Origin of the sequence: Rhodosalinus sediminis, from assembly GCF_003385555.1 — a bacterium.
GTDB lineage: Bacteria > Pseudomonadota > Alphaproteobacteria > Rhodobacterales > Rhodobacteraceae > Rhodosalinus > Rhodosalinus sediminis.
In genome coordinates this window covers 1-54,411 of record NZ_QOHR01000002.1, presented here as the reverse complement: position 1 = coordinate 54,411, position 54,411 = coordinate 1, and the positions used below count along the sequence as shown (strand labels likewise).

Here is a 54,411-nt window from a genome sequence, read left to right as displayed (position 1 = left end):
TCGTGCGGTTCCGCGACGGCGTTGGCGATCGCGCGGCCCGCGCACTGGCGGTCGCGGTCGCGCGCGGCTGTTCGGGCGCGTCGATCCGCTCGTCGAGGACGGTCTCGAGCCGAGCGAGGTAGCGGCGCGCGTGCTTCGGCGTGGTCGAGTGATAGGCCGCCGCCGCCGCGCGCCAGTTTCCGTGGCGCGCGTGAAGACGCCGCAGGAAGGCCGCCGCGTAGGCCGTGTTGACCGAGGGGTCCAGCATGGCCTCGAGCGAGGGGAAGCGCTCGCCGTGCCAGTGATAGTTGATCTGCATGCAGCCCACGTCGATGTTGGTCACCCCGCGGTGCCGGGCGGTGCGCAGGTGCGCGAGCGCCGCCTGCCGGGTGTCGAAATACATCCCCTCGCCGGCCTCGTTGAGCGTCCAGGGCCAGGCGCGGACCTCGCCGGCGTGGGACTTGGCGGCTTCGACGCGCGCGATCGCCGGCAGGAGCCCCGCGGGCAGGCCCGCCTCGCGGCCCGCCGCCTCGGCCAGCTCCTCGCAGTCGGGCGGGGGAGCCGCGGCCGCGGCCCGGGCGAGCGCGACCATGACGGCGGCGAGCGCGAGGAGGCGACGGGCGCGGGGCATCGTCGCCCCTCAGCGCAGGTAGTCGAAGAGCGAGAGGCCGGAGACCTTCACGAAGCTCTGCTGCGCGGCCTGCAGCGTCACGAGGCGCGTGCGCAGATCGGTGATCGCCGCGGCGACGTCGAGATCCTCGAGCCCGGCGACGGCCTCGCGGATCATCACCTGCCGGTTTTCCACGGTGCGGCCCTGACTCTCGGCGGCGGCGCCGAGGGCGCCGACCTTCGACCGAAGATCCGCGAAGTGGTTTTGCAGCGTGTCGACGGCGTCCATCTGCGCCTGCTTGTCGTGGCGCAGCGGGCGCAGCGCCTCCGGCGCGCCGACGGGGGTGCCCGCGTCGAGCGCGACGGCCTCCGCCGCGGGGCCGGTGCCGCGCGCACCCTCCTGCACGATGCGCGAGACCGAGATCGTGCCGGCGCCCGCCAGATCGATGGAGGCGCCGTCGGGCGCGACGCTGGCCGTCACGCCGGTCTCGGCGGTCGCCGCGTTGATCGCGGCGACGAGGGCGCCGGGCGAACCCGCCGCGACGTCGGCCGCGACCTCGGCGCGCCCGTCCGGCCCCTCGACGGTCAGCCGCGTCGGCCCGGACCCCGCGTCGGGGTCGAGCGACAGGCGCAGCCCGCCCTCCGCCGCGAAGGCCGACTCCCGCGCGCCGGGGTGCGCCCCGATGGAGGCGGCCAGATCGTCGACGATGTCGAAGACGCTGCCCACCTGGCCGTCGGCGCGTTCGACGCCGAGGAAGGCCTCGGCGCCGCTGACGCCGGTCTGCAGGCTGCGTGTCTCGGAGGTGCGCAGGCGCTGCACGGCCGCGTCGCCGTGATAGGCGACATCGCCCTCGGCGCTCTCGCGGAAGGGCGCGCGCACGCCGCTCAGCCCGGCGAAGAGGCTCTCGCCGCCGCCGTCGGTCGCGTTCGCGACGTCGATCAGGGCGGCGCGCAGCTGCTCGACCTCCGCCGCGAGCGCGCTGCGGAAGTCGTCGCCGGTGCTGTCGGTGGCCGAGCGTAGCGCGATCTCGCCCAGGCGCTGCGCGATCTGGTTCGCCTCGGCGAGCACGGTGTCCGCGTGATCCAGCCGGTCGCCGGCGAGGCGCAGGTTGTCGGCGTAGCGGCCGAGCGTGTCCTGCTGTTCCGTCGCGGCGGAGAGGCGGACGAAGCGCAGAGGGTCGGCGGAGGCGCGCGGGTCCTGTGTGCCGGAGGCGATGCGCCCCTGCAGGTCGGAGATCTCGCCGCGCAGGCCGCGGAAGGACTGGATGTTGAGCTCTGCGAAGAGCGCGTTTCCGATCGTCATGGCGGCCTCGTCACATCGAATTCAGGAGTGTCTCGAAGATCTCGCGCGCGACGTTGAGCGCGCGCGCGTTGGCCTCGTAGGCCTGCTGGTAGCTGCTCAGGCGCGCCGCCTCGGTGTCGAGATCTACGCCGGAGACCTCGGCCATGGCGCGGTCGGCGCGGTCCTTGACCGCCGCGGTGCCCTCCTGCCGGGTACGGGCCGCCGAGACCTGCGCGCCGAAATCGGCGAGGATGTCGTCGTAGCGCGCGCCGAAGCCGCCGAGGCCCGAGGAGGGGTCCTCCGTCGCCAGATCGGCGAGGGCGGCGAAGGTGCGGTTGTCGGCGGCGCCGGGGCTGTCGAAGACCACCCGGTAGCTGTCGCCCGTGGCGGCGGCGCCGGTGAGCGTGAGGCTCAGCGCGCCGGCGGAGACCCGACCGTCCGCGTCGAGCTTGTCGGTAGCGATCGCGTCACCGTCAGCGGCGTCGTGGATCGCCACCTCGCCGGTCGCCGCGTCGCGGATGCGCACGTCGATCGCGTCCGTGTGCGGGCCGGTGCGCGCGACGGCGAGCGTCGCGCCGCCGGTGTTCGCGCTGTCCGGCGAGACGGTGATCGCGCCGCCCGCGGCCAGCTGCCCGGGGTCCGTCGGCAGGAAGCGCATGTTCTCCGCCGCGCCGTGGTTCGGCGCGAGGGTGAAGCGATCGCCGTCCGCGGCTTCGCCCGGGAAGGTCACCGAGAGGCCGGGCACGTCGATGCGGTCGGCGCCCGTGGCGAATTCCGTGCCGCTCGCGTCGTAGCCGCGCCAGACGCCGCTCTCGCGCACGAAGGTCAGCTCGCCCGCCGGCGCCGTGGCGGCGTCGGCGGCGGTGACCTCCGCCGCGGCGCTGCCGGTGTTGGCGAGCGCCGGGCGCACCGTCCAGCCGTCGAGCGAAAAGAGCGCGCCCCCCGGATCGCCGGCCCGCGTCCGGCCGTCGGCGTGGACGGCGGCCATGTCGTCGGCGATCTTCTGCGCCCAGCCGTCCAGCGTGCCGGCCGTGGCGCGCAGCGCGCCGAGGGTCTGGGAGAGCCCGCCGAGCCGCCCGGTCTCCGGCACATGCGTCTGCGCGGGCGCGCCGACGGCCGGCGGGCGCACGGTGAGGGTGCCCTGCGCGTCCACATCGAGATGCGCGGCCGAGCCCCGGTCGAGGAGGGCGGGCCGCCCCGGCTTGTCGCCGAGAGTGATGCGCACGAGGTCCGGATCGCGCGCATCTGGTTCCACGGTGACGCCGACCGTCTCGGCGAGATCCGTCACCAGCCGGTCGCGCCGGTCGAGCAGCGGGGCGAGGCTGTCGCCGTCTCCGGCGCCGGCGATCTCGCGCTGGACGCGGGCGAGCGCCTCGAGCGTCGTGTTCGCGCCGGTCACGGTCTGCGCGGCGCGATCGCTCAGCCCGCGAGCCATGCGGTCGATGTCGCGCCCGAGGTCGGCGACGCTCGCGGCGAGCGTCTCGCCCGCGGCGAGCACCGTCGCGCGCACGCCGTCGTTCTGCGGCGCGGCGGCCGCCTGCGCGAGCGCGCGCATCATCCCCGAGAGCGCCTCGCGCGGGCCGCCCTCGGTCAGGCGGCCCTCGAGCGTCTCGAGCGTCGGCGCGAGCACGTCGGCGGCGGCCTTGTCCGAGGCGGCGGTCCGGCTGCGCGCGGCGGCGAGCCAGTCGAGCGCGCGGCGCACGTCGGTGCCGCGCAGGCCGCTGTCGGAGCGCCCCTCGGACAGCACCGAGCCGCGCGCGCCGCCCGCCGGGTCGAGCAGCACGTCGCGGCGGTGGTAGCCCTCGGAGTCCACGTTGGCGATGTTCTCGCCGGTGACCGAGAGCGCCTTGCGGTAGGCGGTGAGCCCCTGGAAGGCGGTGTTGAAGATGTCGCTCACGTCTCGTCCTCCGCGATGCCGGCGCTCGGCGCCATATGTCGGTAGATCGCCTCGGCGAGGCCGAGGCGGGCGGCGCCCGCCCCGCTGCGGGCGAGCTCGGTGTCGAGCATCGACCGCGTCCGCGTCACGGCGGAGCTGCCGAGCAGGTCGTCGCCGGGCCCGCCGGCGCGGGCGGCCTGAAGCATCTTCTGCAGGAAAAGCTCCTCGAATCCCTCGGCGGCGGCGCGCAGTTTCTCGCCGCGGCTGCCCGCGCTTTCCGCGCGGCGCAGCGCGTCGGGGGACGGGTCGGGGCGAATGGTCTCCATGCCGGCGCTCCCGCTCAGAGGATCACGAGTTCGGCGCGCAGCGCGCCGGCGCGGTGCAGCGCCTCGAGGATGGCGACGAGGTCCGAGGGGCTGCTGCCCACGGCGTTGATCGCGTCCACGAGCGAGGAGAGCGAGACGCCGGGATTGAAGACGAAGGCGCGCGCCTCCTCTTCGTCGACCTCGATCTCGGACTCGGGCGTGACCACGGGCTCGCCCGGCGCGACGACGGTGCCGCCCTCGCCGGTGACGACGGTGGCGCCCTGCTCGACGTTCTGATCCTCGCGCACGCGTACCGTCAGCGAGCCGTGGCTGACGGCGGCGGGCGTGACGCGCACGTTGCCGCCGATCACGATGGTGCCCGTGCGCGCGTTGACGATGACCTGCGCGGGCGGCGCGGCCGGCTCGACCTCGGTGTTCTCGAGAAGCCCCATGAAGGAGACGCGCTGCGCCGGGTCCCGCGGCACGCGCACGCGCACCGAGGTGCCGTCGAGCGCCACCGCGACCCCCTCGCCGAAGGTGGCGTTCACCGCCTCGGCCGTCGCGGCGGCCGTCGAGAAATCGTTGCGGTGCAGGTTGAGCACCAGGTGCTCGGCCTCGAGAAAGCTGGAGGGCACCGCGCGCTCGACCGTGCCGCCGCCGGGAATGCGCCCGACGGTGGGCACGTTGACCGTGAGCGAGGAGCCGTCGTCGGCCTCCACGCCGAGCCCGCCGACGACCAGATTGCCCTGCGCGATCGCGTAGACCTCGCCGTCGGAGCCCTTGAGCGGCGTCATCAGCAGCGTCCCTCCCTTCAGCGAGTCGGCGCGTCCCACCGTGGATACTGTGACGTCCATATCCTGCCCGGGTTTAGCGAAGGGCGAGAGTTCCGCGGTGACCATCACCGCGGCGGCGTTGCGTGTGTCGAGATCGCCCGGGTCAGTCTCGAGCCCGAGCCGCGAGATCAGCGAGCGCATCGATTGCCGGGTCAGGGCCGAGTTGCCGTCGCCCGTGCCCGAGAGCCCCACGACGAGCCCGTAGCCCACCAGCGGGTTGGACCGGACCCCGGCGACCGAGGCGATGTCCTTGATCCGGTCCGCCGCCGCCGGCGCTGCGGCGAGCGTCGCGGCGGCGAGCGTCGCGGCGGCGAGGAGCGGCCAGAGAAGCGGGATGCGCATGGGGGCCTCGTTTCAGAAGGGGGCGACCGTCTCGAGCGTGCGCGACAGCCAGCCCTTGCGGCCGGTGTCGGCGACGTCGCCGGCGCCGATGTATTCGATGCGCGCGTTCGCGATGCGGTCGGAGCGCACGACGTTGTCGGCCGAGATGTCGGCCTCGCGCACGAGGCCGGACAGGCGGATGTATTCGTCGCCGTTGTTGAGGGTGAGCTTCTTCTGCCCGAGGATTTCGAGGAGCCCGCCGGGATGGCGGCGCGTGACCATCACCGACACGCGCCCCGTCAGCGAGTTCGACTGCGAGGCCGCGCCGGAGCCCGAGAAGGTCCGGTCGGTGCCCGCGGTCAGGTCGAGGCCCGCGTCGAGGTCGGCGGGCAGGTCGATGTCGAAGCTGTCGGACTTCGTGCTCGAGGCGTCCTGCGATTTCGTCGCCGCGAAGCTCTCGCTCAGCTGGACGGTCAGCACGTCGCCCACCTGCGCCGCGCGCCGGTCGGAGGCGAAGAGGCCGCCGGTGCCGTCGTAGACCGCCCCGGTCGAGAGGCGCTGCGTCTCGGCGCGCGCCTCGGCGGGAAAGACCGGCGCGTAGGCGTCGGACGCGGCCTCCTGGATCTGTTGGGCGCATCCGGCGGCGAGCAGCGCCGCGGGCAGGAGCGCCGGACGGAGCAGGCGGGCAGGGCGGGTCATCGCGCGCGGCCTCCGGGTCAGATGTTGTTGGAGAGGAAGCGCAGCATCTCGTCGGAGGCCGAGATCGACTTCGAGTTGACCTCGTAGGCGCGCTGCGCCTCGATCATATCCACGAGTTCCTGCACGACGTTGACGTTCGAGGTCTCGAGCGCGCCCTGCGTGAGCTCGCCGGCCGCGTCGGCGAGCGGCGCGGCGACGGCGGGCGCGCCGCTCGCCGGGGTTTCGACCAGCATCGTCTCGCCCACCGGCTGCAGGCCGCGGGGGTTGGCGAAGGTGGCCAGCGTGATCTGGCCGACCTCGCGCGCCGCGGTCTCGCCCGGCAGGGCGACGGAGACGATGCCGTCGGTCGAGATGTTGATCGACTGCGCCTCTTCCGGGATGCGGATCTCGGGCTGGAGAACGTAGCCGCTCGAGGTGGTCAGCGTGCCCTCGGCGTCCATCGAGAGCGCGCCGTTGCGGGTGTAGCCGATCCGCCCGTCGGGCATCAGCACCTGCAGGAAGCCCTTGCCGTCGATCGCCACGTCGAGCGCGTTGCCCGTGTTGGCGAGGCTGCCCTGGGTGTGCAGCTTCTCGGTGGAGACGAGCTTGACGCCGGTGCCGATCGCCGAGGGCGAGGTGAGCTGCGTGGCCTCCGAGGTCATCGCGCCGCCGGGGCGGTGGACCTGATAGAGGAGCGACTCGAAGTTGGCGCGGTCGCGCTTGAAGCCGGTCGTATTGACGTTGGCGAGGTTGTTGGAAATCACCTGAATGCGCGATTGCTGCGCGTTCAGGCCGGTCTTGGCGACGTGCATCGCGTTGGACGACATGGGCTTGGTCCTTCCGGTTCGCGTCTGGGCGTCCGGCCTGGTCCGGGCGCGTTCGAGGCACGGGGTGCAAGCGCCGTGCCATGCGGCGCCCGCCGCCGGGTCAGGTGCCCGGCATCCGCAGGAGCCGCGCGCCGGTCTCGTCGATCTGCCTGGCCGAGGTGACGAGCTTAAGGCCGAGCTCGAACTGGCGCTGCAGCTCGATCTGGCCGATCATCTCCTCCACGGCGTTCACGTTGCTCGATTCCAGCACGCCCTGGCGCACGCGCGCCATCTGATCGGGCGGCGGAAGCTCCCCGTCGGGCACGCGGATGCGCCCGTCCTCGGACTTGCGCAGCGTGACGTCCTCGCCCGGCACGACCGTTGCGATGGTCGCCGCCAGCACGCGCTCGCCCGGTGCGCCGTCCGCCGGCGTGACGTGGATCTCTCCGAGCTCGTTGATCACCACGTCGCGGTAGGGCGGCAGCGCGATGGGGTCGCCGTTCACGTCGAGCAGCGCGTCGCCGGCGCCGTTGCGCAGCGTGCCCTCGGCGTCGGCGCGCAGGTCGCCGCGGCGCGAGAGCGCCGGCGCGCCGGTCTCGGGCTGGACGTGGAAATAGCCCGCGTCGGCGATGGCGATGTCCATCTTCTCCCCCGTGGGATTGAGCCGGCCGCTCTCCTGCGAGAAGCCGGCCGGCCCGGTCTCCTGCCGGAAGGCCCGGGCCGTCTCCGCCCCGAAGAGCCGCGCGAAGACGGTGCCGCCCTCGTTGTCGAGGTCGCGCCGGTAGCCCGGCACCGACTGGTTCGCGAGGTTCTGGGCCTGCGTGACCTGCGCGTCGCGCAGCACCGAGATCGCGTTGAGCGCGGTGTAGATCATCCGGTCCATGACGCGCGCCTCAGCTCCGGATGTTCATGATGGTCTGGGTGAGGCTCGACGAGGTCTCGAGCGCCTTGGCGGAGGCCTGATAGTTGCGCTGAGAGCTGATGAGGTTCACCATCTCCTCGGTCAGGTCGACGTTCGACCCTTCGAGCGCCGAGGCGCGCAGGCTGCCGAGGCCCTCGGTCTGCGGCCCGCCGATCATCGCGTCCCCCGAGGCCTGCGTCGCCGCGAAGGAGGCCGAGCCGAGCGGGCGCAGCCCCTGCTCGTTGTTGAAGCCCGCGAGCGCGACCTGCCCCATCGCCTGCGCGGCCTGGTCGCCGTAGCTGGCCCAGATGACGCCCTGGTCATCGACCTCGAGGCCCTGCAGGGCGTCCAGCCCGCGCCCGTCGTGGGCGTAGCGGTCCACCGCGAAGCCGCCCGTGTCCAGCCGCGAGCCGGCGAAATCGACGTCGATGGTGTCGCCCGCGCCCGTGAAGCTTATCGGGCCGCCGGGCGCGGTCATCTGGCCGTCCGCGTCGAAGGTGAGCTCCGGCGCGGCGGTCGTCATCGTCGTGCCGTCGACGACGAGATGCGCGGTATAGATCGTGTCCGGCGTGCCGCCGCCCGGGACCTGCGTGCGCGCGAAGTAGACGGTGGCGTCGCGCACGGTGCCGTCGGCCCCGCGCACCTCGATCGGCGTACTTTCGGCGTAGGTGGCCGGATCGGCGGCATCGAAGGGCGGCGTCGAGAGCGGACCGTTCGCCGGAAGGCTGACCTGCAGGTCGGCCGCGCCCGTCGCTTGGGGCGTTCCGGACTTCATCGGGATGCTGAGGGGCGAGAGCTGCGCCGCGCCCCCGCCGAGCGGCGCGCCGTTGGCGGCGACGGGCCGCGTGAGCAGCTCGAGCCCCTCGTTGTTCACGATCGTGCCATCGCGGTCCATCCCGAAGGCCCCCGCGCGGCTGTAGATCTGCCCGCCGTTCTGATCGCGCAGCGTGAAGAAGCCGCGCCCCTCGATCGCCATGTCGAGGATGTTGCCGGTGTTCTCGAGCGCCCCCTGTTCGAAACTGCGGCGGATCTGCTGCAGCTCGACGCCGTTGCCGGTCTGGGTTTTCACCGGCGAGAAGGGCGAGGAGGAGAAGAGATCGCCGAAATGGGCGCGCGCGCCGCGATAGCCGGCGGTTTCCGCGTTGGCGATGTTGTTCGAGGTGTTGCTGATCGCGGACCGCGCCGCGTTGAGCCCGGAGAGGGCGATGTTCATCGACATGATGGTTGCTCCTTGCGGTGGCGTGGGTCAGGGCCGCGCGCGCAGCGCGGGGATCTCGCTTGCGGGGCGGCGGCCGTAGTCCTCCAGGGTGACGGTCGGCGCGCCGCCTGCGGCGTCCAGCTCGACGCCCGCGATGCGGGCGTAGACCTCCGTGGACACCCGCTCGGCGCCGCCCTCGGTGTCGGCCATCGCGGTGACCTTCACCGCGCGCCCCGCGTCCGCGAGCGCCTCGGGCACGCCTTGCCAGACGAAATCGACGCGGCCGGCGGGCTGCGGCCCGTAGCGTTCGCTGTGCAGAAGGACGCCGGTCTCCGCGTCCGCGAACTCCACCGTGACGCCGGCGGCGGGGCTTTTCAGAACAGCGCGCCCGCGGATGTCGCCCGCCGCGTCCGCGCGCGCCGTGTCGCCTTCGACGAGCGCCTGCCGGCCGAGCAGGCTGGCGGCCGAGGCCAGGCGGACCTCCGCGAGCCCGCCCTGCAGCCCGGCGAGCGTGGCGTTCATCCGGTCGATCCCCGAAACGGTGGAGAACTGCGCCATCTGGCCGAGGAATTCCTTGTTTCCCATCGGCTCGAGCGGGTCCTGGTTGCGCAGCTGTGTGGTGAGGAGCCGCAGGAAATCCTGCTGGCCGAGCGCGGCGCCCTCGGCGTCCCGGCGCGCGGCGGCGGGCGCGTCGCTTCCGCGCGGCTGAAGGGGGGGAGGCGTGTCGATGGCGGTCATGGCGGATCCTCCGCGTCAGCGGCCCATGGTCACCGTGCGCGCCACGAGGCTGCGCACGGTGTCCACGACCTGAAGACTGTTCTGATACTGGCGGCTCGCCTCCAGCATCTCGACCATCTCCTCGTCGCGGTTGACGGCGGCCTGGTAGACGAAGCCCTCGTCGTCGGCGAGCGGGTGATCGGGCCGGTAGTGCTTCGCGGGTTCCCGGTCGAGCGCGACGATGCGCTCCACGTTCGCCGCGGCGACCCCGGGCGCGCGGGCCTGATCGGCGAGCTCGGTCGCGAAGACCGGGCGTAGCGGGCGAAAGGCGCCCTCGGGGCTCGAGGCGACCGAGTCGGCGTTGGCGATGTTGCTCGCCACCGTGTTCAGCCGCACCATCTGCGCCGACATGGCGCGCTTGGAAAGATCGAAGAGATTGCTCACGTCCGACATCACTGCCCCTTGATCGCGCGCTTGAGTCCCGAAATCTTGCCGTTGAGCAGCTGCAAGCTCGTCATGTAGCCCAGCGTGTTCTCGGCGAATTCCATCTGTTCGACGTTCAGCTCGACGGTGTTGCCGTCGAGCGCCGGGTTTACCGGCACGCGGTAGCCCGGATCGGCCGCGCCCGACGCGCCGAGGGCGATGTGGCGCGGGTGCGTCGTGCCGGCGCGGCCCCCGTCGGACCGCGCGCGCTCCAGCGCGGCGGTGAAATCGAAGTCGCGGGCCTTGAAATGCGGCGTGCCCGCGTTCGCGATGTTGGAGGCGAGCAGTTTCGTGCGCGTCTCGCGCAGGGCGAGCGCGTCGGCGTGAATGCCAAGGTGATCTCGGATCGCGGACATCGGCGGTCGGTCTCCCGTCTGGATGTGACTTGGACCGCTTCTTGCAACCCCCGTGCCAAGCCCGCCGGGCGCCCGCCCGAAACACGGAGGCACCATGAACGACACAGACCCCGCCGACGCCCCGCCGCCGCACGAGATCCTCGCGGCGCGAATCGCGCGCGACCTGCGGCGCCGCAACGCCCTGACGGTCAGCCCGGCGCTCGGCGCGGCGGCCGCGGCCGAAGGCACCCCCGCGCGGCGCCGCGCGCTCGTCAGCGCGCGCCTGCAGCTCCTGCGCCGCCAGCTCGCCGCGATGGAGGGCCGCGCGACCGCGGAGCAGCCCGCGCCCCCGGCGCGCGACGCGGACCCGGAGCCCGATCCGGGCGCGACGCGGCCCGCCCGGCGCAGGAGCGCGGTGCGCGGCATGGATCTTCAGGACGCCGCGGCGCTCCTTTCCTCCGCCGCGTTCGAGACCGACGACGAGGAGGACGGGAAGGACGACGACACCTAGCCCCGCATGGCGCCCGCCCGAAGCGGCGCGCGCCGGGGCGTGACCGGATCGTCGGCCCGGTCGCGCGGCTTTGTACGTCGAATGTTCTCGTTTTTTTAACCAGTCGCGCTGAAAGTCGGGGGCAGACGGTATCGCGCTGTCCCGAAGGCTCGGGCGGCTTTCCTGTCCACCGTGCGAGGAGGTCCCGTGAGAAACGGCAAACCATCGGAGGACTGAAAAGATGATTGCAAGTTCAATGCGATCCCTTGCCCTCTGGCCGAGAAAAGAAACGAATGTCGGTGCGACTTTGCCGAGCGGGCAACGATCCGGCCCTTTCGAGCTCCGGCGACCGTCGCGATCGTCGCGACAGGTTGTCAGGCAAAAATATGAAATGCGCTTTTTGGGAATATATGATGGCTGATACATACGTGAATTGGGGCGGCGACCGGACGGTCGATGTTCCCGGCGTCGTTCTCGAAAGGATCATCGGCGAGTCGCCCGCGGTCGTGGGCCTGCGTCGCATGATCTCCGTCGCAGCGCGCACCACGGCGCCGGTCCTCGTCATGGGCGAGACCGGATCGGGCAAGGAGCTGGTGGCGGAGGTGCTGCACGCCGCCTCCGGTCGCACGGGGCCGTTGGTGGCGGTCAATTGCGCGGCGATCCCGCGCGACATCATGGAAGCGGAGCTTTTCGGCTACGAAAAGGGGGCCTTCACCGGGGCGTCCGCGCGCTGCATCGGCCGGATCGAGGCCGCCGCGGGCGGGACGCTCTTCCTCGACGAGATCGGCGAAATGCCGGTCGAGCTTCAGTCGAAATTGCTGCGTGTGCTCGAGAATCGTCGCATCCGGCGGCTCGGCGGGAACGAGGAGATCGAGGCGGACGTGCGCATCGTCTCCGCGACCAATGTGGATATCGAGGCGGCGGTGCGCGCTGGACAATTCCGGGAGGATCTCCTGTATCGTCTGGACGTGCTCCGGATCGCGGTGCCGCGTCTCGCCGACCGGTGCGACGATATTCCCCGTCTGCTGGAGGCCTTCGCCGACGGCCGGCACGGCGACGGCGCCCCGCCGCCGCGCTTCGCGCCCGACGCCATCAAGGCGCTGAAAGGCCACCCGTGGCCGGGCAACGTGCGTGAACTGCGCAACGTCTTCGAGCGCGTGCAGGCGTTCTACCCCGGCGAGACGATCGGCGCCTGCCAGATCCGCGAGATGCTGTCGCGCGCGGGCGCGCCCGACCCCTCGAGCCCGGGGGAGCTGGCCTGCGATGCATCGAGCCTGCTCGACCAGGACGAAAGCTTCAGCCTTCGACGCCACGTCCAGAAGGTGGAGGAGGCCTTCATCCGCGCGGCGCTGAGCCGGACCGATCACAACACCGCCGCGGCGGCGCGTCATCTGGGCCTGCAACGCACCACGCTCGTCGAAAAGATGCGCAAGATCGGGATCTGAGCGCGCACGGCGTCAGCCCTCCTGGTTCCAGGCCGCGACGAGGTTTTCGAGGTAATCCGCCGTCGAGTTGATTTCGGCGACCACCTGCTCCATCGCCGTGAACCGGCTGGTGTATCGCTCTTCGAGCGTCGCGGCGCGGGTGTCGAGCGCGTCGAGGCGGGCGGAATCCTCACTCATGCTGTCCTGCAGCGCGCGCTCGCGCAGCCCGATCGCCCCGGATTGGCCCGTCACCGCGTCGACGGCGCGGGACAGCTCGCTGACGAGGCTCCGCCCGTAGGTGAGCTCGGTCCGCGTCAGATCGGGCTCCACGACGAGCCCGGCGCCGTCGAGCGGGCCGCTGCGGATGGCGTAGAACACGCGCCCGTCGTCGAGGGGGCGCCCCTCCAGCGTCGTCGCGCCGAGTTGCGCGGTCCCGGTCGCCGGGTCGCGGGTGAAGGTATAGCTGCCGGGCACCATCGCGTCGCCGCGTCCGAGCGAGGTGCCCACCGACCTGTCGGAGGCCGCAAGGCGATCGCTGAAAAGCGCGTCGAACCGTTTCGGGTCCGCCGCGAACGCCCGGTCGAAGCGGTCACGGTCGAGGGCGAGCGAGCCGTCCCGCCGCGTGGCGACGCCGAACTCGGCGAGGCGCACGGGCGGGCCGCCGAAGCCGCCGAGCGCCGTCGAGGTCACGTCCTCGAGGGCGCGCAGCGCCGCCTTGGCGGCCTGATCGCCGGCCAGCGCCCCGGGGTCGCCGCCCGCCACCCCCGTGCGCGCGGCCTCGGAGATCGTGGCGCGCACGGTGTTGATCTGCTCGACGAAGCCCTGCAACACGTCGAAGGCCGCGTCCGCGTCGGGGCCGACGCGCAGGGTCTGCGGCCCGTCCGAGACTTGGTTCAGCGTCAGCGTGACCCCGTCGATCAGGTCGCCGATCCGGTTCGACGCGCGCGCGACCTCCAGCCCGTCGAAGCGCAGGCGCGCGTCCTGCGCGGCCTGGACCTGTTGCGCGTTGTCGGCCGTGGTGTCGAAGCGGGCGAGGTCGGCGCCAGTGGCGCCGGTCGGACTGGCGGCGATGCGGATCGCGTTGTCGGCGCCCTCCGCGCCCCGGACCGTAAGGGAGAAGTCGCCCTCGCTCACCTTGACGACGGAGGCGGAGAGCCCCTCGACCTCGCCGATGCGCTCGGCCAGCCCGCGCAGCGTCGTGCCCTCGGCGACGGAGATGGTGGCGGGCGCCCGGGCGCCGTCGGCCGTGAAGGTGCCCCCGGCCCAGCGGCCGAAGTCGATCTGGAGCGTGCCGGCGCGAACCTCTGCGTCCGCGCTGGCGAAACCGGCGAAATCGAGCACCTGGCCCTGCGCCAGTTGCGTGACCTCGATGCTGTGCTCCGCCGCGCGCACGCGGGACGGGTCCGAGAGCTCGGCCCCGAGCCCGGACAGGGCGCCGGAGAGGGTCATCGCGCTCAGCCCCGAGAGATTGTCCAGCGCGCCGCCGAGCTGGTCGAACTCCGAGCGGATCCGGCCGAGCGCGGAGATCGAGGCCTCGGTCGCTTCCATCCGGCGCTCGACGATGGCGCGCTTCGGCGCGATCTCGGCCTCGACGAGATCGTCGGTGAGCGTGCTCAGGTCGAGGCCCGTGCCGTTGGTGTTGAGCGAGGTGAGGATGTCCTGAACCATGGCGCCTCCGCCGGACGTGTCACTTGGGGAAACGGCGCCGCGCGGCCGCGGTTTAGCGCGCCGGCGCGCTCAATAGCGCACGACCAGCTCGACGCGGCGGTTGCGCGCGCGGCCCTCCGCGGTGGCGTTGTCGGCCACCGGCGCCGTGTCGCCGCGCGACACCGCGGACAGGCGGGCGGGATCGACGGCGCCGGTCGCCTCGATCTCGCGCACGACCGAGGCGGCGCGCGCCGCGGCGAGGCCCCAGTTGTCGCGGAACGCGCCGCCGCCCACGGGACGCGTGTCGGAATGGCCCGTGACGCTGATCTCCGCCGCCTCGTCGAGCCCTGCGAAGGCCACGCGCGAGATGATGCGCCGCGCCTCGGGCGTGAGGTCGGCCGAGCCCGAGCCGAAGGCGCCGCCCGCGCCCACGGTGATGCGCACCTCGTCCTGCGCCGTCTCGACCTGCACGAGGCCCGCGTCGATCTCCCGGCGCAGCGCCACCTGCAGCCGCTGTCGCGTCAGGCGCGCGGTGCGCTGCGCCGCGCTTTCGCCCTGCGTGACGCTGCCGGACCGGGCGACTTCGCCCTCCCGTTTCTCGCCGGCCTCGCGGGCGGCGTCGGCGCGCGCCGCTTCGACCGCCTCGGCCAGGCGCGCGCGCAGCGTCGCGGCGTCGGGCGTGTCGCCGGGCGCGCCCTCGTCATCCGGGGTTTGCCCCCGGTCGGCCTTGTCCTCTTGGGCCGGGGTGTCCGCGACCGGCTCGGGGCGTTCCGGCAGATGCAGGGTGACCGCCCGTTCCACCTCGTCCGGCGTCACGGCGCCGCGCTCGAGCGCTTCGACCAGCGCCTCGCTCAGCGCCTCGGCGAGGCGGGCGATGTCCTGATCGCTGCTCTCGCCGTCTTGCGGGCGGGTCTCGACGGTCTGGCGATTGCTCTCGGTCGTCTGCTGGCGCATCTCCTCGGTCAGCGCCATCTCGGGTGAGGGGCTGAACCGCAGGTCGAGCGACGTCGTGCCGAGCGGCTGCTGAAGCACCTCGATCTCGCGCTGGACGCCGAAGGAGTCGCGCAAGGAGCCGGCCACCTTCTTGAAGCGGGGCTGGTTGAAATCCGCGAAGGACAGGATCAGCACGAAGAACGCCATCAGGAGCGTGGCGATGTCCGCGAAGGTCGCCATCCACGCGGGCGCGCCGCGCTGGCCCGGCTTCGGCGGGTCCGCGTCGGCGGGATCGGGCTCTGGCTCGATCACGGAGTGGTGGGGCGGGTCGCTTGCCATGCGCGCAGGCTCCGGCGGGGGCGGGCGTCAGGCGGCCGCGAGCTTCGATTTCGCCTTGGGCGGCAGGTTGGCGATCATCGTCTCCTGCAGGACGCGACCGGCCGTGCCGCGCGCGAGGCCGCGCAAGCCCTCGAGCACCATCTCGCGGTAGCTCGCCTCCTTCGCCGAGTCGCTCTCGAGCTTCGAGAGCACGGGCAGGAAGAGCACGTTGGCGATGAAGGTGCCGTAGAGCGTCGTCAGAAGCGCCACCGCCATCGCCGGGCCGATCGCCTTGGGATCCTCCATGTTGCCGAGCATCTCGACGAGGCCGATCAGCGTGCCGATCATCCCGATCGCGGGGGCGATGTCGACCCAGCCGCGCAGAACATCGTGCATCTCGTCGTGGCGCCGCTTCATCGCGCGGATCTCGGCGCGCAGCGTCTGCGCGAGCTTGCCCTCGTCGGCGCCGTCCACGAGCATCTGCAGCCCCATGCCGAAGAACGGGTCCGGCACATCCGCCCCGTCGAGCGCCATCATCCCCTCCTTGCGCGCCTTGTCCGAGAGCTCCGTCACGCGCAGGATCATCGCCTCCGGGTCCGGCCGGCCGGGGCGCACGACCTTCGCCATGGCGCGGAAACTGCCGAGGAAATGGGCCATCGGCACCTTCGCCATGACGGCGAAGAAGGTGCCGCCCACCACGATCAGCAGCGAGGGCGGGTCGATGTAGGGCTCAAGCCCCGCCGCCATCGCCATGCCGCCGGCCACCATGCCGATCGCGCCGATCAGTCCCAGAAGTGAGGCCGTGTCCATCCCGCGCGCTCCCCGTGCCGTGGCTCTCGCGGGAGTGAGGGGGCAAGATGCGTGCCAGCCGCGGCACGCGCCGGATGCAGACGGTCGCTAAAGATCGCGGGCGCCGGCCGTTTCCCTTGGCAGGGCGCCACGGGCGGCGCCACTGCAACGGGAGACGATCACATGACCGCGATCAACACCAACATCGGCGCGATCCAGGCGCAGTCGAACATGGGCCGCGTCAGCGAGGAGTACAATCAGGCGATGACGCGCCTCTCCTCGGGCAAGCGCATCAACGCCGCCAAGGACGACGCCGCCGGCATGGCCATCGGCGAGAAGATGACCGCGCAGATCAAGGGCCTTAATCAGGCCGTGCGCAACGCCACCGACGCCAAGAGCCTCGTCGACACGACCGAGGGCGCGCACGTCGAAGTCTCGAACATGCTGCAGCGCATGCGCGAGCTCTCCGTGCAGTCCGCGAACGACACCAACACCGACGCCGACCGCAACAACATCAACGCCGAGGCGCAGCAACTCGTCGCCGAGATCAACCGCGTCGCGGAGACCACGACCTTCAACGGCATGAACATCCTCGACGGCTCGTTCAAGGGAAAGCAGTTCCAGATCGGCGCCGACAGCGGGCAGACCCTGAACGTCAACGTCGACAGCGCTGCGGCGAACGACATCGGTGCATATACGTTCAAGACAGACGTTCAGATTACGGGCGCGGGCACCACCGACTCTGGGATCACTGGTACGCCTCAGTACACAGTGTCCGGGTCTAAAGGCTCACAAACTTTCGGGGTCGCAGCTGGCACATCCGCGCGCGATTTTGCCCAAACGGTCAATGACTCCTCAGCCACGACCGGCGTAGAGGCGACGGCTACCACGAAAGCCAGACTCACCCTCGACGTCGCAGATACCATTAGCTTTACGCTCGGCAACGCAACTGGAACTGATGAGCAAGTGTCGATCCGCGACGTGAACGTGGCAACCACTTCCGACCTTCGCGGCGTGCGCGACGCCGTCAACGCGGTGTCGGGGTCGACCGGCATTACCGCGACCATGGGTAACACCAACGCAGAAGTGATTCTCACCGACCAGGACGGCGACGACATCGGCATCGAAAGCTTCAATAATAACGGCGGCTCGGCGACCATGACGGTCGAGACTCTGCAAGCGGACGGCAGTGTTAAAGCAGAGGGTAGCGCCACCACCGCCGTCGCTAACGGCGATAGCGTTTACGTAACTGGACAGGTCGAGATGACCTCGACCGAATCTTTCGAAGTCTCCGCGGATGACAACACGACAGTAACGAGCTTCGTGGAATCAAACGAATTCGCCTCGAAGTCCTCGGTCGCCTCGATCGACCTGACCACGGCGCAGGGTGCGACCGACGCGATCAAGGTGCTCGACGCGGCGCTGCAGAAGATCTCGGAAGCGCGCTCCGATCTCGGCGCCGTTTCCAACCGGCTCGACAGCACCATCTCGAACCTGACCAACATCTCGACCAACGTCGAGGCGGCGCGCTCGGGCATCATGGACGCGGACTTCGCCAAGGAATCGACCGACCTCGCGCGCGGGCAGATTCTCCAGCAGGCGGCGACCTCCATGCTTGCGCAGGCCAACTCCTCGCAGCAGAACGTCCTCAGCCTCATCCGCTGACGGAATCCCGCCACTCCACCTCGAGGCCCCGGCGCGCCAGCGCCGGGGTTTTTCGTGTCGGGCCAATCGGCTGCGGGGCGATCCTGACCTGACGGCAGGCCGTCGGCGCGGGCGTCAAACGCTTTGTTCGGTGGTGCGCTCCCGCCGCGGCTATGGTGGCCGCGAAAGGAGCGTCGACCATGGATATGCGTCCGATCCAGACCATCGGCCAGCGCCAGTCGCTGGTCGTGAACACCCAGCTTCAGCAGGCGATCTGCATGCTGCAGATGTCCAACCTCGAGCTTCAGTCCTACCTGGACGAGCAGGCGGCCGAGAACCCCTTTCTCGAGGTCGCGCCCCCGCAGCCGGAGGGGCAGGCGCCTCCGGCGCAGGCGCCGTCGCGCGGCGCGGCGGAGGACGCGTTCGATTACATCCAGATGCGCGCCGAGGCGCGGCCGGCGTCGCTTTACGCCCATCTGCGCGGGCAGTTCGACCTGATCTTCGACGACCCCCGCGACCGGGCCGCGGCGGAAATCTTCCTCGAGGCCCTCGAGCCGAGCGGCTGGCTCGGCGAGGACCTCGCGCAGGTCGCGGCGCGCGCCGGCGTCCCGGCCGAGGGCGCGGAAGACTTCCTCGCCCGCCTGCAGCAGGTCGAGCCCGCGGGCCTTTTCGCCCGCGATCTGGCGGAGTGTCTGCGCCTTCAGGCCGAGGATCGCCGCTGTCTGACCGAACCCTTCGCCCGGCTTCTCGAGAACCTGCCGCTCGTCGCGAAGGCCGACATCGCCGCGCTCTGCCGCGTCTGCCGCTGCGACGAGGCCGAGCTGCGCCGCCAGCTGGCCCTCCTGCGCTGCCTCGACCCGAAGCCGGGCGCCCATTTCGACGCCGAGGAGCACGGCGCGCGCCCGCCCGACCTGATCGCCCGGCGCGACGGCGACGGCTGGACCCTCGACCTGAACCGCAGCACCCTGCCGGCCGTCCATGTCGACGCCGGCCAAGCCCCGCGCGCCGGCGGCTGCGCCGAGACCCGGGCCTACGTCGGCGCGCGGCTGTCGGACGCGCGCTGGATGCGCCGCGCCGTCGAGCATCGCAACCGCACGACGCTCGCCGTCGGTGCCGAGATCGTGCGCCGTCAGGGTGCCTTCCTCGAGCAGGGCCCATCGGCCATCCGGCCCATGACGCTGCGCGACGTCGCCGAGGCGGTCGGCGTGCACGAAAGCACCGTGAGCCGGGTGACCACCGGCATGATGATCGACACGCCGCAGGGTGCCTTCCCGCTCAAGGCGTTCTTCACCACCGCCCTGTCGGGCGCGGCCGCGGGGACGGAAGACCGCTCCGCCGCCGCCGTGCGCCACCAGATCCGCGACCTCGTGCGCGATGAGGACCCGCGCAAGCCGCTCTCGGACGACGCGATCGCCCGCATGGTGAGCGCCGACGGCGTCGCTCTGGCGCGGCGCACGGTGGCCAAGTACCGCGAGGCGCTGGGCATCCCGTCCTCGTTCCAGCGCCGCCGGGCGGCGCGGCTCACCGGCAGCTGAAACGTGCGGCCGGGCCTGCCCGTGTTCGCGCCGCGGCGCCGAGGGCCACGCGTCGCCCGGTGAGCGGCGCGCGCGACCGCGCCGCGCGGAGGCCGACCGCCGCGGCGCCTAGCGCTCCGCGGCGGCGGTCGCCGGTGGGGACGGCGCGGCGTCCACATGGCGCAAGCCGGGCGCCAGCACCGCGCAAAGGGCGTGCGCCTCGCGCGCCGAGGCCGCCGCCACGAGCGCGAAGGGCGCGAACCCCTCCGACTGGCGCGCGGCGCGCACCAGCGTCCGGGCCGCGCGCCAGATGTAGACCGCGCCGAGCGCATAGACCCCGAGCGCCGCGAGCAGCCCCACCGGCGCGGCGCAGGCTGTGGCCGACAGATGCGCCGCGAGCGGGGCCCAGAGCCGGTGGTGCGCCAGCCAGAACGGCGTCGCCACGAGCGGCCAGGGCGAGGGCGCGAGCGGTTGCAGATCGTAGCGCCCCCGCGCGTCCTGAAAGAGCTCCCAGTTGCAGAGCGTCTCCGGCGCGACGGGCTGCGGCTGCAGGCCCTCCGGCGCCGGGATGCCGACCCACCGGCCGAGATCGCTGCCGTCCGCGAGCACCGGAAAGGCGACGTCGCCCCGCCGGACCGAGAGCGCGCGGGGCCCGCGCCCGGGCGCGAGGTGCGCGCCGAGTTCCGCGCTGCCGCCCGTCAGCGGCATGCCGTCGACCGCGACCACCTGATCGCCGGGCTTGAGGCCGAGCGCGGCCCCGCGGTCGCTGACGGCCTTGAGTTCGAGCGCCGTGCCGGGGGTGTCCGGCGCGCCCGTCGCGTCGCTCTCCGCCATGGTGGGCGCCTCCTGCGTCATGGATAGACGAAGGGGTTCAGGGCGTCGGATCCGGCCGCCGTACTCGCCGCGTCGTCGCCCGTCTCCGCGCCGTCGTCCCCCTCCGGCGTGTCCGGTTCGCTGTCCGTGGCCGGGGCGGGGCGGACGTTCAGAAGCGCATCGGTCTGCGCGGCGAACATCTCGGTCATGTCGCGCTCGATCTCCCGGGTCTGTTGCAGCAGGCCGTCCTGCACGCGGGCCTCGGCGTCGCCGATTTCGCGGATGACGCTGCGGGCGAGCTGCGGCGCGAGGGTATCCGCGGCCTCGACCGCCTCGACGACGCGCGCCGCGACGGTCTCCTCCAGCGTGTCGAGCCGCGCGTTGAGCGCCACGACCGAGGCCTGCTCGTCGTCCGCGCCCTCCAGCACACGTTCGCCCGTGGCGACGGCGCTCTGCAGCTCGTCCACTGTTTCGGCGAAGAGCGCGAGCCCCTCGATCAAGGTCTCGTTGGTGTGCGCCATGTCCGCCTGCGCGCGCAGGAAGGCCATGCCGCCTATGACGCAGGCGACGAGGGCGAGCGCTGCGGCGCCGCCCGAGGCGAGGGTCACGCGCCGCGTGGTGCGCTCCATCCGCAGCGCGGCCGCGTCCACCGCCGCGGCTGAGGCCTCGTGATCGGCGACGACGGCGTTCGCGGCCTCCGCCGCTTCAAGCGCGAGCTTCACGCTGTCTTCGAGGGTCGGTTTCTTGCTCATGGGAGCGCTCCTGTCACCGGGTCGCCGGACGGCCTTGCAGCATTCGTGCCAGACGGCGCGCGCTGCGAACTCGGGCCCCTGGCCCTAAGCGGCGGCGCGCATGTGCCGTTCTCTTTCGGGACGGGCACGACACCACCGGAGGCGCGGGATGGGCAGCGAAACGATCGAGGATCAGGAAACACGCGCGGCCGCGCCGTTCGCGCGGCTCGAGGTGGCCGAGAGCGTCTTCGAGATCGCCGAGGCCGACGCGGAGGGCGGGCTGGCCTTTCGTCCGGCGGGGTGCGACGCCGCCTGGGAACGGCTCGACGCCGGGCGCGAGGCCGGCTGGCGCGCGATCGGGGCCGAGATCCTCGAACGCACGCGCGACGCGCTCCTCGATTTCGTCCGGATGCACCTGATCCGCCTCGAGGGCGCACCGGAGGGCGACGGCCCCTTCGAATACGACCTGTTCGGCTTCCGCTGGGGCTATCGCGACGTCTCGGCCGCCGGGATCGAGCTGCGCCTGCCCGGCCGCGACTGGGCGCCCGCGAACCTCGAGGAGGCCGAGCCGCCCCTCGCGGGCCGCGAGCGGGCGATCGACGCGCTCCTGCGCGCGCATCCGGAGGTCGCGCTCATCTTCGCGGAGGAGGTGCACGCCTGGGCGGTGCGGCTCGCCGCGGGGGCGCGGGTGCGCCCGGCGCTCTAACGATCGTCGCGCGCACGCGTCCGCCGGGCGATGGCCGGGCCGAGCGCCGCGCCGAAACAGGCCGCGGCGCTCAGGGCCAGCACGACGGAGGCCGCCGGCCCGTGCGCGCCGCCGCTCGCCGCCGCCCCGAAGACGGCGCCCGCGCCGGCGAAGGTCACGGCCGAGATCACCCGCCCCGCGCCGCGGCGTTCATTGCGTGTCATGGCTTTTCTCCTTCCAGCGGATATCCGTGTTCGTCGAAGCGCATCGAGGCGGGCACCTCGATCTCGGGAAGCTCCGAGGCGAGGCCGTGCTCGAGGCGCTGCACATGGGCCTCGATCACCGCGACGGCGGCGTAGAGATCCTCGGGGATGGGCGCGCCGATCTCGGCGGTGAAATAGAGCGCGCGGGCGAGCAGCGGCACGCGCATCACCGGCACCTGCGCGCGCCCGCCGATCTCGACGATGCGGTGGGCGAGCGCGCCGTCGCCCAAGGCGACGACCACGGGCGCCTCGGTCTCGCCGGGCACGTAGCGCATCGCCACGGCGAAATGCGCCGGGTTGGTCACGATGCTGGTGGCCGCCGGCAAGTCGTCGAGCGCGCGGCGCCGCTCCGCGCCCTTGCGCGAGGCGTCCATCTGCCGGCGGCGGACCTCTCCCTTGACCTCGGGCGAGCCCTCGGTCTGCTTGCGCTCGTCCTTCACCTCCTGCCGGGTCATCCGCAACTGCTTGAAATGGCTGTGGATCTGCCAGGCGAGATCGACCGCCGCAATCGCCAAGAGCCCGACGCAGAGCGCGCCGAGGACCCGCACGGTGACACCCCCGAAGACGTCCATCGCCTCGGCGGAGGTGGCGAAGATCAGCGCGTCGAGGCGCGGCAGCGCCGGGACGAGCACCACGAGCGCCGCGCCGATAAGCAGCGCGACCTTGAGCACCGCTTTCGTCAGCTCGACCAGCGCCTTCATCGAGACCATGCGCTTCAACCCCTTGAGCGGGTCGAGCTTGGAGGGCTTGGGCTGCAGCGCCTTGGCCGCGAAGGTGAGGCCGCCGCCCATCGCCGCCTGCGCGAGCAGCGTCAGCGCCGTGAGCGGCACGCCGACGAGAAGCCCGATCCAGAGGCAGAGCTCCAGCGCCGCCCGCCCGCGCGCGGCGATCTGCGCGTCGAGCCGCTCGGGCCCGGCGAAGCGCAGGTACCCGCCCCAGCCCGACGAAACCTCCGGCAGGTAGCTCAGCCCGGCGCCGAGCATCAGCGTCGCCGCCGCCATGCCGACGAAGACGAAGACCTCCTTCGAGGAGAGGACCTGTCCCTCCTCGCGCGCCTTCTCGAGCCGGCGCGGGGTCGGTTCCTCGGTCTTTTCCTGTCCGTCCTCGTTTTCCTCAGCCATCGGCGAGGCCCTGCAAACCGTCCGAGAGCCGCATCAGCGCCGCCTCGGCGAGCGCCGAGAGCGCGACGCCCATCGTCGGCGCCCCCCACCAGAGGAGCGCGACGCCGGCGAGGATCGTCATCGGGAAGCCCACCGAGAAGATGTTGAGCTGCGGCGCCGAGCGCGTGACCACGCCGACGACCATGTTCACGAGCAAAAGCACGGTCACCGCCGGCATCATCAGCTGCGCGCCCGCGACGAACATCAGCCCCACCGCCTCGAGCCCGTGCGCCGCCCCGCGGGCGAGGTCGGCCGGCTGGCCCGGCGGCAGCACCGCGTAGCTTTCCAGCACGAGGCGGATCGCCGTCAGGTGACCGTCCTGCGAGACGAAGACCGCGAGCAGGAAGAGGCTGAACATCTGGCTGACGACGGGCATCGTCAGCCCGTTCGCCGGGTCCACCTGCGAGGCGAAGCCGAGGCCGGCGGTATTGGCGATGCGGTCGCCGGCGAGCGTCGCGGCGCCGAAGACGACCGTCAGAAGAAGCCCCGCGATCGCGCCGATGGCGATCTCCGTCAGCGCGGCCGGCACCAGCGCGAGGCTGCGGAAGGCGTCCGGCCCGGGCGGATCGTAGAGCGAGAGCGCGGGCAGCGTGAGCGCGGCGGCGGCCACGATGCGCACGGGCAGCGGGATGAAGCGTGCGCCGAAGAGCGGCGAGGCGATCAGGAAGGCGCCGATGCGCAGCATCGAGAACAGGAACTGAAAGGCCCAGGTCATCGCCGCCGCGAGCTCCAGCGCGGGCAGGCCCGCCATGGCGTCCGCGCCCGTCAGCATCAGCGGATCGTCGCGATCGTCTCGAAGATGATCGCGACGTAGTCGGTCATCACCTTCATCATGAAGCCCGAGGCGAGCCCCATGGTCAGCAGCACCACCGCGAGCTTCGGCACGAAGCTCAGCGTCGCCTCGTTCACCGAGGTCGCCGCCTGCAGCACGCCCACCAGAAGGCTGACCGCGAGCGCCACGCCCAGCACCGGCCCCGCGGTCAGCAGGATGTTCCAGTAGGCGAGGCGGAGATGCTCGATGTTGGCGTCGTAGGTCACGGCATCACCCCCGTTCCGAAGCCGCTCGCCAGCGAGCCCATGGTCAGCGCCCAGCCGTCCACCAGCACGAACAGCAGCAGCTTGAAGGGCAGGGAAACGAGCATCGGCGAGAGCATCATCATGCCGAGCGCCATCAGGATCGAGGCGATCACCATGTCGATCACGAGGAACGGCAGGAAGATCAGGAAACCGATCTGGAAGGCCGTCTTGAGCTCGGAGGTGATGAAGGCGGGGAGAAGCACGGAGAGCGGCACCTCTTCGCGGCTCTCGAAGCCGTCGACGCCCGCGAGATCGGCGAAGAGCAGAAGGTCGTTCCGGCGCGTGTTCTCGATCATGAAGGCCGAGATCGGGGCGCGCGCCCGCTCCAGCGCCTCGCGCGCGCCGATGCGCTCCTCGAGGTAGGGGGTCAGCGCCGTGTCGTTCATCTCCGAGAGCACGGGCTGCATCACGAAGAAACTCAGGAAGAGCGTGATCGCGATCAGCACCTGATTGGGCGGCGTCTGCTGCGTGCCGAGCGCCTGGCGCAGGATCGACAGCACGATGATGATCCGGGTGAAGGCGCTCATGCCGAGGACGAGCGACGGCAGGATCGTGAGCGCCGTCATCAGGAAGAGCACCTGGAGCGACAGCGAGTAGCGCGTGCCGCCCGCGCCCTCGTCGAGCGTGAGCACCGGCATGCCCTGCGCCTCTGCCGTCGCGGCGCCGAGGGCGAGCGCGGCGGCGGCGAGCGGAAGCAGGCGCCGGATCATGACGCGCCCTCCGGTCCCTCGGGCGCGGCGGGCAGCGGGGCGATCGCGGGCGTGCCCCGGCGCGGGCAAACGACGAGGTGCTCGCGCCCGTCCACGGCGAGCAGTACCGCCCGCGTGTCCCCGGCGAGGGCCGTCACCTCCTCGACGCGCATGCGCCGGGACGTGGCGAGGCGCTCGGCGAGGTGGTGGCGGTTGCGCTGCACCAGCAGCCAGACGAGCCCGAGCGCCGCGAGGAACCCCGCCGCGGTGAGCCATTGTTCGAGACCGACGCCCTGCATCCGTTCCCCCTTGCGTGACAGGGCGAAGGAAGCATGAATCGTGCCAAACCGTGCCTCAGTCCTCCGGCGTGCGCTCGGCCGGGTCGACCACCTGCGAGAAGCGGATGCCGAAGCGTTCGCCGGCCACCACGACCTCGCCCCGGGCGATCATCGTGCCGTTGGCGAAGATGTCGAGCGGGTCGCCGGCCAGCCGGTCGAGCTCCACCACCGAGCCCTCCTTGAGGTCGAGCACCTCGCGGATGGTGAGCTCGGTGCGCCCGACCTCGACCGACAGCCGGAGCTTGATGTCGTCGAGTTGCGCGAGCTGCGCCATCGCGCCGCCGCCCGCGGTCTCCAGGGACTCGTTCTGTTCGCTCATGCCGTCTCCTTTCGCTGCGCGTGATCCGAAAGCGCCCGTGTCACGCGCACGGCCGCCTGCGCCGATGCGCGGCCGATCTCCACCTCGCAGAGCGGCTTTCCGTCCACGTAGAGGCGCGGCCGCGGCGCGATCGGCACCGGCTCCGCCCGTCCCGCGCGTGCGGCGCGCAGGGTGTGCAGCGCCACCTCGGCGTCGCCGAGCCGCGCGGTCATCCGCAGCGGCACCGACAGCACCGCCTGTTCCAGCCGCGCCCGCCACGCCGCGTCCGAGCGGACCTGCTCGGACTGGGTGCGCGCGCGCAACTGCGCGAGGACGGGTTTCAGCGTCTCCAGCGGGTAGAGCAGGTCGAACTCGGCCGAGGCCGTCTCGGGCAGCTGAACCATGAACGAGCAGATGACGACCACCTCCGAGCTTCCGACGAAGCTCGCGAACTGGAGGTTGTCCTCCTGCGACTGCTGCTCGAAGCGCACCGGCAGCGTCTCGCTCCAGGCCTCCGCGAGGGCCGCGTTCAGCCCGTCGCAGACGGTCTGGATCACGCGCCGCTCGGCGAGCGTGAATTCGTCGCGCGGGCGCGCGGCCTGCGCGAGGCGTCCGCCGAAGAACGTCTGCGTGAGCAGCGAGACGAAGGCCGGCGTCATCACCGTCAGCGTCGAGCCGCGCAGCTCCACCGCCTCGCTCGTGGTGAGCGAGACGAAGTTCTCCAGCTGGTCGGCGTAGTCGTCGAAGCGCTTGATCGCCGGCGGAAAGGCCGAGATCCGCGGCTGCACCTGCAGCATCGGAAAAAAGGTGCCGCGCGCGAGGCGGCAGAAGCGCTCGTTGATCGCGCGCAGGCCGTGCAGATCGCCCAGCACCGACAGGTCGTCCTGCCCCAGCTTGTAGGGCCGCACGACCGCGCCGGAGCGCGTCTTCTCCTCGGCCGCGCCGTCCGCCTTCTCGAGCCCGCTGAAGAGTTCGGCGACCTGCCGGGCGTTCAGTTTCTGCTTGCCCTTCATGACGCGGGCCTACTGGACGAGGAAACTGGTGAAATAGACGCTCTCGAGGCCCGACACGCCCGACAGCTCCTGAAGGCGCGAATCGAGCCGGTCGCGCAGCGCGGCGGCGAGGCGGGCGCGGCCCTCCGCGCCCTCGACGGTCTCGACCGCGAAGCCGCTCATCACGGCGAGCATGTCCGAGCGCAGCGCCATGCGGTGGGTCTCGATCGCGTCGATCACCTCCTGTCCGGCGCGGGTCGAGACGCCGACGCCGATCTGCACCATGTGCCGTGAGCCGGACAGGTTGCTCAGGAGCTTCTCCTCGAACTCGAAGTAGATCGGCTCGGCGTCGGCCGCGTCGGGTCCCGCCGCGAGGGCCTTCTCCTCGAGCAGGCGCAGCGCCTCCTCGGTCGGGCTCAGCCGCGAGCCGCTCATGACGTGGCCGGCGGCGAAGCCCGCGCCGGCGAGGGCCGCGCCGATCAGCAGAAGCAGGGCGATCCTGAGCCGCGAGGTCTTGCGCGGCGGTTCGGGGTCGGTGGTGTCGGCCATGTCGCTCTTCCGTTATGCGGTCAGATCGATGCCGCCGCGGCGTGGCGCCTCGGGGCCATGCGAGGGGGCGCTTTCGTGGTCGGCGACGCTCTCAGGCTCCCGGGCCTCCGCCTCCGGTCCGGGCGTGCCCTGTCGGGCGTATCCGTTCTGTCCGGTCTGGCGTTCGCCGCCGGTCTGCGGCGCGCTCTCCGAGTGATGCTGCGCGAGCTCGAGGCCGGCCCGTCCGAACGCGTCGGCGAGGCGCGGCTGCGCCTCGGCGAAGAGGCGCGCGGCCTCCGGCGTCTCCGTGAGAATGCGCACCGCGACGTTGCCGTCGCCGAGCTCCAAGCGGATCTGCACCCGGCCGAGGCGTTCCGGCCGCAGCACAAGGTCATGCTCCTGCGCGCCCCCCTCCCGGGCGAGGCGGACCTCCTGCACGACGCGGGACGCCCAGCCGGGCGCTTCGGTGTCGATCGCTCCCGCCGCGCCAGTCAGTGTCGCCGCGCCGCCGCCCGTCACGCCGGTTGCCGTCACGCCAGGGGTCGGCGACGCGCCCGGCGCCGCCGGGGCCTCCGCGGGCTGGGCGCGGGGCGCGCCGGTGTCCGGCGGGAGGCGTAGTGTATCCGGTCGCGGACCCTCGGCGGCGCGCGCCACCGGCGTGACGGTCGCTGCCGCGGCATCCGGGCCGGCGGGGCGCGGGCCCGCCGCCGCCGTGGTCCCTCCGGCGCCGGGCTGCAGGCGTGCTGCCGGCGCCTCAATCCCGGGGGGTGGGGCCCCCGCGCGTCCCTCGGGCGACTTAGCGTCCATGCGCCCACCCCCCGCGCCAGCGGCCGGGGGCAGGGGGGGCCGCGCATCGGCTGTGCCCGGCGGCGGGGCCTGCGTCGGTGGCGCTGCCCGCTGCGTCACCCCGGACGTGTCAGTGCGGCCAGCCGGGGGGGCGTCCCCGTCCGGACGGCCGGGCGCCGTGCGGGGAGCCGCGATCTCTGCCTGCGCCGGGCTCTCGGGGCTGGTGGGGCGTGCCGGCGGCGCGGGGGAGCGGCTGGCGGCGTTGCCGCCCTCGGCCGCATGCCGCCTCTGCTGCGCGGCGTCTGTCGCGTGGGCTGGCGCGGCATCGGCTCCGGCCCCGGCCTTCGCGACCGCCCAGGGGGCGGGGTGCGGGCTCTGGCCATCCGCCCGGCCGGGCGCTGCCGTCGCGCCCGCCCGCTGGCCCGCGTCGGGCTTGGGTCCGGGAGATTGCGGTGCGGCCGCGGTTGCGGGACGCGAGGCCCCGTCTGCGGCACCGGGCCGCCCGACGCGGTCCTCCGCCCGGGGCGTGCCCGCGCGATCGAGGGGCGCCGAGGCCGCGTCGTCGGCGGATCGCGGGGCGGCACGGGTCGCTCCGGCGGTCTCGGTGGCCCGCGTACCGTGGGCGGCCTGCTGTATGGGTGTGACGCGGGGTTCGGGCTCTGCCGCCGGGGCCGGCGTCTGCGCGGCGGCCGCCGCGCCCGGCGGCGCCGCGTCGGGGCGATCGGCGCGGTCTGGCGCCGGGCCGCCACCCTCCGCCGGGGCGGGCGGCCTGTCGCGGCCGGCTTCTCCCGGCGCGTCGGGGGCCGTCGTCGTGTCACGCTCCCGCGTGTCCGGCGCGGGCCGACTTGGCGCGTCAGCGACCTGCGAGAGATGGGCGTCGAAGCTCGCGCCCCGGCTCGCGCCCGGATCGTTCCGGGGCGCGGGCCGCTGCGGCGCCGCGCCGCTCAATCGCGTCATCTCCACACTGGTCACGGCAGCTCCTGTCGCATCGCCTGCGTCCCGTCATGCGCCAGATCACTCGCAAGAGTCGTGCCAACCGCGCCGCGGCGGCGGGGGGCTCTTGCGCTCGGCACGCGCCTCGGCCTCGGCCCGGGCCGCGCGCTCGGCGGCTTCACGGCGCTCGCTCAGGGCTTTGACCTGCGCATGGGCCTGCCCGAGGTCCGCGCGCGCATCGGCGACCCGCGCCGCCGTCGCCTCCGCCTCGCGGGCAGAGCGCACTCGATACTCCGAGAGCGCCTTGCCGACATCGTGCAGCGCCCTGAGGTCGGCGGCGCCCTGCACGCCCGCCCGCGTCGCGGCGGTCTCGGCGAGAAGCGCGTGCATGCGCGCCTGCCGCGCCTCTGCCGCGGCCTGTGCCGCCTCGGCCTCGCGCAGGGCGGCGGCGCAGCGCGCGCGGCGCCCCTGCTCGCGCCGCTCGAGGAGGGCGAGGAGGCGGGCGCTCCGGCTCACCCCGGCTCCTCCGCCATCAGCCGGGTCAGCGCCGCGACGCTCTCCTCGAAGCGCGCGGGCTGCGTCATGTCCTGCGTCAGGAAGGCGCGGATCTCGGGCCAGAGGCGCACGGCGGCGTCGAGCTCGGCGTCCTGCCCGGGCGTGTGGCCGCCCATGAGCAGCAGATCGCGGTTCTCCATGTAGACCGCGACGCGCCGGCGCAGCCGCTGCGCGGCGGCGCGGTGGGCGTCGTCGACGAGGTCGTTCATCACGCGGCTGACCGAGGCGGGCAGGTCGATCGCCGGGAAGTGGCCCGTCTGCGCGAGCGCGCGCGAGAGCACGAGGTGCCCGTCGAGGATCGCGCGGGCGGTATCGACCACGGGATCGTCCGGGTCGTCGCCATCGGCGAGGATCGTGAAGAAGGCGGTGACCGAGCCCTCGCCCGGACCGCCCGGACCGGCGCGTTCGATCAGCGCCGGGATCGCCGACAGCGCGGAGGCCGGATACCCCTTGGCGGTGGGCGGCTCCCCGAGCGCGAGGCCGACCTCGCGCCGCGCGTGCGCCACGCGCGTGAGCGAGTCGAGGATCAGCAGCACGTGCCGGCCCCGGGCGCGGAACGACTCCGCGATGGCGCAGGCCCGGTCCGCGGCGCGCAGCCGCTGCAGCGGCGAGCGGTCGGCGGGCGTGGCGACGACGGTGCAGCGCCCGGCGGTCCCGTTGCGCATGATCGCGCGGGTGAAGGCGCCGACCTCGCGCGCGCGCTCCCCGATCAGGCCGACGACGACGACGTCGGCATCGGTGTTGTGCGCCATCATCTCGATGAGCACCGATTTTCCCACGCCCGACCCGGCGATGATACCGAGGCGCTGGCCGCGGCCGACGGTGAGCGCCGCGTTGATCGCGCGCACGCCCACGTCGAGCGGGCGGTCGACCGGGTGCTGGCCCAGCGGGTTGCGCGGCCGGCCCTTCATCGGCCAGAGGCCGGCGGTCGCGACCGGCGCTTGGCCGTCTAGGGGGCGCCCGTCGGCGTCGACGACCCGGCCGAGCAGCGCGTCGCCGACCGCGGCCTCCACCCCCTGCGAGACGACGCGCACCGGCGCGCCCGGCCGGATCGCGGCGCCCGGCTCTTCGAGGAGGAGGTGGTTGGCGCCGCGCGCGAAGCGCATGACCGCGGCGCGCGCGGGGCTGTCGCCGTCGACGTCGATCTCGCACACGGCGCCCGGGCTGACGGGAAAGCCGGAGGTCTCGGCGACGAGGCCGTCGTATTGCGCGACCCGGCCCTCGGCGCGCGGCGCCGGCGGCGCGAGGGCGGCGAGCGTGCGCCCGAGATCGTCGAGAACCGCGTTCATGGCTCGCGCGCCAGGTCGAGGCGATCGTCGAGCGCGACGCCGGGCGCCTCGAGCGCCACGTCGCCGCGGGCGAGCGCCGGGTCCGGCTCGAACCGGGCGCGCGCCGCCTCCGGCGCGTCCTCCAGACAGGCCAGGACCGCCGCGTGATCCTCGGGGTTGAGCCGGAGCGTGAGCCGGCCGGCGGCGTCGGACATCTGCGCGGCGAGCGCGTCGATGCGGGCGAGGAAGGCGTTGGGCATCTCCTCGATCCGGCTGCCGGCGCGGGCGCTCGCGATCCGCAGGACGGCGTCGACCATCTCCTCGCGCAGGCCCTGCAGCACCGCCGGCTCCGGCCGCTCGAGGCGCTCCAGCGCGGTCGTCAGGACGGCGCGCAGCTCGGCGAGTTCCGCCTCGGCCTCGGCGCGGCCCTCGGCGTGCCCGGCGGCGCGGCCCTCCGCGAAGGCCTCCGCGCGGGCCTCCTCGCGGCCCTCGGCGCGGCCCTCGTCCCGCGCCCGCTCCAGATCGGCCGCGGTGATCGCCGGCTCGGGGCCGGCGGGCGCTTCGGAGGTCTCGGGCGGCGGCGGGGCGTGCCCGGGGTCGGGCGCGGCCTCGGGCTCCGGCGGCGGCGGGGCGTCCTGCGGGACGAAGGCGGCCGCCCGCGCGCCGGTCGGGGCGGCGCCCGCGCCCTCCGCGTCGAAGCCGGCCGCGCGCCGGTGGCGGAGCCGCTCGATGATCTCGTCGTGGCTGAGCGCCCGCGGGGTGTCGGAGGCGGTCATACGAGCTCGTCCCCGCCGCGGCCGGCGAGCACGATCCTGCCCTCGTCGGCGAGCTTCCGGGCGCGCGCGGTGATCTCGCGCTGCGCGGTCTGCACCTCGCTGAGGCGGACGGGGCCCATGGCCTCCATGTCCTCGCGGACGCCGGCGGCCGCGCGGGCGGAGACGCAGGACAGGAGCCGCTCGACCACCGCCTCGTCCGCGCCCTTCAGCGCGAGGACCAGCCGTTCGTCGGGCACCTCGCGCAGGAGGGTCTGCAGCGCGCGGTCGTCCGATTTCACGAGGTTCTCGAAGACGAACATGTTCTCCTCGATCTCGCGGACGAGATCCCGGTCGTCCTTGCGGATGCTGCGCAGGATGCGCTGTTCGTCGTCCTGCTTGGCGTAGTTGATGATCCGGGCGGCCGACTTGATGCCGCCGATCTGCGAGGCGCGCAGCGTGGTGTTGGCCTTGAGCTTGGTGTGCAGGACGCGCTCGAGCTCCTCCAGCGCGGCGGGCTGGATGTCGCGCAGCTCGGAGATGCGCCTGACGATGTCGGACTGCTGATCCTCCGGCAGGCCGTTGAGCACCTTCGCGGCGAGGTCGGGCTCCAGCGCGGCGATCACGAGGGCGACGATCTGGGGGTGCTCGTCCTCGATCAGGCGGACGACCGTGGCCGGGTCCATCCAGTCGAGAAGCTCGATCGGGCGCTGCGCGTCCTGCGCGGTGATGCGGCTGAGGACCGACTGCGCCCGATCCGCGCCGAGCGCCTTGGTGACCACGTTGTGGGTGTAGGCATCGGTGCCGATGCCCACGTCGGTCTGCTGACGGATGTGGTCGAGGAACTCGTCGAGCACCTTCTCGACGGTGTCGTGATCCACGCCGGAGAGATCGACCATCGCGGCGCCGAGCTCCTGCACCTCGCGCGGCGGCAGCAGGCGCAGCAGCGCCGCCGCCTCGTCCTCGCCGAAGAGCACCATCAGGATCGCCACCTTCTGCGGCCCCGTCAGGCGCTCGAAGGGCAGGCTTCCGGGGCGCTGGACGGCCGCCGAGCTCCAGGTCCGCGACGCGTCCATCAGCGCACCATGTCCCGGTCGGAGGCGATCATCGTGCGGAAGGCCGCGGCGATGCGGTCGCTGTCGGAGGTCGCGAGTTCGCGGGCGAGGGCGACCTTCTCCTCGTAGCTGATCGCGCCGTCGAAATCGTCGCGGTCGAGCGGCTGGCCGACGCGGCGGCGCACCTCGCCGAGCGACTCGCCGGCGGCCACCTCGACCGCGCCGCGCGTGCCGCCCGGGGCGCCGGCGAGCGCCGGGCTGGAGAGCGATTCCGACGGCGCCGGGGGCAGGAGCCGCGACAGGAGCGGCCGCACGATGCCCAGCACGACGACCGCGAGCGCGGCGAGTTGCCCGAGCCCCCGGGCGAGGGCCGCGGCCCAGTCGGTGCGATACCAGGGCACCGCCGCCGTGTCGGCCGGAAGGGCGGTTCGGAACGCCTGCGTGGTCACGGTGACCCGGTCGCCCCGCTCCGCGTCGTAGCCGACCGCGGTCTCGACGAGGCTGCGGACCTCTTCGAGCGTTTCGGGGGCGAAGCCGCCCTCGGCGCCGGGCCCGCCCTGCGGCGGGTTGAGAACGACGGCCGCGTTGACCGCCCGGATCGTGCCGATCTGCGGCTGGATCGTCTCGACCTCGCGGCCGATCTCGTAGTTGCGCGTGTAGCCCTCCGACCTGCGCGTCGTGCGCGGGGGGGCGGCGCCCGGCGCCTCGCCGGCGTCGCCCTCCGCCTGGTCGCCGTTCCCGCCCTCGGCGTCGTCGCCGGCCTGCTCGAGATCGGGCGCCGGTGGCGGGGTGTTGGCGATCGCGCCGGGGATGCCGCCGGCGCGGGGTTCGTCGCTGCGTTCGACGGAGCGCTCTTCGCTGCGCAGAACGGCGCTGTCGGGATCGAAGGCCTCCCGCCGGATTTCGGAGCGCGTGAAATCCATGTCGAGCGTGACCGACACGGCGGCGTTGTCGTGCCCGACGATCGGCGTCAGCAACTCGCGGATGCGGTTGCGGTAGACCTCCTCGAGCGTCATGACGTGCCGGGTCTGCCGGTCGGTGCGCAGCGCCGCGGCGTCGCCGCCCGGCGTCGAGAGCAGGCGCCCCGTCTGATCGACGACCGAGACCTGCTGCGGCGTCATCCCGGTGACCGAGCCGCTCACCAGGTTGGCGACGGCCTGCACCTGCGCCTCGCCGAGCGCGTGTCCCGGCGCGATGTCGACGAAGACCGACCCGCGCGGTGGTTCCTGATCGCGGATGAAGGCGGTGCGCTCGGGCAGCGCGAGATGCACCCGCGCGCGGCGCACCGCCCGGATCTCCTCGATGGAGCGGGCGAGGCTGCGCTCCTTGACCTCCCGCAGGCGGGCGTTCTCGACCGAGCGGCTGGCGCCCATCGGCATGTCGGCGAGCGCGCCGTCCTGCGCGGGCGCCGCGCCCCCGGCGAGGCCGTCGGCGGCGAGCGCCATGCGCGCCCGGTGGTAGGCGTCCGCCGGCACCATGAGCGCGCCCGTCGCGGGATCGAGGGTCGCCCGGATGCCCGCGGTCCCGAGCAGGTCCAGCGCGCGGCTCTTCTGCGCCTCGGGCAGGTTCGGGGCCAGCGCCCGCTCCGCCGGCTGCGAGGCCAGCAGGTAGAGCCCGATCCCGGCGGCCGCGGCGAATACAAGCGCCACGGTCGGCAGCGCGCGGCGCAGCGCAGGCTGGCGCCCGAGCGCGCGCAGTTGCGCCAGCAGCCCGCCGCCGCGCGCCGCCATCGCGCCGGCCCCGCGCCGCGCGGGCGTCGAAGTGTCGGTCATCGGCACCGCCCCGATCGTTGCTCCGTCCGGTCCGACGCGTGGCGCGTCAGACCGGCATGTTCATGATGTCCTTGTAGGCCTTGAGCGCCTTGTTGCGGACTTCCATCGTCAGCTGGAAGTTGAGCGAGGCGACCTGCTTGTCGATCATCACCGCCGCGATGTCGTCGGTGCGCCCGAGCTCGTAATCGGTCGCCGCCGCGCTTCCCTTGCGCTGCGCAGCGGCGACATGCTCGATCGCCTGCCCGAGCCGGTCGGCGAAGCTCACCTCCGCCGCGCCCTCCTGCGGGCGGGGGGCACGCTCCGCGGCGGACGGCGCGCGCAGCGCGTCGAGCGAGAGGGCGGCGCCCGTCGTCGGGTCGGATACGGTCATTGCGCCCTCCCTCAGGCGGCCTGCAGCGCGGTCGCAGCGGCCGCCGCCGGCGCCGCGGGCGGGGCGAGGGGCATCGCGTCGCCGGGCAGCATGATGTCCTCCGCCGTGATGCGGTGACCGTCGCGCAGCACCAGCGCGCGCTGCACCACGTTCTCGAGTTCGCGGACGTTGCCCGGCCAGTCGTGCTCGAGCAGCCGCGCGATGGCGCGCGGGTCGAGCTCGGGCAGGCCCGCCGCGTCGCGGCAATGGCGCCGGATCAGCGCCGCGGCGAGCGCCGGCACGTCGTCGGGCCGCTCGGCGAGCGCGCGCGTGGCCAGCGGGAAGACGTTCAACCGGTAGTAGAGATCCTCCCGGAAGGTGCCGGCGCGGACGGCCTCGCGCATGTCGCGGTTGGAGGTGGCGATCACGCGGACGTCCACCGGCTGTTCCGTCTGCGCGCCGAGCGGCGTGACCCGGCGCTCCTGCAGGACGCGCAGGATCTTCGCCTGAAGCCCGAGCGGCATCTCCGAGACCTCGTCGAGCAGGAGCGTGCCGCCATGGGCCGCGCGGATCAGCCCCTTGCTCGCCGTCGCGGCGCCGGTGAAGGCGCCCTTCTCGTGGCCGAAGAGCGTGGCCTCGAGCATGTTCTCCGGGATCGCCGCGCAGTTGATCGCGACGAAGGGGCCGCCCGCGCGCGGGGAGACCTCGTGGACGAGGCGCGCGAGCACCTCCTTGCCCGTGCCGGTCGGCCCGGCGACGAAGACGGTCACCTCGCTCTCGCCCACGCGCCGCGCGAGATCGATGAGGCGCCCGGTCTCCGCGTCGGCGGCGACCATGCCGTGCGCCCCCTCGGCGATCAGGTCGGCGAGGGCCAGGAGCGCGGTGTCCTGCAGCGGATCCTCGGCGAGGCGGCGCCGCGCGAGCGTGGCGCGCACGAGCCGGCCGTTCAGCTCCGTGTCCACCTTGAGGGGCGCGGCCTGCGCGTCGTCCGTGGCGATCACCACGAGCCGGCGCGCGCCGATGCGCCGCGCCGTCTCGACGATCTGCGCGCGGCCCGCCGCGGCCTCCTGCGCGGCGGAGACCACGAGGCAGCGCGCCGCCGCGCCCTCGGCCGTCTCGGCGAGAGCGGCGGTCACGCGACGCCGGGCGAGAAGGTCCGCCAGCGCCGCCGCCGGCGCGAGGCTCTCGGTGAGGATCACTATGTCTTGCACGCTGTCGTCTCCCGCTTGTCGGTCGCACGACAGGAGAAGCAGGAAGCGTGCCAGCCCGTGCGCACGCCGGCGCAAGGCCGCGCCGATCCAGGCAGAGCCTTGGAAAGCCGGGGAAAATACCTCCGCCGCGCCGGATGTCCCGGACCGCGCCGCCCGCGCCCCGGCGCCCGCGCGGCGCGGCGGCGACGCTGCGCCGACGCATCCGGCGTCGGCAGGCCGTCGCGTCGCCCGGCGTCACGGCCGGGCCTAAACATCCGCGCCGCTCCCGCCGTTCAGAGGACCATGACCATGTGCGACATGACAAAGCGGAGCGGCAGGCAAGCATGCTTTCCAGGACATACCACCTGAAGTTTCCCGACCTCGACTCGGCCCAGGTCGCCGCCCCTTACCTTACCGACACGCTGGGCGAGGCGATCCCGGAGTGCGATCTGGCCGGGCTGACGGTGCTGATCGGCAAGGAAGGCGACATCTCCGTCAACATCTTCTTCCCGGGTCCCGACGAGCTGAAGACCTTCGAGAAGAAGTACGGCGATCTCGTGGAGAGCCTGAAAAAGACCTTTCTCTTCAAGTCCTCCGCCTTCGACGGGGTCTGCATTCTCAACTTCGACGCCAGCGCCGAGGAGAGCGCGGCCTGACCGGCCGCCGCGCGACGGACGGTGCGTTCACGACGGGCAGCAGCGGGAGCGATCATGTTGAAACGGGTCAACGCGCGACGGGACCGCGCCGCAGCGGGCGGCGGCCATGACTGAGGCCGCCCAGGTGTCCGGAGCGCGGCAGGGGTCGTCGACGCTGCGCGTGTCCTCCGAGAAGGTCGGGCGCGTCATGTCGCTCGTCTCGGAGCTCTCGCTCGCCATATCCGAAACGCTGCACGTCGCCGGCGCGGCGATCGAGCAGGTCGAAGGCGTCGAGACCGCGGTCAACCGGCTCAACAAGACCCTGCGCGACGTGCAGGACGCCTCGCTCGAATTGCGCCTCATCGAGGTGGGCGAGACGTTCCGCCGGCTGCGCCGCGTGGTGCGCGAGATCGAGCGTGGCGTGGGCAAGACGATCGACCTGCGCCTGACCGGGGAGGACACGGCGATCGACAAGGTGGTCGCCGATCGGCTCTACGAGCCGCTCGTGCACATCGTGCGCAACGCCGCCGACCACGGGCTGGAGCCGCCGGAGGAGCGCGCCGCGGCCGGCAAGCCCGAGACCGGGGTGATCGCGCTCGACGCGCGCCAGATCGGCAGCGACGTGCGCATCACGATCCGCGACGACGGGCGCGGGCTCGACCGCGCGAAGATCCTGGCGCGCGCGCGGGAGAATGGCCTGCTCGGCCCCGACGAAACGCCGCCGGACCCCGAGATCTGGAAGCTGATCTTCGCGCCGGGCTTTTCCACCGCCGAGGCGGTGACCGAGCTTTCGGGCCGCGGCGTCGGCATGGACGTGCTCAACAGCGTGATGCGCGAGCTGCGCGGGCGCATCACCGTCGACAGCGCGCCGGGGCAGGGGACCACGGTCACCCTGTCGATCCCGGTCAGCCTCGCCTTCCTCGACTGCATGATCATGCGCCAGGGCGCCCGCCTCTACGCGGTGCCGATCGACACCATCGCGGAGGTCTTCCGCGCCGGCGCCGGCGACTGCACGCGCATCTCCTCGGAGGGTGGTGTGGAAATGGTCAACGTGCGCGACGCCCTCGTGCCGGTCGTGCGGCTCGAGCGGCTGTTCCGCGAGGCGGAGCGCGCGCCGGCGGACGGGGCGCCGCCCGCGCCCCAGGTGATGGTCGTGCTCCAGAGCGAGGCGGGCCTCACCGGCGTGCCCATGGACGAGATCACCAGTCAGCAGCAGGTGGTGATGAAACCGCTCGACGGGGTGCTCGGGCAGGTGCGCGGGGTGCAGGGCTGCGCGCTTCTCGGCTCGGGCGAAGTGGCCATGATCCTCGACCCCGAGCGGCTGGGCGCGGAGGCCTCGGCATGACGGCGGCCTCCCGGGACCAGGCGCTCGTGGCGGTGCGCGACTGGTTGAACGCCACGAGCGGGATCTTCTACCCCGACCGGAAGTTCGACCTTTTCGGTCAGCGCATGGACCGCGTGCTGCGCAAATGCGGGCTGGCCGACTACGCCGAGCTCGCCCGGCGCCTCGCGGACGAGGACATCGCCGTGCAGCGCGCGGCGACCGACGCCGCCTCGACCAATCACACCAGCTTCTTCCGCGAGCCTCAGGTCCTCGACCGGTTCCGCGAGACGCTGCTGCCCGATCTCATGCGCCACGAGCGCATCCGGATCTGGAGCGCGGCCTGCTCGACGGGCGACGAGGCCTACACCCTCGGCATCATCGCCGCCGAGGCGATGGGGCTCGATGCGGCGCAGGCGCGGCTCGCCATCCTCGGCACCGACGTCTCCGGCCCGGTGGTGAAGCAGGCCGAGGCCGCGGTCTACGGCCAGAACCACCTTCAGACCGTGCCCGAGGCGCTTCTAGCCCGCTACTTCCAGCCGGTCGGGATGCAGCAGCATCGTCTCGCGGAGCCGCTGCGCCGCATCTGCACCTTCCGGCGCATGAATCTGAAGTCGGTGCCCTATCCGTTCCGCAACCGGTTCCACGCCGTCTTCTGCCGCAACATTCTCTACTACTTCGACCGCGAGACGCAGCGCTTCATCCTCGACGCGCTCCACGAGGTCGCCGAGCCCGGCGGCTGGCTCGTGACCAGCGTGACGGAGTCCGTGCGCGACCTCGGCACGCGCTGGGAGCCCGTCGCCACCGGCATCTACCGGAGGCCGGAATGACCGCGCCCCGCGACCCCAGCCAGGCAAAGGAGAGGACCCAGATGGCCCAGGCCCAGACCGTGGACGACGCCCCGCAGAGCGCCGCCGAGGCGCATGCGATCAGCGACATGTACCTGATCTTCCTCGTCGGAGAGGAGGAGTACGGCGTCGGCATCGACTACGTCACCGAGATCGTCGGCCTGCAGAAGATCATGTCGGTGCCCGACGTGCCCTCTTTCATCAAGGGGGTCATCAACCTGCGCGGCAACGTGATCCCGGTGATGGACGTGCGCCTGCGCTTCGGCCTGCCGGCGCGCGACTACGACACGCGCACCGTCATCATCGTGCTCGAGGTGGGCGAGGCGCCGATCGGCCTCGTCGTCGACGCGGTGCGCGACGTGCGCGAGATCGCGCCGGACTGCATCGACCCCGCGCCGAAGACGCGCCGCGCGACCGGCGGTCTGCCGGTGACGCGCGGCATCGGACGACCGCGCGGCGCCGGGCGCGACGACGACGCGCAGACCGAGCCCGTCACCGTCATCCTCGACGTCGAGAACCTGATGCGCAGCGACTCCGACACGCTGGAGCGCGCGGGCGGCGCTGCGCCCGCGGCCGACCCCGCCGCGGCCCCCTCGGGCGACGCCGCCGCCGAACCGCCCGCCGAGCCCGCGCCCGCGGGCCACTGATCAGACCGCCTTCCGAAGGAGACAGGACAATGGCGATGACGCTCTTCAAGAACATGAAGCTCAGGCACAAGCTGCCGGCCGCGATCGCCGCGATCGCCGTGACCGGCGCCGGGGCGATCGGCACCGTGAGCTACCTGCGGGCTGACGCCGCGCTCTTCGAGCAGGCCGAGGACAGTCTCCGCGGCACCGAGCGGGCGCTCGTCGGGCAACTCGACCGGATGGTGGAGACCGTCCGCGTGAACATCGACGCCGTCGGCGACAACCGCGCCACCGGGCTCGCGCTGACGCAGCTCTCCAACGGCCATCAGGTCTTTCAGAACGACGTGGAGGTGAACGCGCGCGAGCGGCTGCAGACGCTCTACGTCGCCGAGAACCCCAACCCGCCCGGCGCGCGCCACCGCCTGTCCGACGCGGGCGACGGCAGCTTCTACAGCGCGATGCACGCCGACTGGCACGGCTGGCTCGACGATTACCGTAAGGCCCGCGGTTACAGGAACCTCTTTCTCGTCAACGCGGACATGGAGGTGATCTACGCCGCCGAGAAGGAGGGCGAATTCGGCGCCACCCTTTCGTCCGGGCGCTTCGCGGACAGCGCGCTGACCCGCGTCGTGCGCGAGGCGATGGCGACCGCGGACGAGGAAAACGCCGTCGCCGTCAGCAGTTTCGATTTCTACGAGATGGCCGGCGACACGCCGGTGAGCTTCGTCGCCGACGACGTGCGCAACGACCAGGGCGAGGTGATCGGCGCGGTGGTCTTTCAGCTGACCCTGAACGGGGTGCAGGCGGTGCTCGACAACGTCCGCGGCCTCGGCGAGACCGGCGAGGCTTATCTCGTCGGCCCCGACGGCCGCGCCCGGTCGCAGCTCGGCCTCGTGGAGGACGGCGAAAGCACGGCCCTCACGCGCCGCATCGACACCGAGCCCGCCCGGCGCGCGCTCGCGGGCGAGCAGGGCGTCGTCGAGGCCGTCGATTATTCGGGCGCGACGACGCTCGCCGCTTACGGCCCGCTCGACTACTTCGGCGAGACCTGGGGCGTCGTCGCCAAGATGGACATGACGGAGGTCGCCGCGCCGATGCGGGCGCTGCGCAACTCGGCGCTGATCACCGTGCTGGTGATCGGCTCGCTCGCCGCCGGGCTCGGCGTCCTCCTCGCACGCACGATCGTCCGCCCGGTTCAGGCCATGCAGGACGGCCTCGCCCGGGTCCGGGACGACCGCGACCTGACCGTGCGCCTCGGCACCGACGCGAAGGACGAGATCGGCGCGGCGACGCGTTCGGTCGACGAAATCCTCGATTTCGTGCGCCAGTCGCTCGTCTCGATCCGTACCTCGGCGGGCGAGACCTCGGTCGTCTCGGATCAGCTGAGCGACGCGGCGCAATCGACGGCGTCCAACTCCGAGATACAGTCGTCGGCGGTGGAGGAGATCTCCTCCTCGCTCGAGGAGACCGACAGCCAGGTGAAGGCCAACGCCGACTCGGCGCGCCAGGCCGACGAGGTGGTCGCCAAGACCGCCGACGCCGCGCTGAAGGGCAAGGACGACATCGCCGAGATGAGCACCGCGATGAACGAGATCAACACGGCGTCGCAGGACATCGCGAAGATCATCAAGGTGATCGACGACATCGCCTTCCAGACCAACCTGCTCGCCCTGAACGCCGCCGTGGAGGCCGCGCGCGCCGGGCAGCACGGCCGCGGCTTCGCCGTCGTCGCGCAGGAGGTGCGCAATCTCGCCGCCCGCTCGGCCAAGGCCGCGAAGGAGACCTCCGAGCTCATCGACGGCACGACCAAGCGGGTCGACCGGGGCGTCGAGCTCGCCACCGTCGTGACCGAGTCCTTCGAGTCGGTCGCCGACGACGTGCAGCGCATCAAGACGCTGGTGACCGAGATTTCCTCGGCCAACGACGAACAGGCCCGCGGCGTGGCGCAGATCAACACGGCGATCGCGGAGGTCACCAAGACGGCGCAGGAGACGAGCCAGCAGTCCGAGGAACTCGCGGCGACGGCCGAGGAACTGTCGAAGACCACCGACCAGGTGCTCTCCGACATCCGCGCCTTCGAGCTCGGGGAAGCCTTCGACCTCGACGCGATGAAGCGGGAGGTGCGGCCCGCGGGCGAGCGCGCGACCCCGGCAGCGGAGGCGGGCGGTGCGGGCACGCGCCGCGCGGCGCCGGACGTGATCGCGCTCGACGAGCGCGCGAAGCCCGAGGCGTCGCGCGCGCAGGCCGGCAGCCGGTCCAACGGCCGCGCCAACGGTCACGGTAACGGGCACGCCAACGGGCACGCCAACGGGGCCGCGCGCCCGCAGGACCGTCTGCCGCTCGATCACGACGAGCGCGGTTACGGCGATTTCTGATCCATGCGGTCGCCCGTCGCCCCCGGGCGCCGGGCGGCCGCCCACCCTCCAGCGGAGACACGCAAGATGCCTTACAAGGTCATGATCGTGGACGACGCCGCGATGATGCGGCTCTACATCGCGAGCTTCCTGCGCTCGCAGAAGGACTTCAAGGTCGCGGCGCAGGCGTCGAACGGCGAAGAGGCGCTCGAGAAGATGCTCGAGCATCCCGACCTCGACCTCATCCTGCTCGACATCGAGATGCCGGTGATGGACGGGCTGGAGTTCCTGCGCCACGCGCGGCCCAACACCACCGCCAAGATCTGCCTCCTGTCGTCGGTGGCGGTGAACGGCTCCAAGCACGCGGCCAAGGCGCGCGAGCTCGGCGCCGATGCGGTGGTGGCGAAGCCCTCGGGCACCGTGTCGCACGACCTCGAGGAGAAGGCCGGCGCCGAGCTCGCCGGCACGATGCGCAGCCTGATGGGCGCCGCCTGAGCGCCCGTCTCCCCTCCCGCCTCCCTGTCCGCCGCAAGAGAGGACGCTGTCATGTCCGACGAGATGAACGAGATCTGGGCGCTTTTCGCCGACGACGGCGGGCAGGCGCTCGATCAGGTCGAGGAAGCGCTGCTGGAGCTGAAGGATGCGCCCGAGGCGGCCGATCCCGACACCATCGCGGCGCTGTTCCGGGCGATGCACACCTTTAAGGGCAATGCCCGCGTGCTGGGCCTCGCCACGATCGAGAACCGCGCGCATGTCGCGGAGGATCTGATCGGCCTCGTGCGCGACGAGGGGGTGCCGCTCGACGCGGAGATCCTCGATCTCCTGTTCGAGATCTCGGACACCCTGCGTGGCATGCTCGAGACGGCCTGCGACGCCCGCACGGACGTCGAGGCCGCTCCGTCCGAGACGCTCGTCGGGCAGCTGCGCGCCAAGATCGCCGCCTGCTCGGGCGAGGCGGCGGAGCCGCCCGCCGACCCCGCGCCGGCGCCCGAGGGCGACGGCGGCGCGTCCAAGCGTGAGGGCGACGGCGACGCGACCGGCCCCGAGGTCGACGGCGGTCCGAAAGGGTCCGAAGGCCACGACGGCGCGCCCGGCCCCGAGGCCGATGACGGCGCGACCGGGCCGGAGGCGGACGCCGCGGCGCCTCCGGAGACCGCCCCGGAGACCTCCGCCGAAACGCCGACGGCGGGGGACGGCGCCGCCCCCGCGGACGATACCGCTCCGGCGGAGGGTGGCGCGGGGGCCGAGGTCGGTGCGGCGGACGCCGGGGGCGCCCGGCTGTTCGATCAGCCGACCTATCGGCGCGTCTTCGAGAAGCTCGCGCGCGGCGCGGTGGCGGCGATGGCCGATCTGTCCGGCACGCTCGACACCGATCCCGACGCCGCGCTCCCGGAGATGGAAAAGCAGACGACGAAACTGCGCACCGCCGCGCAGCAGGTCGGGCTGACCGCCTGGCACGACCTCGCCGCGGCCTATCTCGACGCCCCGGGCGTGGCCGCGGCGAAGCGGACCATCGCGGCCTTCGAGACGCGCCGCGCCGTCGATCTCGACGGCGCCCCCGAGCCGGCGGAGGCCCCCGAAAGCACGGACTCGCCCGAAACCACCGACGCGCCGGAAACAGCCGATGCGCCCGAGGCCGACGCCCCGGCGGCGGCGCCCGGCGCCGCGCCCGAGGGGAGCGCGCAGACGGTCCCGCGGGCCACGGCCACCGACCCGCGCCCGGCTCGGGCCGACACGCCCGGCGGGCTGATCGACAACCCGACCTACCGCCGCATCTTCGTTAAGATCGCGGACGAGAACCTCTCCGCGCTGCGCGAGATCGCCGCCGCGGCCGAGGGCGAGGGCGCGCTTCCCGCGCAGGCCGCGGAGCGTGCGCAGAAGCTGCGCAACGCGGCGGGGCAGATGGGGCTCGAGACATGGCTCGCCGCGCTCGACGGTTTCGCGGCGCTGGACGCGCCCGGGGCCATGGACCTCGAGCGGCTTCTGGCGGCGCTCGACGCCGCCTACCGGCGGGATATCGAGGGCGCAGCGGAGGCGCCCCCCGAGCCACCGGCGCAGGCGGCCCCGGCGCCCGCGGAGAATCGCGCCGCAACATCCGCCGCGCCGGCCGTCGCCGGGGATGCCCCGGTGCCGCCCGAGACGGGCGAGAGCGCCGGCGGCGCGACGCAGGGCGCGACCGACGCGCGGGCGGCCGCGGCGCGGCACCTCATGCAGGATCTCGAGCCCTTGCTCGCGGAGCTCTCCGAGCTGGGCGGCGCCGGCGGCGACGTGGTCTTCACCGGCCGGGACGCGCTGGCCGACCTGTCGCGCCGCATCGCAAGCGCGGCGGAGGCGCAGGGCTTCGAGCGGGTCGCCGAGGCGGGGCGCGCCTTCGCGACGGTGCAGGACCCGCGCGCCTTCCGCGACGTGGAGTTCGATTTCTACGAGGAGCTGATCTCGCTTGAGGTCGCCTATGGTCACGCGCTCGGCGACCTGGCGACCCGGCCCTCGGTCCTGCTCCGGGCCTGGTGCGCGGAGAACGCCTACGTCACGCTCCTTCAGCTCGGCGAGCATGTCGACGAACTGCGCGCGCAGCGCGACGTGGACGACAACCGGGCCGCGGTGATGCGCCTGCTGAAGCGGATGTCGCAGGCCTGCGCCCACTACGAGATCGAGACGGCGGCCGATCTTGCCCTGTCGCTCTACGACCTGATCGCTCGCAGCGCGGTGTCCGGCAAGGCGCCCGACCCGGTGCTCCTGCACATCGCGCAAAGCTACACCGACCTGCTCGAACTGGTCTTCGACGCGATCGAGGCGGGCGAGACGCCGGACACCGACGCGCTGGAGCGGCTCTTCGTGGAAGCCTCGCGCGCGACCTTCGTCATCACCAACGCGCCGAGCGCGGCCGAGGTCGAGGCGCGGCTCGGCCTGCCGGAGGCCTTCCACCGGGTGATGTCGCCGGAAAGCGTGAAGGCCGCGAGCCGGGGCATGGACCTCGGGCAGCATTTCTACATCCTGCGCACCGACCTCAACGACGACGAGGCGGCGGCGCAGCGCTTTCTCGACTGGCTCGAGCGGGGCGAGGCCCGGCCGATCACCTCGGTGACCGTGTTCGTCGGGGAGGCCGTCCTTTTCGACTTCCTCGTCGCGACGCGCCTCGAGGAGGAGGCCGTGCGCGCGGCGCTGGCCGAGATCGACCCGAGCGGCAAGGCCGTGCGCGTCGAGACGGAGCTGCCCTACGACCGGGACGGCGCCGCCGGCCGCGGCGCCCGCGCCGCCGAACCCGCCGCCCGGCCCGGAAGCGCGCTGCGCGAGGAACTGAGCGAGGTGGTGGCCGAGCAGTCGCTTCTTGCGCACACGATTTCCGACCTCCTGCAGACCGATCTCGCCGCGCAGGTGACCGAGGCGCTGCCGCCGGAGGCGGTCCCGGGCGCCGACTGGCCGACCCTGCGGGGTGCGCTCGAAAAGACGGGCGAGGCGCTGACGACACGCCTCGGCGAGCTGCAGCAGACCACGCAGCAGCTCCAGAGCCGGCTGGTCCAGCTTCAGGAGGACATGATCGCGCTGTCGCAGGCCGAGGCGTCCGAACTCCTCGACCCGATGGGGGCGCATATCCGCGAGGCGGCGCGCGCCGCCGGCCGGCGCCTGGCGGTGACGCTGACCGGCGAGAAGACCCGCCTCGACGATCGGGTGATCGGCGCGCTCGATCCGGCGCTCCGCGCCCTCATCGACGCTCGCCTCCGCCAGAGCCCGGAGGGGCCGCAAAGGTTGCACGTTTGCGCCTTCCGCGCCGGGGAGCTCTTCGGGCTCCGCCTCGAGGACGATCTGCCCGCGCCCCATGACGACGCGGCCCTCGACGGGTTGCGCAGCGCCGTCGATGCGCTGGGCGGCACAGTCTGCGCGAGCGCTCCGCCCACCGGCGAGCAGCGGCTCGAGATCACGGTACCGGCGGCGATGTCGGTCCTGCAGGGCATGGTCGTGCGCGACGCGGAGGTGAGCTACGTCGTCCCGACCGAGGCGATCGCGCGGATCGTGCACTGTGCGCCCGAACAGGTGCAGCGCATTTCCGCCGAGGAGGGGCGCTATGTGCTCAACCTCGACGGCGAGGGGCCGCTCGACATCGGTGCGCTGCAACAGGATGCCGCGTCTGGGCTGCAGGCCACGCTCGCGCGGGCGCGCGAACGGCTCGAGTCGCTCCTTTTCCTGATCGTGCGCCACGCCGAGCGCAGCGTCGCCCTGCGCGTGGAGGAGATCGTCGGCCAGCAGGTCGTGCTCGTGCGCCCGATGCGCGGCGCCCTGGCGGGGGTACGCGGCGTGACGGGCTGCGCGCTTCTCGGCAACGGCGACGTCGGGCTGGCGCTGGCGGTGCCGTCGCTCGTCGACCGTTGAGGCGGCGCGGCGAGGCCCGGCAGACGCCCGGTCGGGCCTCGATCCAAGGACGCCCGGCAAGCGCCCGCTCCGGGCGCCGCGCGGCGTCCGCCCGGGCCGCCGATCGGGGCGCGATTGCGCCGCAACCCTGGGAGAGCCCCATGACCCCATTCCGATGCGCCCCCCTCGGTGCGCCAGACCCGATGCACGGCCGCGCGCGGCTACAGCGGCTGCCCCTGGCGGGGACGCCGCGATGACGCCGGGCCCGGCGCAGGATACAGCGCAGGCGCCCTGTCGCGTGCTGATCGTGGACGATTCGGCGCTCGTGCGGCGGCTTCTGGCCCGGGGCCTCGCGGAGGATCCGCGCATCGTGGTCGTCGGCGAGGCCGCGGACGCCTACAGCGCGCGCGATCTCATGGTCGCCGAGGAGCCCGACGTGCTGACGCTCGACGTCGAGATGCCGCGGATGAACGGGCTCGCGTTCCTGCGCGCGGTGATGGCGCACATGCCGACGCCGACCATCGTGATCTCGTCGCACACGCGGCAATCGCGGCGGCTGACCATGGATGCCCTCGCCGCCGGCGCCGTCGACGTGATCGCCAAGCCGGAGGCCGCCCTTGGGGGCGGTTTCGCCGCGCAGATGAGCGACATTCGCGCGCGGGTCCTCGCGGCGAAGGGCGCGCGGCCCGCCCGCGCCCCTTCAGCGGCGGATCGCCCTGCGCCGGCCGGCGCCGCGCGGCCGCAGCCGGGCGACGGCGGGCAGGGCCTGATCTGCATCGGCTGTTCGACCGGCGGCGTCGAAGCGCTGTCGCGGATCATGCCGCAGTTTCCGGGCGATGCGCCGCCGATCCTGATCGTGCAGCACATGCCGGAAGGCTTCACCGCGCCCTTCGCGGACCGCCTGGACGCCACCTGCGCCGTGCGCGTGGCGGAAGCGCGCGACGGCGACCGCCCCGAGCGCGGCGTCGCCCTGATCGCGCCCGGGGGCGCGCGCCACATGCGGCTCCAGCGCGTGCGTGGTGGCCTCGCCGTCCGCCTCGAGGACGGGCCGCCGGTCAACTACTCGCGACCGGCCGTCGACGTGCTCTTCCTGTCGGTGGCCGAGGTGCACGGCCGCCACGTGAGCGCGGCGATCCTGACCGGCATGGGGCGCGACGGGGCGGCCGGGCTCGCCGCGATCCGGGGCGCCGGCGGGCGCACCTGCGTGCAGGACGAGGCGAGCGCGGTGGTCTTCGGCATGCCCGGCGCGGCGATCGCACGCGGCGCCGCCGAGCGGGTCCTGCCGCTCGACGCCGTGCCCGGCTTCCTGCTCGCCGCGCGGCAGGAGCGCGGCGCGGGCTAAGAATCCCGACCGGGCCGGCGTTTCCTTAGACAGATGCAGCAAAGCTTCGGGACACCGCTCATGAACGTGGCCTTCGCGAGACGACTCTACCGCCGGACCGAGAACGCGACCGCGCCTCCTGTCGAGGACCCGCATCAGATCGTTCTGACCACGCTGTCCGAACTCGAGACCGCGCTGCGCAGCCTCGAGGATGCGCAGGCCCATGGCGCGCGCTACCCCGAAGCCAGCGTGAGCCGGTCGCTCACCGCCATCTACATCCTGCAGTCCAGCCTTGATTTCGAGCAGGGCGAAGATATCGCCGCCAATCTCTTCCGGCTCTACGAGTTCTGTCGTCAGCAGGTGCTGCGCGCGTTCCGCGGGGATCACGACGCGGAGCTCGGACAGGCGCGCACCACCATCGGCGAGATCGCGAGCGCGTGGCGCGAGATCGGGCCGCAGGTGCGCGCGGGGGGCGAATGACCGCTGGAGCGCCCCTTGACGCGCGCGGGGACGCCGCGCGCCTGCTGCCGCTCGCGCAGGCGATCGGGACCGCCGCGCGCGAGGTGGATGCGCCCCGCACCGCGCATCTCGCGGCGGAACTGTGCGAACAGGCGCGCGCGCTCGAGCGGGCGGGCGCGCGGGATGGCGACGCGCTGAATGCCGTCCGCGCCGCGCTGACGACCCTGCGCGCGGTGGCGAGCGATATCGAGGACGACCGGCGGCATCTGACCGAACGGCGGGCCCGCGACCGGCGTGTCCGCCGCGCCTATGCCGAGGGCGGTTCGGCGCCTGACACCCGGTCGCCCGGATCGGGCGCGCCACCGCGCGCGCGCGCCGGCTGGTCGGCCGGCGACGGCGACCCCGAGGGCGCGGCGGCGTCGAGCGGCGCCGCCCGCGTCCACGCCGCGGCGCGACGACGCGAATGACGAGGGACGTCCGACGCGCCGCGCAGGGCGCTCGGGTCTGACGGCAACATGGCGCGCCGGGCGGCGCGCGTGGCGACGGGGTGGGCGCCGCGGAGGCTGGGGATGAGGTTTCGGGACACATCGGGCTGGCGCAAGGTACAGGGCCTCTGGCGCGACTTGACGGCGCGGCGCGGCGCGCCCCGCCGCCCGCGCGCCGCCGCGGCGCCCGCGCCCTCGCGCGGCGACGCTGAGGGGGGCGGCGACCGGCTCCAGCTCGCGCAGACCGCGATCCGCATGGCCGATCGCGACGCGGTGGAACGCCATCTGCCGGACATCCTCGGCCGGGCGCTCGCCCGCAGTTGGATCGACGCCGACTTCCGCGCGCGCTTCACGTCCGACCCGGTCGGCACGCTCGCCGCCTACGGCATCGGGCTCCCGCCCGAGATCGGCATCGAGACCGGCATCACCGAGACGCAGCGCCCCCGGCTCATCGTCTATGAACGTGCGCGCCTCGGACGCCGGCGTCGGTTGCTCGCGGTGCAACTCGTGCTGACGGCGGGCCGATGAGCATGCGTCGAACTCTCCTCGTCTCCGCGGCCGCCGGCCTCGTCGGCGGGGCGATGCTGCCCGCGCGTGCGGGGCCCGAGGACTTCGCGGCCGCGCTCACCGTGTATCAGGCCGGCGACCCGGTCGCCGCGGTGACCCGTTTCCGGGAGCTGGCGGAGGGCGGCGACGTGCGGGCCCAGCTGAACCTGGCGCTCATGTTGCGCCGCGGGCATGGTCGCCCGCGCAACGACGAGGCGGCCTTCTACTGGGCCTGGCGCGCGCGTCTGGGCGGGCACCAGGACGCGCCGCGCCTGACGGAGGTCATCGCCGCCGACCTGCCCGCGGTGAGCGTACAGCAGGTCGCGCGCCGGCTCGACGAGGATCTCGCGGCGCTCGCCGACGCGGGGCGGGCGTCGGCGATGCTGGATCGTGCGCGCGTGGCGCTGCGTCTCGCCGCGGACCCCGACCTGGAGCAGGCGCTGGCCTGGGCGAGCGTGGCCGCCGCGCTGGGCGTGCCGGGCGCGGCGGAGCTGCGCGACGCGCTCGGGCGCGAGCTCGGCGGCGCGCGGCGCGTCGCGGCGCAGAAGCGCGCGGAGCGTCTGTTCGAGGACTGGTGCGCGGCAGCCTCCGATCGCTGCGGCTGATCGCGGCGGCGAGCGGCGAAGACCTGCCGAGGCGCGGTGTTCGCGCCGCAGCACGCCGGGCGTCGGCGGCGCGCGGTGAAGGCCGTCCAGCGGCGTCCTGTGCGGGCCGCCACCGGCCGCGCCGCGGCGGCCCGGCCAGCGGCGCGGCAGTGGTGGCCAGTGTCAGTGACGTTTGGACGAGGTCCGGCCCGCGGTCGAGGCCCGCCGGCGCGCGCGGCTCCGCTTTTCCTCGTGGAAGCCGGTCTCGACGAGGTCGGCGGCGCGCTGCACCACGTAATCGGTGACGAGGAGGTCCAGATCGGCCCGCATTTGCGCGATGTCCTGCTCGATCCGCTCGGTGCGCCCCGTCTGCGCCGGGTCGGCGGGCGCGCCGGAGGGCGCATCCGCCCCGGCCGTGTCGGCGCGGCGCCGGGACCGCCGCTGCCGGATGCCCAGCACGGCCAGCGCGCCGAGGAGCGCGCCCGACGCCAGAAGCAGGAGGGGGGCGTAGCCCCCCGTCATCTCATCATCTCCTCGAAGCTCTCGTGGAGCTTCTGCGCGATCCGCTCCCGATCGATGGGATAATCTCCCTCCGCGATCGCGGTCTTGATCCGCTCGATCGCCTCGCGGTCGAGGGGCGCTCCGCCCTGCAGCGCGGGCGGCAGATGCCGCGCCTCGTCGCTCAGGCGGACCGTGTCCACGGCCGGGGCGGGCCGGGGGCCTGCGCCGGCGCCCTTGTCCGGCGTCGGGCCCGCCGGCGCGCCGTCGGACGCGGCGGCGTCGGTCGCCTGTCGGGGGCCGAGCGGGCGGCCGGACGCGGGACCGGGGGTATCGACCATGTTCTGCCTCCTTCATCCTTAACGGAAACGGTCGCGCGCCCGCGACCTTTAGCCGATCAGCGCAGTTTCGGCACGACCTCGACCGCGTTGCGGCCGGTCACCCGGCCGCGCACCGTGCGCCCGGAGGCGGCGTTGCGCACCTCGACGAGGTCGCCGCGTCGGCCGGGGCCCAGCGCGGTGCCCGGGACGGCGACCTGCACGCCGCCGGCGTCGAAGGCGATCACGACCGGCGCGTCCGCCTCCACGAGCCAGTCGGGCGCGAGGTGCCGCGCGAGGAGCGTGCGCCCCGCCCCCACCGCCACGGCGAGTCGCCGGCCGGCGACGCGCGCGGGATCGCGCACCGCCGTCGGATCGACGCCCGGCGGCGCCGGCTCCGTCTCGAGGTGGGCCGCGGTGAGCACCGTGCCGCGGCGCAGGCTTTCGGCGAGGACCACCACCGGCGCGCCCGCGGGCGGCGCGGGCGCCGCGCCGGAGCTGGCGCGGGGCGCGGCGTCGGCGCGGCTGCGCAGGCTCCGGCGCCAGGGCCGCGGCCGGTCGCAGGCGATCTCGACCGTGCGCCAGTCGCCGTCGCGCGGGCTCACCCGGGGCCTGTGGTCACAGCCCGGGAAGCGCCGCGCCGCGGCCACGGCGGGCCGGCCGGTGAGACCGGCCTCGGCCAGCGCCGCCGAGACGAGCGCCGACATCTCCCGCCCGTCGATCCCGTCGGCGTAGGTGTCGGCCTGCGCGGCGGCCGCGGCGAGCAGGGCGGCGCCCGCCACGGCCCGGCGCAGCCTCTGTCGGTGCGTCATCCGGCCTCCATGAAGGTCACGATGCGCCCGGTCAGCGCCGCGGCCGGCCGGCTGCGGTCGAGCGGGCGCAGGGTCGCGCTGTCGCGGTCGAGGCGCAGGATCTCGAAGACGGTGGTGCGTGCCCCGCTTTCCACGAAGCCAAGGCTCTCGCCCGAGAGCCCGTGCCGTCGCCCCAGCGGGACGGAAAAATCGCCGCCGGACCGCGCGAGCCGCGCCACCGGCGGGCGGCAGGTCATGCGGGCGAGCATGCGCCCGACGCCCGCCTCGACCCCCTCCGAGAGCGCGGCGGCGCGCCGGCGCCGGTCCGGTCCCAGCGCGCGGGCGAGCGCGCCCGGCGGGGCCGCCGCGGTCCGGCGCGCGAGGGTCAGGGTGATCGCCTCTCCGGTCTCGGCGCGGAGCGTCACCCGCGCGCTCAGCCGCACCGCGCGGCCGCCCGGCCGGGTCACGTCGAGGCGGACCAGAAGCGCATGCGCGCCGGCGCGGCGCGGGGCCGCGCCCTCGGTCAGCGATCGGTAGTCGAAACCCGCGCGCTCCGGTGCGGGCAGGGCCCCTTGGCGCCGGTCGGTGACGCGCGTGAGATCCGCGTCCGGGGTCGCCGCGACGTGATCGAGGATGTCCTGAAAAAGCGTCTCGACCAGGGGCGCGGTCCAGGCCGGGGCGGCCGGATCGACCGCGATCTCGGGGGCGAAGGCGATCACGTCGAGCCGCCGTCGCGGCGCGCAGTCGCGCGGCGGCACCGGGCCGACGCGGGCGCGGACCCGCACACGCCAGACGTCCCCCTCGCGCGCGGCGGCGATCACCTCGTGCGCGTGGATGCGCATCGTGCTGCGCAACGTGGTGAAATCGGCGGTGATCCGGCCGCGGTCGAGCGCGGTGAAGCTGCGCACCTCCGCGCCCCCGGCGCGCCCGGCCGCGATCAGCGCATCGGCGATCGCCGCGCGCCGGGCGCGCGCGCTGTCGCCGTCGACGACGCCGACGCCCTCGGCCTCGACCCAGCGGCCCCCGTCGGCCGAGAGCCCCGCGGGCCAGAGGAGAAGCGCCAGAAGAAGCGCCGTCAGCGATCGGATCGGGCGTGCGTGCATGGTCGCTCTCCTGTCGCGGTGCGGCGCGGCGGCGCCGGCATCTCGAGGATCACCCGGAAGCTGTCCGGCCCCGCCGCGTCGATCTCCCGCGTGCGGACGCCGCGCAGCAGGCCGGCGGTGCGCGCCGTCGTCGCCCCCGCGTCAGCCGCGCAGAGCGCGACGCCGTGGCGCTCCGCGGCGAGATCGCGCAGCGCGGCGAGCCGAGCCGTGCGCACCGCCATCTGCCGGCGCGCGTTCAGCGTCGCGCCCGGCTGGATCGAGACGGCGGCGAAGCCGACGCCGGTCGACACCTTCGCGGCCCCGGGCGCCGCGTCGCGCAGCGCGCCCCCCGCGCCGCAGCCGGCGAGGGCCGCGACGAGCGCGAGGGGCTTGAGACCGGCCGGGCGGATGAACATGGCGCGCCTTTCGCTCGAACGTCGCCCGTCGAAAGCAAGCCGCGTGCCAGTCGCGCCGCCGCCCGGCATGAGCGCCGCCGCCGGACTGGCACGCGGCTTGCAACGTCTGGCGCCGATCCGGTGCCCGCGCGGGCGCCGAGGGGCAACGGGAGACGGGCGAGCATGAGCGTGGCGAAGACCCTCGACGGCGCGGATATCCGCCTCGGCGGCCTGGCGCTGCCGCTCGGCATTCTGGTCATCGTGGCGATGATGGTGCTGCCGCTGCCGGTGGTGCTGCTCGACGTGTTCTTCGTCTTCAACATCCTGCTGTCGCTGCTGGTGCTCATGGTGGCGATGCACAGCTACCGACCGCTCGACTTCTCGAGCTTCCCGACGCTGCTGCTGATCGCCACCGTTCTGCGCCTCGCGCTCAACGTCGCCTCGACGCGCATCGTGCTGAGCGAGGGGCACACCGGCACCGACGCCGCCGGCCGCGTCATCCAGGCCTTCGGCGAATTCGTCATCGCGGGCAACTTCGCCGTCGGCATCTTCGTCTTCTCCATCCTCGTCATCATCAACCTCGTGGTGATCACCAAGGGCGCGGGCCGCGTCTCGGAGGTCTCGGCGCGCTTCACGCTCGACGCCATGCCGGGCAAGCAGATGGCCATCGATGCGGACCTCAACGCCGGCGTCCTCAGCCAGGAGGAGGCGCGGATCCGCCGACAGGAGATCGCCGACGAATCCGACTTTCACGGCGCGATGGACGGCGCGTCCAAGTTCGTGAAGGGCGACGCCGTCGCCGGCATCCTGATCCTCGTGGTCAACATCCTCGGCGGGATCGTCATCGGCGTCGGACAGCACGGCATGGCCGCGGGGCAGGCGGCGGAGACCTACGTGCTGCTCTCGATCGGCGACGGGCTCGTGGCGCAGATCCCCTCGCTCCTGCTCTCCATCGCCACGGCGATCATCGTCACCCGCGTCTCGGCGAGCGCCGACATGGCCGGCCACATCGCCGAGCAGATCAGCCTCTCGCGCGCCTGGGTGCCGGTCGCGGGGGTCATGGCGATCCTCGGTCTGGTGCCCGCGATGCCCAACGCGATCTTCCTGACGGCGGCGGGGGCGGCCGCGGCGGCGGCCTGGGCCGCGACCCGGCGCGACGCCGCGGCCGCGCCGGCGGAGGGCGCGCCAGACGAGCCCGCGGCCCCGACGCCCGAGGCGCAGCCGGGCGTGATCACCGCCGAGGAGGTGACCGACTACAGCCAGGTGTCAGTGCAGCTCGGCTATCAGCTGATCTCGCTAATCGACGAGACGTCGGGCGGGCCGCTCGTCGCGCGGATCACCTCGATCCGGCGCGAGGTCTCGCAGGCGATGGGTTTTGTCGTGCCCGGCGTGCGCGTGCGCGACGACCTCGATCTCGCCGCGAACGCCTACCGCATCCGCATCGGGCAGACGATCGTGGCCGAGGACGTGGCCTATCCCGACCGCAAGCTCGCGATCCCGGGCGGCCTGTCGGAGCGGACGCTGAAGGGCGTCGCCGTCAAGGATCCCTCCTTCGGCATCGACGCGGTCTGGATCGAGCCGCATCAGGTGCCGGAGGCCGAGGCCGACGATCACATGGTGGTCGACCCGGATTCCGTCATCGCCACGCATCTCAGCCAGGTGCTGACGAAGCACGCCGCCGATCTTCTGGGCACCGACGACGTGCAGGTCCTGCTCGACCGGCTGCGGCAGACGAGCCCGACCCTCGTCGACGCCGTGGTGCCGCGCATCCTGCCGCTGCATCGCCTGACGGCCGTGCTGCGCGCGCTGCTGGCCGACCGCATTCCCGTGGGCGACCTCCGCCGCATCCTCGAGGGGCTCGCCGAATTCGCGAACGAGGAGATGGCGCCGCGCGCTATGGCCGACCGGCTGCGCCCCGCCCTCGTGCCGCTCCTGATCCAGCAGCTCGTGCCGATGCAGGAGACCATGGCCCTCGTCACCCTCGAGCCGGAGCTCGAACAGCTCCTCGCGCGCAGCCGGGCGCAGAGCGCGGACGGCAGCCTCGTCGTCGAGCCCGCGCTCGCCGAGCGGCTCCTGACCGCGCTCGGCAGCTTGACCGACGAGCTCGCGGGGCAGGGGCGGCAGGCCTTCGTGGTCGTGGCCCCCGAGCTGCGCGGCGCGCTCGCCGCGTTCCTGCGCGCCCACGCGCGCGACACGATCGTTCTCGGCGTCAACGAACTGCCCGACACCCGACGCATCGAGGTGGTGGGCACGCTCGGCGACGGCCGTCCGTCCATCGCCGCAGAGGAGGGGACCCCGACATGAACAGCGTGACGATCCGCGGCCGCAGCATGAGCGCCGCGATGCAACGCGTGGCCGAGGAACTGGGCGAGGACGCCCTCATCCTCGCGTCGCGCCGGGATGCGGACGGCGCCGCCATCGTCGCGGCGCCGCCGGAGCGCGCCGCGCCCGGCGCGCGCGCCCGCGCGGCGCGGGACGACCCGGGG

58 protein-coding genes (1 of these 58 only partly in view) are annotated in these 54,411 nt (G+C 73.3%); 19 read left to right on the top strand and 39 right to left on the bottom strand.

Annotated features, from left to right (window positions below; genetic code table 11):
• The 12 genes from DRV84_RS02140 to flgB all read right to left on the bottom strand — a co-directional run.
• Positions 1-610, bottom strand: the 5' portion of a protein-coding gene (locus tag DRV84_RS02140; protein ID WP_115978165.1) for a transglycosylase SLT domain-containing protein. It extends 203 nt beyond the left edge of the window; the window shows 610 of its 813 coding nt (coding positions 1-610); the start codon lies at positions 608-610; the stop codon falls past the left edge of the window.
• 9 nt (positions 611-619) lie between these two features.
• Entirely contained in the window at positions 620-1,891 is a 1,272-nt protein-coding gene (locus DRV84_RS02135) for a flagellin N-terminal helical domain-containing protein (protein ID WP_115978162.1), read from the bottom strand.
• A 10-nt stretch (positions 1,892-1,901) separates the two neighbouring features.
• Positions 1,902-3,767 (bottom strand): flagellar hook-associated protein FlgK, encoded by a 1,866-nt coding sequence (locus tag DRV84_RS02130; RefSeq protein ID WP_115978160.1) that lies wholly within the window; start codon positions 3,765-3,767, stop codon positions 1,902-1,904.
• Positions 3,764-4,072: a rod-binding protein gene (locus tag DRV84_RS02125; RefSeq protein ID WP_115978158.1), complete on the bottom strand. Its 309-nt coding sequence runs from the start codon at positions 4,070-4,072 to the stop codon at positions 3,764-3,766. The genes DRV84_RS02130 and DRV84_RS02125 overlap by 4 nt, the downstream gene beginning before the upstream one ends.
• Positions 4,073-4,086: 14 nt before the next feature.
• Complete coding sequence (locus DRV84_RS02120; protein WP_115978155.1) at positions 4,087-5,226, bottom strand: flagellar basal body P-ring protein FlgI; 1,140 nt, start codon at positions 5,224-5,226, stop codon at positions 4,087-4,089.
• A gap of 12 nt (positions 5,227-5,238) precedes the next feature.
• Entirely contained in the window at positions 5,239-5,904 is a 666-nt protein-coding gene (locus DRV84_RS02115; RefSeq protein WP_115978153.1) for a flagellar basal body L-ring protein FlgH, read from the bottom strand.
• 17 nt (positions 5,905-5,921) lie between these two features.
• Complete coding sequence (gene flgG / locus DRV84_RS02110; RefSeq protein ID WP_115978152.1) at positions 5,922-6,710, bottom strand: flagellar basal-body rod protein FlgG; 789 nt, start codon at positions 6,708-6,710, stop codon at positions 5,922-5,924.
• 100 nt (positions 6,711-6,810) lie between these two features.
• A complete protein-coding gene (locus DRV84_RS02105; protein WP_115978149.1) occupies positions 6,811-7,572 on the bottom strand; it encodes a flagellar basal body rod protein FlgF in 762 nt (253 codons plus the stop codon).
• Between the two features lie 10 nt (positions 7,573-7,582).
• Positions 7,583-8,809 (bottom strand): flagellar hook protein FlgE, encoded by a 1,227-nt coding sequence (locus tag DRV84_RS02100; RefSeq protein WP_115978147.1) that lies wholly within the window; start codon positions 8,807-8,809, stop codon positions 7,583-7,585.
• A 27-nt stretch (positions 8,810-8,836) separates the two neighbouring features.
• Positions 8,837-9,526, bottom strand: a complete 690-nt coding sequence (locus tag DRV84_RS02095; protein ID WP_115978144.1) for a flagellar hook assembly protein FlgD — start codon at positions 9,524-9,526, stop codon at positions 8,837-8,839.
• 15 nt (positions 9,527-9,541) lie between these two features.
• A complete protein-coding gene (gene flgC / locus DRV84_RS02090) occupies positions 9,542-9,958 on the bottom strand; it encodes a flagellar basal body rod protein FlgC (protein WP_115978141.1) in 417 nt (138 codons plus the stop codon).
• Positions 9,958-10,344 (bottom strand): flagellar basal body rod protein FlgB, encoded by a 387-nt coding sequence (gene flgB / locus DRV84_RS02085; protein WP_115978139.1) that lies wholly within the window; start codon positions 10,342-10,344, stop codon positions 9,958-9,960. Before flgB ends, flgC begins: the two co-directional genes overlap by 1 nt.
• Positions 10,345-10,438: 94 nt before the next feature.
• On the opposite strand from flgB, the gene DRV84_RS02080 reads away from it, so the two are divergent.
• Complete coding sequence (locus tag DRV84_RS02080; protein ID WP_115978137.1) at positions 10,439-10,834, top strand: hypothetical protein; 396 nt, start codon at positions 10,439-10,441, stop codon at positions 10,832-10,834.
• 272 nt (positions 10,835-11,106) lie between these two features.
• Positions 11,107-12,258 (top strand): sigma-54 interaction domain-containing protein, encoded by a 1,152-nt coding sequence (locus DRV84_RS02075; protein ID WP_239994962.1) that lies wholly within the window; start codon positions 11,107-11,109, stop codon positions 12,256-12,258.
• Positions 12,259-12,270: 12 nt separating this feature from the next.
• On the opposite strand, the gene fliD is transcribed toward DRV84_RS02075, so the two are convergent.
• From fliD to DRV84_RS02060, 3 genes are all read right to left on the bottom strand, one after another.
• Positions 12,271-13,905 (bottom strand): flagellar filament capping protein FliD, encoded by a 1,635-nt coding sequence (gene fliD, locus DRV84_RS02070; RefSeq protein ID WP_115978133.1) that lies wholly within the window; start codon positions 13,903-13,905, stop codon positions 12,271-12,273.
• A gap of 69 nt (positions 13,906-13,974) precedes the next feature.
• A complete protein-coding gene (locus DRV84_RS02065) occupies positions 13,975-15,156 on the bottom strand; it encodes an OmpA family protein (RefSeq protein ID WP_115978130.1) in 1,182 nt (393 codons plus the stop codon).
• Positions 15,157-15,183: 27 nt separating this feature from the next.
• The gene (locus DRV84_RS02060) at positions 15,184-15,945 is read right to left on the bottom strand and encodes a motility protein A (RefSeq protein ID WP_115978128.1); all 762 of its coding nucleotides are present in this window, start codon (positions 15,943-15,945) and stop codon (positions 15,184-15,186) included.
• A 162-nt stretch (positions 15,946-16,107) separates the two neighbouring features.
• Here DRV84_RS02060 and DRV84_RS02055 point away from each other — a divergent pair, with 162 nt between their 5' ends.
• Positions 16,108-17,589, top strand: coding sequence for a flagellin N-terminal helical domain-containing protein (locus DRV84_RS02055; RefSeq protein ID WP_115978125.1), 1,482 nt, complete (start codon positions 16,108-16,110; stop codon positions 17,587-17,589).
• Positions 17,590-17,768: 179 nt separating this feature from the next.
• Positions 17,769-19,103, top strand: a complete 1,335-nt coding sequence (gene rpoN, locus DRV84_RS02050) for an RNA polymerase factor sigma-54 (RefSeq protein WP_115978123.1) — start codon at positions 17,769-17,771, stop codon at positions 19,101-19,103.
• 108 nt (positions 19,104-19,211) lie between these two features.
• Here rpoN and DRV84_RS02045 read toward each other — a convergent pair whose 3' ends face one another.
• Positions 19,212-19,937, bottom strand: coding sequence for a PDZ domain-containing protein (locus tag DRV84_RS02045; protein ID WP_115978121.1), 726 nt, complete (start codon positions 19,935-19,937; stop codon positions 19,212-19,214).
• A complete protein-coding gene (locus tag DRV84_RS02040) occupies positions 19,934-20,647 on the bottom strand; it encodes a hypothetical protein (protein ID WP_115978119.1) in 714 nt (237 codons plus the stop codon). Before DRV84_RS02040 ends, DRV84_RS02045 begins: the two co-directional genes overlap by 4 nt.
• Before the next feature lie 148 nt (positions 20,648-20,795).
• On the opposite strand from DRV84_RS02040, the gene DRV84_RS02035 reads away from it, so the two are divergent.
• Positions 20,796-21,332, top strand: a complete 537-nt coding sequence (locus DRV84_RS02035; protein ID WP_115978117.1) for a hypothetical protein — start codon at positions 20,796-20,798, stop codon at positions 21,330-21,332.
• Here DRV84_RS02035 and DRV84_RS02030 read toward each other — a convergent pair.
• From DRV84_RS02030 to DRV84_RS01955, 17 genes are all read right to left on the bottom strand, one after another.
• Positions 21,329-21,535, bottom strand: coding sequence for a hypothetical protein (locus DRV84_RS02030; RefSeq protein ID WP_115978114.1), 207 nt, complete (start codon positions 21,533-21,535; stop codon positions 21,329-21,331). The genes DRV84_RS02035 and DRV84_RS02030 overlap by 4 nt on opposite strands.
• Positions 21,532-22,695: an EscU/YscU/HrcU family type III secretion system export apparatus switch protein gene (locus DRV84_RS02025; protein WP_115978111.1), complete on the bottom strand. Its 1,164-nt coding sequence runs from the start codon at positions 22,693-22,695 to the stop codon at positions 21,532-21,534. The genes DRV84_RS02030 and DRV84_RS02025 overlap by 4 nt, the downstream gene beginning before the upstream one ends.
• Positions 22,688-23,506, bottom strand: coding sequence for a flagellar biosynthetic protein FliR (gene fliR, locus DRV84_RS02020; protein WP_239994961.1), 819 nt, complete (start codon positions 23,504-23,506; stop codon positions 22,688-22,690). The genes DRV84_RS02025 and fliR overlap by 8 nt, the downstream gene beginning before the upstream one ends.
• Positions 23,506-23,772: a flagellar biosynthesis protein FliQ gene (gene fliQ, locus DRV84_RS02015; protein WP_115978109.1), complete on the bottom strand. Its 267-nt coding sequence runs from the start codon at positions 23,770-23,772 to the stop codon at positions 23,506-23,508. The genes fliR and fliQ overlap by 1 nt, the downstream gene beginning before the upstream one ends.
• Entirely contained in the window at positions 23,769-24,521 is a 753-nt protein-coding gene (fliP, locus tag DRV84_RS02010) for a flagellar type III secretion system pore protein FliP (protein ID WP_275668715.1), read from the bottom strand. The genes fliQ and fliP overlap by 4 nt, the downstream gene beginning before the upstream one ends.
• On the bottom strand, positions 24,518-24,799 hold the full coding sequence (locus tag DRV84_RS15750; protein WP_192881384.1) for a flagellar assembly protein FliO: 282 nt from the start codon (positions 24,797-24,799) through the stop codon (positions 24,518-24,520). Before DRV84_RS15750 ends, fliP begins: the two co-directional genes overlap by 4 nt.
• A gap of 55 nt (positions 24,800-24,854) precedes the next feature.
• On the bottom strand, positions 24,855-25,112 hold the full coding sequence (fliN, locus tag DRV84_RS02005; RefSeq protein WP_420541633.1) for a flagellar motor switch protein FliN: 258 nt from the start codon (positions 25,110-25,112) through the stop codon (positions 24,855-24,857).
• A 41-nt stretch (positions 25,113-25,153) separates the two neighbouring features.
• Positions 25,154-26,149 (bottom strand): flagellar motor switch protein FliM, encoded by a 996-nt coding sequence (gene fliM / locus DRV84_RS02000; protein WP_115978101.1) that lies wholly within the window; start codon positions 26,147-26,149, stop codon positions 25,154-25,156.
• Positions 26,150-26,158: 9 nt separating this feature from the next.
• Positions 26,159-26,677 (bottom strand): flagellar basal body-associated FliL family protein, encoded by a 519-nt coding sequence (locus DRV84_RS01995; protein ID WP_115978098.1) that lies wholly within the window; start codon positions 26,675-26,677, stop codon positions 26,159-26,161.
• Between the two features lie 12 nt (positions 26,678-26,689).
• A complete protein-coding gene (locus DRV84_RS15535; RefSeq protein ID WP_158547723.1) occupies positions 26,690-27,190 on the bottom strand; it encodes a flagellar hook-length control protein FliK in 501 nt (166 codons plus the stop codon).
• A 1,266-nt stretch (positions 27,191-28,456) separates the two neighbouring features.
• The gene (locus DRV84_RS01985; protein ID WP_115978093.1) at positions 28,457-28,891 is read right to left on the bottom strand and encodes a hypothetical protein; all 435 of its coding nucleotides are present in this window, start codon (positions 28,889-28,891) and stop codon (positions 28,457-28,459) included.
• The gene (locus DRV84_RS01980; protein ID WP_115978091.1) at positions 28,888-30,219 is read right to left on the bottom strand and encodes a FliI/YscN family ATPase; all 1,332 of its coding nucleotides are present in this window, start codon (positions 30,217-30,219) and stop codon (positions 28,888-28,890) included. The genes DRV84_RS01985 and DRV84_RS01980 overlap by 4 nt, the downstream gene beginning before the upstream one ends.
• Entirely contained in the window at positions 30,216-30,974 is a 759-nt protein-coding gene (locus DRV84_RS01975) for a FliH/SctL family protein (protein WP_115978088.1), read from the bottom strand. The genes DRV84_RS01980 and DRV84_RS01975 overlap by 4 nt, the downstream gene beginning before the upstream one ends.
• The gene (gene fliG / locus DRV84_RS01970) at positions 30,971-32,026 is read right to left on the bottom strand and encodes a flagellar motor switch protein FliG (RefSeq protein WP_115978085.1); all 1,056 of its coding nucleotides are present in this window, start codon (positions 32,024-32,026) and stop codon (positions 30,971-30,973) included. Before fliG ends, DRV84_RS01975 begins: the two co-directional genes overlap by 4 nt.
• On the bottom strand, positions 32,026-33,777 hold the full coding sequence (fliF, locus tag DRV84_RS01965) for a flagellar basal-body MS-ring/collar protein FliF (protein WP_115978083.1): 1,752 nt from the start codon (positions 33,775-33,777) through the stop codon (positions 32,026-32,028). Before fliF ends, fliG begins: the two co-directional genes overlap by 1 nt.
• Positions 33,778-33,823: 46 nt before the next feature.
• Positions 33,824-34,147 (bottom strand): flagellar hook-basal body complex protein FliE, encoded by a 324-nt coding sequence (fliE, locus tag DRV84_RS01960; RefSeq protein ID WP_115978080.1) that lies wholly within the window; start codon positions 34,145-34,147, stop codon positions 33,824-33,826.
• Between the two features lie 11 nt (positions 34,148-34,158).
• Positions 34,159-35,337 (bottom strand): sigma 54-interacting transcriptional regulator, encoded by a 1,179-nt coding sequence (locus DRV84_RS01955; RefSeq protein WP_192881383.1) that lies wholly within the window; start codon positions 35,335-35,337, stop codon positions 34,159-34,161.
• Between the two features lie 323 nt (positions 35,338-35,660).
• Here DRV84_RS01955 and DRV84_RS01950 point away from each other — a divergent pair, with 323 nt between their 5' ends.
• The 12 genes from DRV84_RS01950 (at position 35,661) to DRV84_RS01895 (ending at position 48,863) form a co-directional block, all read left to right on the top strand.
• Positions 35,661-35,972: a hypothetical protein gene (locus tag DRV84_RS01950; RefSeq protein WP_115978077.1), complete on the top strand. Its 312-nt coding sequence runs from the start codon at positions 35,661-35,663 to the stop codon at positions 35,970-35,972.
• A gap of 106 nt (positions 35,973-36,078) precedes the next feature.
• Positions 36,079-37,296, top strand: a complete 1,218-nt coding sequence (locus tag DRV84_RS01945; RefSeq protein ID WP_115978075.1) for a chemotaxis protein CheA — start codon at positions 36,079-36,081, stop codon at positions 37,294-37,296.
• The gene (locus DRV84_RS01940) at positions 37,293-38,102 is read left to right on the top strand and encodes a CheR family methyltransferase (RefSeq protein ID WP_115978074.1); all 810 of its coding nucleotides are present in this window, start codon (positions 37,293-37,295) and stop codon (positions 38,100-38,102) included. Before DRV84_RS01945 ends, DRV84_RS01940 begins: the two co-directional genes overlap by 4 nt.
• A 41-nt stretch (positions 38,103-38,143) precedes the next feature.
• A complete protein-coding gene (locus tag DRV84_RS01935; protein WP_115978073.1) occupies positions 38,144-38,767 on the top strand; it encodes a chemotaxis protein CheW in 624 nt (207 codons plus the stop codon).
• A 29-nt stretch (positions 38,768-38,796) separates the two neighbouring features.
• Positions 38,797-41,121 carry a methyl-accepting chemotaxis protein gene (locus DRV84_RS01930; RefSeq protein ID WP_115978072.1) on the top strand — a complete coding sequence of 775 codons (2,325 nt, stop codon included), beginning with the start codon at positions 38,797-38,799 and terminating at the stop codon, positions 41,119-41,121.
• A 66-nt stretch (positions 41,122-41,187) separates the two neighbouring features.
• The gene (locus DRV84_RS01925) at positions 41,188-41,595 is read left to right on the top strand and encodes a response regulator (protein ID WP_115978071.1); all 408 of its coding nucleotides are present in this window, start codon (positions 41,188-41,190) and stop codon (positions 41,593-41,595) included.
• Between the two features lie 51 nt (positions 41,596-41,646).
• A complete protein-coding gene (locus tag DRV84_RS01920; protein ID WP_115978070.1) occupies positions 41,647-45,468 on the top strand; it encodes an Hpt domain-containing protein in 3,822 nt (1,273 codons plus the stop codon).
• Positions 45,469-45,700: 232 nt separating this feature from the next.
• Positions 45,701-46,789 (top strand): protein-glutamate methylesterase/protein-glutamine glutaminase, encoded by a 1,089-nt coding sequence (locus DRV84_RS01915; protein WP_115978069.1) that lies wholly within the window; start codon positions 45,701-45,703, stop codon positions 46,787-46,789.
• 33 nt (positions 46,790-46,822) lie between these two features.
• On the top strand, positions 46,823-47,248 hold the full coding sequence (locus DRV84_RS01910; protein WP_239994960.1) for a flagellar export chaperone FliS: 426 nt from the start codon (positions 46,823-46,825) through the stop codon (positions 47,246-47,248).
• Entirely contained in the window at positions 47,206-47,694 is a 489-nt protein-coding gene (locus DRV84_RS01905) for a hypothetical protein (RefSeq protein WP_158547721.1), read from the top strand. The genes DRV84_RS01910 and DRV84_RS01905 overlap by 43 nt, the downstream gene beginning before the upstream one ends.
• 102 nt (positions 47,695-47,796) lie before the next feature.
• On the top strand, positions 47,797-48,240 hold the full coding sequence (locus tag DRV84_RS01900; protein ID WP_115978066.1) for a hypothetical protein: 444 nt from the start codon (positions 47,797-47,799) through the stop codon (positions 48,238-48,240).
• Positions 48,237-48,863, top strand: a complete 627-nt coding sequence (locus tag DRV84_RS01895) for an SEL1-like repeat protein (protein ID WP_147298818.1) — start codon at positions 48,237-48,239, stop codon at positions 48,861-48,863. Before DRV84_RS01900 ends, DRV84_RS01895 begins: the two co-directional genes overlap by 4 nt.
• A 162-nt stretch (positions 48,864-49,025) precedes the next feature.
• Here DRV84_RS01895 and DRV84_RS01890 read toward each other — a convergent pair whose 3' ends face one another.
• Genes DRV84_RS01890 through DRV84_RS01870 form a run of 5 tightly spaced genes read right to left on the bottom strand, consistent with a single transcriptional unit; the run spans position 49,026 to position 51,946 of the window.
• Positions 49,026-49,364, bottom strand: coding sequence for a hypothetical protein (locus tag DRV84_RS01890; protein ID WP_115978064.1), 339 nt, complete (start codon positions 49,362-49,364; stop codon positions 49,026-49,028).
• Positions 49,361-49,681 (bottom strand): flagellar biosynthesis anti-sigma factor FlgM, encoded by a 321-nt coding sequence (gene flgM, locus DRV84_RS01885; protein WP_115978063.1) that lies wholly within the window; start codon positions 49,679-49,681, stop codon positions 49,361-49,363. Before flgM ends, DRV84_RS01890 begins: the two co-directional genes overlap by 4 nt.
• A gap of 56 nt (positions 49,682-49,737) precedes the next feature.
• Positions 49,738-50,469 (bottom strand): flagellar basal body P-ring formation chaperone FlgA, encoded by a 732-nt coding sequence (gene flgA / locus DRV84_RS01880; protein WP_115978062.1) that lies wholly within the window; start codon positions 50,467-50,469, stop codon positions 49,738-49,740.
• Positions 50,466-51,551, bottom strand: a complete 1,086-nt coding sequence (locus tag DRV84_RS01875) for a flagellar assembly protein T N-terminal domain-containing protein (RefSeq protein WP_115978061.1) — start codon at positions 51,549-51,551, stop codon at positions 50,466-50,468. Before DRV84_RS01875 ends, flgA begins: the two co-directional genes overlap by 4 nt.
• Entirely contained in the window at positions 51,524-51,946 is a 423-nt protein-coding gene (locus tag DRV84_RS01870) for a hypothetical protein (protein ID WP_115978060.1), read from the bottom strand. Before DRV84_RS01870 ends, DRV84_RS01875 begins: the two co-directional genes overlap by 28 nt.
• A gap of 162 nt (positions 51,947-52,108) precedes the next feature.
• On the opposite strand from DRV84_RS01870, the gene flhA reads away from it, so the two are divergent.
• Complete coding sequence (gene flhA, locus DRV84_RS01865) at positions 52,109-54,229, top strand: flagellar biosynthesis protein FlhA (RefSeq protein WP_115978059.1); 2,121 nt, start codon at positions 52,109-52,111, stop codon at positions 54,227-54,229.
• Positions 54,226-54,411, top strand: a 186-nt coding sequence (locus DRV84_RS01860; protein ID WP_205026714.1) for a hypothetical protein, incomplete at its 3' end; no start/stop codon positions are given. The genes flhA and DRV84_RS01860, both read left to right, overlap by 4 nt.

Bases quoted from the DNA above. Each gene is read 5' to 3' on its own strand.
- DRV84_RS15750 (WP_192881384.1), bottom strand. From the start codon at position 24,799: ATGCAGGGCGTCGGTCTCGAACAATGGCTCACCGCGGCGGGGTTCCTC.
- DRV84_RS02115 (WP_115978153.1), bottom strand. From the start codon at position 5,904: ATGACCCGCCCTGCCCGCCTGCTCCGTCCGGCGCTCCTGCCCGCGGCG.
- flgM (WP_115978063.1), bottom strand. From the start codon at position 49,681: ATGGTCGATACCCCCGGTCCCGCGTCCGGCCGCCCGCTCGGCCCCCGA.
- flgC (WP_115978141.1), bottom strand. From the start codon at position 9,958: ATGTCGGACGTGAGCAATCTCTTCGATCTTTCCAAGCGCGCCATGTCG.
- DRV84_RS02040 (WP_115978119.1), bottom strand. From the start codon at position 20,647: ATGAGCAAGAAACCGACCCTCGAAGACAGCGTGAAGCTCGCGCTTGAA.
- flgB (WP_115978139.1), bottom strand. From the start codon at position 10,344: ATGTCCGCGATCCGAGATCACCTTGGCATTCACGCCGACGCGCTCGCC.
- DRV84_RS01950 (WP_115978077.1), top strand. From the start codon at position 35,661: ATGCTTTCCAGGACATACCACCTGAAGTTTCCCGACCTCGACTCGGCC.
- DRV84_RS01870 (WP_115978060.1), bottom strand. From the start codon at position 51,946: ATGTTCATCCGCCCGGCCGGTCTCAAGCCCCTCGCGCTCGTCGCGGCC.
- flgA (WP_115978062.1), bottom strand. From the start codon at position 50,469: ATGACGCACCGACAGAGGCTGCGCCGGGCCGTGGCGGGCGCCGCCCTG.
- DRV84_RS01975 (WP_115978088.1), bottom strand. From the start codon at position 30,974: ATGACCGCCTCCGACACCCCGCGGGCGCTCAGCCACGACGAGATCATC.
- fliD (WP_115978133.1), bottom strand. From the start codon at position 13,905: ATGGTTCAGGACATCCTCACCTCGCTCAACACCAACGGCACGGGCCTC.
- DRV84_RS01995 (WP_115978098.1), bottom strand. From the start codon at position 26,677: ATGGCCGACACCACCGACCCCGAACCGCCGCGCAAGACCTCGCGGCTC.
- DRV84_RS02030 (WP_115978114.1), bottom strand. From the start codon at position 21,535: ATGACACGCAATGAACGCCGCGGCGCGGGGCGGGTGATCTCGGCCGTG.
- flhA (WP_115978059.1), top strand. From the start codon at position 52,109: ATGAGCGTGGCGAAGACCCTCGACGGCGCGGATATCCGCCTCGGCGGC.
- DRV84_RS01925 (WP_115978071.1), top strand. From the start codon at position 41,188: ATGCCTTACAAGGTCATGATCGTGGACGACGCCGCGATGATGCGGCTC.
- DRV84_RS02025 (WP_115978111.1), bottom strand. From the start codon at position 22,695: ATGGCTGAGGAAAACGAGGACGGACAGGAAAAGACCGAGGAACCGACC.
- flgG (WP_115978152.1), bottom strand. From the start codon at position 6,710: ATGTCGTCCAACGCGATGCACGTCGCCAAGACCGGCCTGAACGCGCAG.
- fliM (WP_115978101.1), bottom strand. From the start codon at position 26,149: ATGAAGGGCAAGCAGAAACTGAACGCCCGGCAGGTCGCCGAACTCTTC.
- DRV84_RS01910 (WP_239994960.1), top strand. From the start codon at position 46,823: ATGCAGCAAAGCTTCGGGACACCGCTCATGAACGTGGCCTTCGCGAGA.
- DRV84_RS02105 (WP_115978149.1), bottom strand. From the start codon at position 7,572: ATGGACCGGATGATCTACACCGCGCTCAACGCGATCTCGGTGCTGCGC.
- DRV84_RS02080 (WP_115978137.1), top strand. From the start codon at position 10,439: ATGAACGACACAGACCCCGCCGACGCCCCGCCGCCGCACGAGATCCTC.
- DRV84_RS01930 (WP_115978072.1), top strand. From the start codon at position 38,797: ATGGCGATGACGCTCTTCAAGAACATGAAGCTCAGGCACAAGCTGCCG.
- DRV84_RS02135 (WP_115978162.1), bottom strand. From the start codon at position 1,891: ATGACGATCGGAAACGCGCTCTTCGCAGAGCTCAACATCCAGTCCTTC.
- DRV84_RS01900 (WP_115978066.1), top strand. From the start codon at position 47,797: ATGAGGTTTCGGGACACATCGGGCTGGCGCAAGGTACAGGGCCTCTGG.
- DRV84_RS02125 (WP_115978158.1), bottom strand. From the start codon at position 4,072: ATGGAGACCATTCGCCCCGACCCGTCCCCCGACGCGCTGCGCCGCGCG.
- DRV84_RS01940 (WP_115978074.1), top strand. From the start codon at position 37,293: ATGACGGCGGCCTCCCGGGACCAGGCGCTCGTGGCGGTGCGCGACTGG.
- DRV84_RS01920 (WP_115978070.1), top strand. From the start codon at position 41,647: ATGTCCGACGAGATGAACGAGATCTGGGCGCTTTTCGCCGACGACGGC.
- DRV84_RS02065 (WP_115978130.1), bottom strand. From the start codon at position 15,156: ATGGCAAGCGACCCGCCCCACCACTCCGTGATCGAGCCAGAGCCCGAT.
- DRV84_RS02075 (WP_239994962.1), top strand. From the start codon at position 11,107: ATGTCGGTGCGACTTTGCCGAGCGGGCAACGATCCGGCCCTTTCGAGC.
- fliR (WP_239994961.1), bottom strand. From the start codon at position 23,506: ATGCTGACGGGCGCGGACGCCATGGCGGGCCTGCCCGCGCTGGAGCTC.
- fliP (WP_275668715.1), bottom strand. From the start codon at position 24,521: ATGATCCGGCGCCTGCTTCCGCTCGCCGCCGCCGCGCTCGCCCTCGGC.
- DRV84_RS02095 (WP_115978144.1), bottom strand. From the start codon at position 9,526: ATGACCGCCATCGACACGCCTCCCCCCCTTCAGCCGCGCGGAAGCGAC.
- fliF (WP_115978083.1), bottom strand. From the start codon at position 33,777: ATGACCGACACTTCGACGCCCGCGCGGCGCGGGGCCGGCGCGATGGCG.
- DRV84_RS01875 (WP_115978061.1), bottom strand. From the start codon at position 51,551: ATGCACGCACGCCCGATCCGATCGCTGACGGCGCTTCTTCTGGCGCTT.
- DRV84_RS02100 (WP_115978147.1), bottom strand. From the start codon at position 8,809: ATGTCGATGAACATCGCCCTCTCCGGGCTCAACGCGGCGCGGTCCGCG.
- DRV84_RS02120 (WP_115978155.1), bottom strand. From the start codon at position 5,226: ATGCGCATCCCGCTTCTCTGGCCGCTCCTCGCCGCCGCGACGCTCGCC.
- fliG (WP_115978085.1), bottom strand. From the start codon at position 32,026: ATGGACGCGTCGCGGACCTGGAGCTCGGCGGCCGTCCAGCGCCCCGGA.
- DRV84_RS02045 (WP_115978121.1), bottom strand. From the start codon at position 19,937: ATGACGCAGGAGGCGCCCACCATGGCGGAGAGCGACGCGACGGGCGCG.
- DRV84_RS02035 (WP_115978117.1), top strand. From the start codon at position 20,796: ATGGGCAGCGAAACGATCGAGGATCAGGAAACACGCGCGGCCGCGCCG.
- fliN (WP_420541633.1), bottom strand. From the start codon at position 25,112: ATGGCGCAGCTCGCGCAACTCGACGACATCAAGCTCCGGCTGTCGGTC.
- DRV84_RS02055 (WP_115978125.1), top strand. From the start codon at position 16,108: ATGACCGCGATCAACACCAACATCGGCGCGATCCAGGCGCAGTCGAAC.
- rpoN (WP_115978123.1), top strand. From the start codon at position 17,769: ATGGATATGCGTCCGATCCAGACCATCGGCCAGCGCCAGTCGCTGGTC.
- fliE (WP_115978080.1), bottom strand. From the start codon at position 34,147: ATGACCGTATCCGACCCGACGACGGGCGCCGCCCTCTCGCTCGACGCG.
- DRV84_RS01945 (WP_115978075.1), top strand. From the start codon at position 36,079: ATGACTGAGGCCGCCCAGGTGTCCGGAGCGCGGCAGGGGTCGTCGACG.
- DRV84_RS01915 (WP_115978069.1), top strand. From the start codon at position 45,701: ATGACGCCGGGCCCGGCGCAGGATACAGCGCAGGCGCCCTGTCGCGTG.
- DRV84_RS01895 (WP_147298818.1), top strand. From the start codon at position 48,237: ATGAGCATGCGTCGAACTCTCCTCGTCTCCGCGGCCGCCGGCCTCGTC.
- DRV84_RS01890 (WP_115978064.1), bottom strand. From the start codon at position 49,364: ATGACGGGGGGCTACGCCCCCCTCCTGCTTCTGGCGTCGGGCGCGCTC.
- DRV84_RS02060 (WP_115978128.1), bottom strand. From the start codon at position 15,945: ATGGACACGGCCTCACTTCTGGGACTGATCGGCGCGATCGGCATGGTG.
- DRV84_RS01980 (WP_115978091.1), bottom strand. From the start codon at position 30,219: ATGAACGCGGTTCTCGACGATCTCGGGCGCACGCTCGCCGCCCTCGCG.
- DRV84_RS01935 (WP_115978073.1), top strand. From the start codon at position 38,144: ATGGCCCAGGCCCAGACCGTGGACGACGCCCCGCAGAGCGCCGCCGAG.